Source organism: Polyangium sp. 15x6, from assembly GCF_029960785.1.
Lineage (GTDB): Bacteria > Myxococcota_A > Polyangia > Polyangiales > Polyangiaceae > Polyangium.
Window position 1 is genome coordinate 56,669 of sequence record NZ_JASBQE010000029.1, and the last position, 57,671, is coordinate 114,339.

At 68.0% G+C, this 57,671-nt stretch carries 42 protein-coding genes (2 of these 42 running past the window's edge); 22 read left to right on the forward strand and 20 right to left on the reverse strand.

Annotated elements, in window-relative coordinates:
- On the reverse strand, positions 1-902 hold the beginning of the coding sequence (locus QHF83_RS22265; RefSeq protein WP_282419908.1) for a protein kinase. It extends 1,225 nt beyond the left edge of the window; 902 of the gene's 2,127 nt are visible here — the first part of the coding sequence; the start codon lies at positions 900-902; its stop codon lies off the left edge, out of view.
- 942 nt (positions 903-1,844) lie between these two features.
- Between QHF83_RS22265 and QHF83_RS22270 the strand changes: the two genes are divergently transcribed.
- Complete coding sequence (locus QHF83_RS22270) at positions 1,845-2,072, forward strand: hypothetical protein (RefSeq protein ID WP_282419909.1); 228 nt, start codon at positions 1,845-1,847, stop codon at positions 2,070-2,072.
- A 272-nt stretch (positions 2,073-2,344) separates the two neighbouring features.
- Here QHF83_RS22270 and QHF83_RS22275 read toward each other — a convergent pair whose 3' ends face one another.
- Entirely contained in the window at positions 2,345-2,767 is a 423-nt protein-coding gene (locus QHF83_RS22275) for a methyltransferase domain-containing protein (RefSeq protein WP_282419910.1), read from the reverse strand.
- A gap of 890 nt (positions 2,768-3,657) precedes the next feature.
- Here QHF83_RS22275 and QHF83_RS22280 point away from each other — a divergent pair.
- The 3 genes from QHF83_RS22280 to QHF83_RS22290 all read left to right on the forward strand — a co-directional run bounded on the left by QHF83_RS22280 (position 3,658) and on the right by QHF83_RS22290 (position 7,129).
- Positions 3,658-5,145, forward strand: coding sequence for a hypothetical protein (locus tag QHF83_RS22280; protein WP_282419911.1), 1,488 nt, complete (start codon positions 3,658-3,660; stop codon positions 5,143-5,145).
- Complete coding sequence (locus QHF83_RS22285; RefSeq protein ID WP_282419912.1) at positions 5,142-5,966, forward strand: hypothetical protein; 825 nt, start codon at positions 5,142-5,144, stop codon at positions 5,964-5,966. The genes QHF83_RS22280 and QHF83_RS22285 overlap by 4 nt, the downstream gene beginning before the upstream one ends.
- 656 nt (positions 5,967-6,622) lie before the next feature.
- Entirely contained in the window at positions 6,623-7,129 is a 507-nt protein-coding gene (locus tag QHF83_RS22290; RefSeq protein ID WP_282419913.1) for a hypothetical protein, read from the forward strand.
- A gap of 39 nt (positions 7,130-7,168) precedes the next feature.
- On the opposite strand, the gene QHF83_RS22295 is transcribed toward QHF83_RS22290, so the two are convergent.
- On the reverse strand, positions 7,169-8,200 hold the full coding sequence (locus QHF83_RS22295; protein WP_348980456.1) for a lysine-2,3-aminomutase-like protein: 1,032 nt from the start codon (positions 8,198-8,200) through the stop codon (positions 7,169-7,171).
- A 236-nt stretch (positions 8,201-8,436) separates the two neighbouring features.
- Here QHF83_RS22295 and QHF83_RS22300 point away from each other — a divergent pair, with 236 nt between their 5' ends.
- The gene (locus tag QHF83_RS22300; protein ID WP_282419915.1) at positions 8,437-11,220 is read left to right on the forward strand and encodes a tetratricopeptide repeat protein; all 2,784 of its coding nucleotides are present in this window, start codon (positions 8,437-8,439) and stop codon (positions 11,218-11,220) included.
- A gap of 51 nt (positions 11,221-11,271) precedes the next feature.
- Here QHF83_RS22300 and QHF83_RS22305 read toward each other — a convergent pair whose 3' ends face one another.
- The 4 genes from QHF83_RS22305 to QHF83_RS22320 all read right to left on the reverse strand — a co-directional run bounded on the left by QHF83_RS22305 (position 11,272) and on the right by QHF83_RS22320 (position 15,963).
- The gene (locus QHF83_RS22305) at positions 11,272-11,970 is read right to left on the reverse strand and encodes a hypothetical protein (RefSeq protein ID WP_282419916.1); all 699 of its coding nucleotides are present in this window, start codon (positions 11,968-11,970) and stop codon (positions 11,272-11,274) included.
- A 74-nt stretch (positions 11,971-12,044) separates the two neighbouring features.
- Positions 12,045-13,013 carry a hypothetical protein gene (locus QHF83_RS22310; RefSeq protein WP_282419917.1) on the reverse strand — a complete coding sequence of 323 codons (969 nt, stop codon included), beginning with the start codon at positions 13,011-13,013 and terminating at the stop codon, positions 12,045-12,047.
- Between the two features lie 27 nt (positions 13,014-13,040).
- The gene (locus QHF83_RS22315) at positions 13,041-14,597 is read right to left on the reverse strand and encodes a serine/threonine-protein kinase (protein WP_282419918.1); all 1,557 of its coding nucleotides are present in this window, start codon (positions 14,595-14,597) and stop codon (positions 13,041-13,043) included.
- A gap of 439 nt (positions 14,598-15,036) precedes the next feature.
- Entirely contained in the window at positions 15,037-15,963 is a 927-nt protein-coding gene (locus QHF83_RS22320) for a hypothetical protein (protein ID WP_282419919.1), read from the reverse strand.
- 97 nt (positions 15,964-16,060) lie between these two features.
- Between QHF83_RS22320 and QHF83_RS22325 the strand changes: the two genes are divergently transcribed.
- Positions 16,061-17,815 (forward strand): M1 family aminopeptidase, encoded by a 1,755-nt coding sequence (locus QHF83_RS22325; RefSeq protein WP_282419920.1) that lies wholly within the window; start codon positions 16,061-16,063, stop codon positions 17,813-17,815.
- Between the two features lie 239 nt (positions 17,816-18,054).
- Positions 18,055-18,516: a hypothetical protein gene (locus QHF83_RS22330; RefSeq protein ID WP_282419921.1), complete on the forward strand. Its 462-nt coding sequence runs from the start codon at positions 18,055-18,057 to the stop codon at positions 18,514-18,516.
- A gap of 16 nt (positions 18,517-18,532) precedes the next feature.
- On the opposite strand, the gene QHF83_RS22335 is transcribed toward QHF83_RS22330, so the two are convergent.
- The 8 genes from QHF83_RS22335 to QHF83_RS22370 all read right to left on the reverse strand — a co-directional run bounded on the left by QHF83_RS22335 (position 18,533) and on the right by QHF83_RS22370 (position 29,435).
- Positions 18,533-19,393, reverse strand: a complete 861-nt coding sequence (locus QHF83_RS22335) for a sugar ABC transporter permease (RefSeq protein ID WP_282419922.1) — start codon at positions 19,391-19,393, stop codon at positions 18,533-18,535.
- The gene (locus QHF83_RS22340) at positions 19,390-21,651 is read right to left on the reverse strand and encodes an extracellular solute-binding protein (RefSeq protein WP_282419923.1); all 2,262 of its coding nucleotides are present in this window, start codon (positions 21,649-21,651) and stop codon (positions 19,390-19,392) included. The genes QHF83_RS22335 and QHF83_RS22340 overlap by 4 nt, the downstream gene beginning before the upstream one ends.
- A gap of 4 nt (positions 21,652-21,655) precedes the next feature.
- Complete coding sequence (gene ugpC, locus QHF83_RS22345) at positions 21,656-22,738, reverse strand: sn-glycerol-3-phosphate ABC transporter ATP-binding protein UgpC (protein ID WP_282419924.1); 1,083 nt, start codon at positions 22,736-22,738, stop codon at positions 21,656-21,658.
- Between the two features lie 17 nt (positions 22,739-22,755).
- On the reverse strand, positions 22,756-24,687 hold the full coding sequence (locus tag QHF83_RS22350; RefSeq protein ID WP_282419925.1) for an alpha-amylase family glycosyl hydrolase: 1,932 nt from the start codon (positions 24,685-24,687) through the stop codon (positions 22,756-22,758).
- Between the two features lie 25 nt (positions 24,688-24,712).
- Positions 24,713-26,398: a carbohydrate porin gene (locus QHF83_RS22355; protein ID WP_282419926.1), complete on the reverse strand. Its 1,686-nt coding sequence runs from the start codon at positions 26,396-26,398 to the stop codon at positions 24,713-24,715.
- Between the two features lie 67 nt (positions 26,399-26,465).
- Positions 26,466-27,785: a hypothetical protein gene (locus QHF83_RS22360; RefSeq protein ID WP_282419927.1), complete on the reverse strand. Its 1,320-nt coding sequence runs from the start codon at positions 27,783-27,785 to the stop codon at positions 26,466-26,468.
- Complete coding sequence (locus QHF83_RS22365; RefSeq protein ID WP_282419928.1) at positions 27,782-28,570, reverse strand: BtpA/SgcQ family protein; 789 nt, start codon at positions 28,568-28,570, stop codon at positions 27,782-27,784. Before QHF83_RS22365 ends, QHF83_RS22360 begins: the two co-directional genes overlap by 4 nt.
- 22 nt (positions 28,571-28,592) lie before the next feature.
- A complete protein-coding gene (locus QHF83_RS22370) occupies positions 28,593-29,435 on the reverse strand; it encodes a hypothetical protein (protein ID WP_282419929.1) in 843 nt (280 codons plus the stop codon).
- A gap of 115 nt (positions 29,436-29,550) precedes the next feature.
- Between QHF83_RS22370 and QHF83_RS22375 the strand changes: the two genes are divergently transcribed.
- From QHF83_RS22375 to QHF83_RS22395, 5 genes are all read left to right on the forward strand, one after another.
- Positions 29,551-30,444 carry a hypothetical protein gene (locus QHF83_RS22375; protein ID WP_282419930.1) on the forward strand — a complete coding sequence of 298 codons (894 nt, stop codon included), beginning with the start codon at positions 29,551-29,553 and terminating at the stop codon, positions 30,442-30,444.
- 212 nt (positions 30,445-30,656) lie between these two features.
- Entirely contained in the window at positions 30,657-31,577 is a 921-nt protein-coding gene (locus QHF83_RS22380; RefSeq protein WP_282419931.1) for a LysR family transcriptional regulator, read from the forward strand.
- A 99-nt stretch (positions 31,578-31,676) separates the two neighbouring features.
- On the forward strand, positions 31,677-32,780 hold the full coding sequence (locus tag QHF83_RS22385; protein WP_282419932.1) for a 2Fe-2S iron-sulfur cluster binding domain-containing protein: 1,104 nt from the start codon (positions 31,677-31,679) through the stop codon (positions 32,778-32,780).
- Between the two features lie 32 nt (positions 32,781-32,812).
- Positions 32,813-33,718, forward strand: coding sequence for a sterol desaturase family protein (locus QHF83_RS22390; RefSeq protein WP_282419933.1), 906 nt, complete (start codon positions 32,813-32,815; stop codon positions 33,716-33,718).
- A gap of 68 nt (positions 33,719-33,786) precedes the next feature.
- Complete coding sequence (locus QHF83_RS22395; RefSeq protein ID WP_282419934.1) at positions 33,787-34,449, forward strand: metallophosphatase domain-containing protein; 663 nt, start codon at positions 33,787-33,789, stop codon at positions 34,447-34,449.
- 54 nt (positions 34,450-34,503) lie between these two features.
- Here QHF83_RS22395 and QHF83_RS22400 read toward each other — a convergent pair whose 3' ends face one another.
- On the reverse strand, positions 34,504-35,139 hold the full coding sequence (locus tag QHF83_RS22400; protein WP_282419935.1) for a cyclase family protein: 636 nt from the start codon (positions 35,137-35,139) through the stop codon (positions 34,504-34,506).
- A gap of 686 nt (positions 35,140-35,825) precedes the next feature.
- Here QHF83_RS22400 and QHF83_RS22405 point away from each other — a divergent pair.
- From QHF83_RS22405 to QHF83_RS22420, 4 genes are all read left to right on the forward strand, one after another.
- A complete protein-coding gene (locus QHF83_RS22405) occupies positions 35,826-37,982 on the forward strand; it encodes a right-handed parallel beta-helix repeat-containing protein (RefSeq protein ID WP_282419936.1) in 2,157 nt (718 codons plus the stop codon).
- A 252-nt stretch (positions 37,983-38,234) separates the two neighbouring features.
- Entirely contained in the window at positions 38,235-40,853 is a 2,619-nt protein-coding gene (gene rph / locus QHF83_RS22410) for a rifamycin-inactivating phosphotransferase (RefSeq protein ID WP_282419937.1), read from the forward strand.
- Positions 40,854-41,144: 291 nt separating this feature from the next.
- A complete protein-coding gene (locus QHF83_RS22415) occupies positions 41,145-41,789 on the forward strand; it encodes a hypothetical protein (RefSeq protein WP_282419938.1) in 645 nt (214 codons plus the stop codon).
- Between the two features lie 7 nt (positions 41,790-41,796).
- On the forward strand, positions 41,797-42,597 hold the full coding sequence (locus QHF83_RS22420) for a hypothetical protein (RefSeq protein WP_282419939.1): 801 nt from the start codon (positions 41,797-41,799) through the stop codon (positions 42,595-42,597).
- Positions 42,598-42,625: 28 nt separating this feature from the next.
- On the opposite strand, the gene QHF83_RS22425 is transcribed toward QHF83_RS22420, so the two are convergent.
- The 3 genes from QHF83_RS22425 to QHF83_RS22435 form a co-directional block, all read right to left on the reverse strand.
- Complete coding sequence (locus tag QHF83_RS22425) at positions 42,626-43,627, reverse strand: hypothetical protein (protein ID WP_282419940.1); 1,002 nt, start codon at positions 43,625-43,627, stop codon at positions 42,626-42,628.
- A 33-nt stretch (positions 43,628-43,660) separates the two neighbouring features.
- Entirely contained in the window at positions 43,661-45,364 is a 1,704-nt protein-coding gene (locus QHF83_RS22430) for a VanW family protein (RefSeq protein WP_282419941.1), read from the reverse strand.
- A gap of 210 nt (positions 45,365-45,574) precedes the next feature.
- Positions 45,575-46,672 carry an NADH:flavin oxidoreductase gene (locus tag QHF83_RS22435; RefSeq protein WP_282419942.1) on the reverse strand — a complete coding sequence of 366 codons (1,098 nt, stop codon included), beginning with the start codon at positions 46,670-46,672 and terminating at the stop codon, positions 45,575-45,577.
- A 212-nt stretch (positions 46,673-46,884) separates the two neighbouring features.
- On the opposite strand from QHF83_RS22435, the gene QHF83_RS22440 reads away from it, so the two are divergent.
- On the forward strand, positions 46,885-48,108 hold the full coding sequence (locus QHF83_RS22440; protein ID WP_282419943.1) for a hypothetical protein: 1,224 nt from the start codon (positions 46,885-46,887) through the stop codon (positions 48,106-48,108).
- 46 nt (positions 48,109-48,154) lie between these two features.
- Positions 48,155-51,691, forward strand: coding sequence for a VIT domain-containing protein (locus QHF83_RS22445; RefSeq protein WP_282419944.1), 3,537 nt, complete (start codon positions 48,155-48,157; stop codon positions 51,689-51,691).
- 12 nt (positions 51,692-51,703) lie between these two features.
- Here the strand turns inward: QHF83_RS22445 and QHF83_RS22450 are convergent, their stop codons facing one another.
- Entirely contained in the window at positions 51,704-52,483 is a 780-nt protein-coding gene (locus QHF83_RS22450) for a hypothetical protein (protein WP_282419945.1), read from the reverse strand.
- A gap of 523 nt (positions 52,484-53,006) precedes the next feature.
- Here QHF83_RS22450 and QHF83_RS22455 point away from each other — a divergent pair.
- The 4 genes from QHF83_RS22455 to QHF83_RS22470 form a co-directional block, all read left to right on the forward strand.
- Positions 53,007-54,446, forward strand: a complete 1,440-nt coding sequence (locus QHF83_RS22455; RefSeq protein WP_282419946.1) for a sigma 54-interacting transcriptional regulator — start codon at positions 53,007-53,009, stop codon at positions 54,444-54,446.
- Between the two features lie 150 nt (positions 54,447-54,596).
- The gene (locus QHF83_RS22460; protein ID WP_282419947.1) at positions 54,597-56,039 is read left to right on the forward strand and encodes a serine/threonine-protein kinase; all 1,443 of its coding nucleotides are present in this window, start codon (positions 54,597-54,599) and stop codon (positions 56,037-56,039) included.
- A 15-nt stretch (positions 56,040-56,054) separates the two neighbouring features.
- The gene (locus QHF83_RS22465; protein ID WP_282419948.1) at positions 56,055-57,194 is read left to right on the forward strand and encodes a tetratricopeptide repeat protein; all 1,140 of its coding nucleotides are present in this window, start codon (positions 56,055-56,057) and stop codon (positions 57,192-57,194) included.
- A 21-nt stretch (positions 57,195-57,215) separates the two neighbouring features.
- Positions 57,216-57,671, forward strand: partial view of a MopE-related protein gene (locus QHF83_RS22470; protein ID WP_282419949.1) — the 5' portion only. 2,256 nt of this gene lie beyond the right edge of the window; only the first 456 of its 2,712 coding nucleotides appear in the window; the start codon lies at positions 57,216-57,218; its stop codon lies beyond the right edge, outside the window.

Genomic DNA, 57,671 nt, shown 5'->3' on the forward strand with positions numbered 1-57,671 from the left:
GTCGCGCGATCGGCGGCGAAGCCCGGATGCAGGCGCGGCGCGGTCACGAGCGAACGGCGCTCGCCGGTCACGAGAAAGCCGTTGTCCCAGGGCCCGCGGCACCAGTGCTCGCCTCCGAGGACGAACCACACGACAGCGGCGAGCGCGTGCACGTCGGTCCACGGACCGATGAGCGGATTCTTCTCGCCGGGGCGCGAGAGCCACTGCTCGGAGCCTGCGTACTCGCGCGTGAGCGCCGCGATCGTGTACGTCGCATCGGCGACGCGGGCGATGCCGCAGTCGGCGATCTTCGGCGTCTCGTCGCCGACGGGCCCGACGATGAGCACGTTGTCGGGCTTGAGATCGCGGTGGATGATGCCCTCGTCGTGGAGCGCGAGCACACCCTCGACGATGCCGCGGCAGAGGCGCAAGGCGCGGATCGGATCACATCCGTCGGGCGCGCGCGTGACGCGATCGGCGAGCGACGATCCATCGGGCCCGCCGTCGACGTACTCGAGCGCGAGCCAAGGCAGCTTCACGGTCCGCCCGCGCACGTCGACGGGCGCCTCGCCCATCCCGTAGAAGCCCACGACGAACTCGGTGGGCGGCGTGCGGTCCATGATGCGGCTGAGCGCCGTGGCCTCGCGCTGCGCGAGCTGCCCTGCGAAGATCCCTTCTTGCATGAGGTCCGACACCATGGCCGGCTTCATGACCTTCACGGCGATGCGGGGCGGGCAGAGCGGCGAGAGCGCGGGGGAACGTCTCGAGGGATCGACCTCGGCGAGGAACACGCTCGACATGCCGCCCACGCCGAGCAGCCTGGCGAGGCGCGCGCCAGTGGGGCTGCCCCACGCGTCTGCAAGCGGGGGCGCGCCGCGCGCGAGGTCGCGAAGATCGACGTCTTGGGAGCGCAGGAGCGGCATGCTCGGGGAGCGATGGTAGGCGCGGATGGTGCCTGCCGTCAAAGTGCGCGACAGACGGGCGGGGGCGGAGGCGCACGCGGAGGCGGAGGCGGAGGCGTGGGCGGTACGGGTACGCAGGGGCTCCCGCTCGGGTCGTCGAGCGTACCGTCGTGTTCGGCCTCTTCAGGGCCAAGCCGTGCTCGCCAGCGTGTTGGGGGGCGTTCCGGGATGAACTGCCGGACGATTCCACCGTATCCAGCAGGTGAGCGGTGCGGAGCGACGGTGCGGCCCCTCGTGCCGATGATGAGCGTGTGGGCGTGAAATCACAGCATATGACGGGAGCCTACAGCTTCGTGCAGCTTCCCGCCGGAGTGCAATTGGCCTTGATGGGGTAGGCGTCGCCGATGCACGAGTCCGTCTCGTTCGTGCCCTTCGGCCGGCAGGTCAATCCGCCCGCCTCATTTGTGTAGCAGCAGGAGGTAAATGGGAGCGGCTGAGCATTCAATGGCACCACAGCGAACCCAATGGCGCCAAGCGCGAGCGTTGCGATGACGATTCTGCGAGCGTGAGCGTAGATGGACATGGCGTAACCTCCGGGGCAGCAAAGCGTTGTTTCTTGGTGAGGCGAACCTCGCCGCCGCGCTGCCTTTCTCGTGATGAAGCACGCCCCGTGCCGCGCCCGCCGAAGGATTGGGCGCTCTGGCGATTTTGGCGAGGCGACGCCAACGCGCCCCCGGTGAGTTGTACGCGCTACAGACGCCCGTCATGCGGGTGTGACAGAAGTCCGTCATGCGGGCGTGACAGCGTCGCGCGGGCGTGACACCACGACCGAGCTTGGCGCCCGCGCGTGCCTGACGCTCGTCGACGCCGGCGAGGCCATCGCGCTCGAGTTGCTCGCTCGACCGCCACTTCATTTGCGAGCGTTCCTCCGCCCCGAGCCAGGACGGCGCCGTCGCCTTCAACGTGAGCAACACGGATGACGCCACCAAGAACACGAAGGACGTGCCGCTGAACCTCAACGCCCAAATGCTCCTGACGTTCGGGACCTGCGGCGTGGCGGGCGCCTCGAAGTCCGGCGACACGCTCATTCGCCTCATCGACCCCTCGGGCGACCAGCTCCGAAAGAATGACGACGCCTGCGGCGGCACCGGCTCCAACATCTCGTACGTGCTCCCGACGACCGGGACCTAACATCCTCTCGCGCGACGGCGCCGGTCCTAATGCCCACGGAGATACCGCGGGATCCCGCTAGGGTGGTGCCGCGGCAGCACCCGGATGCGCTTCCCCCATCCGCAGGCGCGCCGCGTCCGCGATGAACTGCTCGATGCGCAGTTCATCGACTCCAGCGCTTGCGCTGGTCCAGGTCCATGGGCAGCGGCGCGCAGTGGCCCTGCAGCTGGAAGCGGACCGCAGATGATTGCGGGCGCGAACGAACACCGTGGTTGGCACCTGCGTCAACCGGACTACTGACGAAAGCAGCTCCGATAGACGGCAAGATCACCGGAGATCGATACGGGCGCGAGCCATGAGCGCGAGGGCAAGGGTAAATCGACGCTGCACACCCGGATCACGCGCGTCTGAGCGATCGACGCGAGGTCGTCCATGACTTGGTTGAGCCTGCTACCGCTGAAGGGGCAATACAGAAAGAAGACCGAGCCGCTCGTGATGTAACGAGTGAGCTTCGCCGCATCGCCTTCGATCACCGTCACCCGTTGTGCATTCAATCGTGCAGCGAGGCCGCGTGCCCTGCGGACGAGCGCCGACTGGATCTCGACCCCAATCGCGCTCGCTCCCGTCAAAAAGTGCGTCAGCGCCGTGGCTCGCCCGAGGCCGGAGCCGACGTCCACGAACACATCCTCGGATTGGACCTCGGCAAGCTCGATCATGCGCAGCAGCGTATCGACCGAGCACGGCAGATATGGAACGCAGCCGCGTGGCAATTCAGGATCGTCGTGCGGTAGCTCGCCGAGCCCAAAGACCCGATCGAGCCACGCATCGCGTTCGCCCTCGGGAACGTTCGTCAGCGCCGCTCGGAATGCCAGCGGGCTCGCCTGACGCGTCGATAGCCATCTGCGTATGGTTTCAGGGTCCAACACTGCTCCTCCATGCGAGCCTACCTCACGAGCGCCTGGTCGTCACCTGTGTCGCGGTATCATCGAAGTCGCGGACAGTAGGCCCGTGAGCCCGGAGCTGCGCGACCTCGCCGCGCTTCCGAAAAACCCCTCTCGACGCCGCACCGGTGATCGGTGGGTTCACCGCCCCCTCTGCTCGTCGTGCTCGCGGGGCAGGTCTACGCGGATGCGCTGGTCTTTGGTGCCACTGGCATAATCTGCCCCCGCCGTGAAGGGGTGCGGTGCGCGGGTGGCGTGGCTCGAAAAAGGGAATATAGCGGCAACCCACCGATACTCGCTTCCTCGTGATCCCTCGGCCCCACGAATGACGAACATGGCGAAGTCTGGTAACGTCTTGGCCGGAGGTGCGGAGTTGGGCGGGACGTCAAGCCAAATAGGTGTGTCCGCGAGAGTGCCATGGAAGGTCGAACACGAGCCATTGCGTCAGAGCGATAGGAACAAGCTCGGGGAGCTTGGACTGGCTTTCGATTATGGCAGTGCCAGCGCTGCGCGCGGCCGATGCGGTGCCGTTCGTTGGCCCGACGCTATGCGAAGAAGCGGCCCGCTGACGCGCGACTTCGGAGGGGGCCCTCGAGAACGAGACGATCGAGCCGACGGCGCTCGAGCCGACCGCCCCGCCCCGCGTTGCCCACGGAGGCCCTGTCGTGCCTGAAGTTGTCCGTATCCTCTCTTGGACGAGCCTGATCTACGGGCTCCTCTCGCTTTCGATCCCTCGGGTTGGTCACGCCGGAGGCATCGAGTCTACCGTCGCGGGCGCACGCGCGGTCGGTCGCGGTGGCGCGATGGGCGCCTCTGCGACGGGCTTCGACGCATTGCGGTACAACCCCGCCCGCCTGCACCTCACGAAACGCTGGAACATGGGGCTCGACGCGCAGCTCCACATCACCGAGGTCTGCTTCGATCGCGAGGACCTCGACGGCACGACGTACCCGACGGTCTGCAACGAGGCGGCTCCGCTTCTCGTGCCGCAGCTCGGCGTCTCGATCCCGCTCGGGAAGCGGTTCGGGATCGCGTTCGGCATCCTGCCGCCGCCTTCCGCGACATCCAAGCTCGAGTTCGGCGACCCGACCGATGGCACGATCGAGGTCGATGGGCAGCGCGTCGCCTCTCCGTCGCGGCACGCGAACGTCATCACGGACAACTCGGCGCTCTTCCCGACGGTCGGGTTCAGCGCCTCGCTGCACGAAAGGGTCCGTGCGGGCCTCTCGTTCGGCTCCGGGATCGTGATGGTCGAGAGCATCTCGTACACGGCCGGCATGCCGGGGGCGGGGCCGACGCTCGACACGCGCAACGCGCTCTCCGGGGTCGATTACTTCGTGCCGAAGGTCGTCTTCGCGGTCGATGCCGAGCCGATCGACGGCTTCAGCATCGCCTCGATCACGACCTACACGGCCGACGTGAACGCCGATGCTGCGCTCTTCCTCTCGGGCCTCAGCGGCGGTGGCTTCTCGACGCGCGTCGACGGCGTGAAGGTGAACCAGCCGTTTGGCTGGGAGACCACCGTCGCGCTTCGTTACGCCCACCCCCGCTTCGACGTCGAGGTGGACGTGGCGTACCAGGGCCACGCGGCGACGCAGCAGACGACGGTCGACATCCCCGACGACGCGGCGCTCCCGATCGACGTGAGCGTCGATGGAATGCCGCTCGGCGCGCTCCCGGACGTCAAGTACGTCGAACGACGATGGAGGAACCAGTTCGTCCTCCGCGCGGGCGGCGACGCCATCGTCGTGCCGGATCTCTTGTGGCTCCGCGCGGGCGTCTCCTACGAGAGCAATGGCAACACGCACGGATACCAGTCGGTGGAGAACTTTCTCGCGCCTCGGACGGCCCTCCACGTCGGCACCAGCGTCCGCGTGCACCGAGCGTTGCAGCTCAACTTCGGCTACTCGAAGATCTTCCAGCCGGACACGACCGTCGCGCCCGAGGACGCGCGCGTCGAGCAGGGAGTCGGCTCCCGTCCGCCGCCTCTCGATGACCCGAACCGCACCGTCTACATCAATGGCGGACGCTACCGAGGCGGCGTCCACGTCATCGCCCTCGGCCTCACGTTCGAGCTGCCGGCGCCAGAATCCAAGCCCACGCTTGCCGCCGCCAAAACCTCCGAGGACCCGGCCAACACGGAACGGCAATGAAGAAGTACGCTTTTTTGACCCTCCTTCTCGCGGGCTGCATCGCCGACTTGAGCATCGGGGTGCCCGAGCCGTCCGAGCAGTGCAATCCGGAAGGTCTCGACGTGCTCCTCGACGTCTTTCCGACGTGTGACCTCGGGATCTGCGGCGACCTGCCCGAGCACCAGGCGCGCGGCCGCTGCGTCGACGACAATCAGCTCGGCGCCGAGCAGCTCGAGCTCCTCGCGCCCTGCGCGAACACCGCGGCGCCCTCGCACTGCGTACCCGTGGAGCTCGTCGTCACCGACGGCCTCACGAAGCCGCCCGTCTGCGAGTCCATCGGCGGCGCCGAAGGCCGCTGCATGTCGATCTGCGTCCCGCAGATCCATGCGAAGCAGGACCAGCTCCCGCAGGACGTCTGCGAGGACGGAAAGCTCTGCGCGCCTTGCTACGACCCGTTCACGGGCGAGTCGAGCGGAGCGTGCGACGCGAGCGTCTGCGACGCCCCGGTCGAGCCCCCGGTCACCTTCCCGACCTGTTGCGAGGGCAAGGGCGGTGGGAGCTGCGCGCCGCGGACGCTCGTACCCGACGACAAAGAAGAGAAGCTCGGCGAAGATTCGTGCGGCGCAACCCCGGAGGACGACGTCTGCGTCCCGACGGGCTTCGGCGACACGAGCTACGTGCCGCCGACCTGTGACGCGGGCGTCATTCTGGGCGAAGGTCGATGCCTCCCGACGTGCATCCCGCTGGTGAGCACCATCGACATCGTCTTGTCGCAGAAAGACTGCCCCGAGGCATTCCAGGTCTGCGTTCCCTGCTCGCTCAACGGCGACTACTGCAACTGACGTAGGCTTCGCCGCTCCAACCCCGGGCATTGCCGACAACCTCCGCGAGCCCGTCGACGAAGCCCCCGACCGTTGCCGACAAGCGCGGCGAGCCTGTCGACGGAGCCCCCGGTCGTTGCCGACAAGCGCGGCGAGCCCGTCGACGAAGCCCCCGACCGTTGCCGACAAGCGCGCCGAGCCCGTCGACGAAGCCCCCAGCCGTTGCCGACGAGCGCGGCGAGCATGTCGACAATGACCCCAGCCGTTGCCGACGAGCGCGGCGAGCATGTCGACAATGACCCCAGCCGTTGCCGACAACCGCAGCGAGCATGTCGACAAAGCCCCCGCCCGTTGCCGACAACCGCAGCGAGCATGTCGACGGAGCCCCCGCCCGTTGCCGACAAGCACGGCGAGCCCGTCGACGAAGCCCCCGGCCGTTGCCGACAAGCGCGGCGAGCATGTCGAGAACGCCCCTCCTCGTTGCCGACGAGCCCGGCGAGCACGTCGACAAAGCCCCTCCTCGTTGCCGACGAGCCCGGCGAGCATGCCTTGGACCTCCCGGCACCTCGTTCACGGTTCACGGACGCGCCAAAAATGTGCTCCGAGCGGATGGTGAATACCCACCCTTCGTCGAACGCGCACACAGGGCCCACTCCCCTGCACGAAGGAGGATGACCATGTCGGAGAACGCAATCGGAAAGTATACGGGCAAGGGTGTCGTCGACGCGATGCCGTTCAAGCACAAGCTCGTCGACGTCAAGCAAGGCGAGCTTTCGAGGTTCAAGCGCTCGAAGCCGGGGTGCGCCGGCGTCCTCGCCGACCTCGCCGCCGCGATGCCCGAGCACGGCAACGTGGCGCGTATCCATCCGGATTGTTATGCCGAGATCGTCGATACGGCGCAGACCCTGGAGCAGATCCGCGCCCAGCGCCCCGAGGCCGACAAACTCGCCGAGGTCCTCCGGGAGAGCGAAGTCTACTACGAGGACAAACTCGAGGGGCTGATCAGCAGGCTCGCCAAGACCGTCCTCGATACCGCGAAGGACGAGAACAAGCCCGCCCTGCTCGCGATCTTCGAGTCCGCGATCCAGTACCGGACGCAATACGCGGACAAGGGGGTCGCCACCCGCCGCAAGAACCAGCAGAACGCAGGCGCGCCGGACGACGAGGCCCCGAGCGAGGTATGACGCGCCCGCATTGAAACGCCCCGCCTGACCCGCTCCCCTTCAATCCCCCGTCTCTCCACTGCCCGGCGGATACACATGCCTCCGCCCCCACGGGTCCTCGACCGTCCGCCGCCCGTCTTCCCCTTCCGCGCCCAGATACCCCGGCCCGATCGGCACTTTCCCGTAGCCGCCCGGGATATCCAGCACGTACGTCGGCTGCGCGATCCCCGACAAAGTCTGCCGGAGCTCGCGCAGGATCGTTTGCCCCTCCGCGATGCTCGTCCGGAAATGCCCCGTTCCCACCGCCAGATCCCCGTGGTGCAGGTAATACGGTTTGACCCGTAAAACAACGAGCTCGCGGAACAGCTCCTTCAACGTCTCGGCGTCCGCGTTCACCCCCCGCAAGAGCACCGTCTGCGACAGCATCGGGATGCCCGCGTCCACGATCCGCGCGCACGCCTCGCGCGCCTTCGGACCGAGCTCGCGGGGATGGTTGGTGTGCAAAACGACGTACGTCGTCAGACCCGGCACGCGCAGCGCCTCGATCATCGCCTCGTCGATGCGCCCGGGCTCCATCACCGGCACGCGCGTGTGCACGCGCAGGATCCGCACGTGCTCGATCGCGGCGAGCGCGGAGGTGATCTCGGCGAGCTTGCGAGGCGGCAAGATCAGCGGATCGCCCCCGCTCAGGATCACCTCCCACACCTCCTCGTGCGCGCGCACGTACGCGAGCGCCGCCGCGAGCTCCTCGCGCGACAGCACCTCGCTGCCCGGACCGACCTTCTCGCGCCGGAAGCAGAAGCGGCAGTACGCGGGACAGACGTGGACCGGCTTCAAGAGCAGCCTGTCCGGGTAGCGGTGTGTGATCCCCTTGACTGGCGTGTGCGGATCGTCGCCGATCGGATCCACGCGTTCTTCCGGCAGGATCCGGAGCTCGCGTTTGCTTGGCAGGAACTGCTTCGCGATCGGGTCGTTCGGATCACCCGGCGTGACGAGGTCCACGAGATCGGGCGTGATGGCCACGCTGAAGCGTTCTGCGACACGCTCGAGCGCCTCGATCTCCCCGCGATCCACGAGACCCTTCTCGACCAGCTCGCTGACGCGTCGCGACGTCCGGCGCGCGTCTTCGTGCGCGCCCTCGCGCTCTTGCGCGCGTTCCACTTCGCATGCCCTCGCACCCACGGCGCCGCTCCTCCTAGTGTTCTTTCGGTCCAAAAGCCAGCGACGTCGAGCCCTCGCGCCCCCGCTCGTCTGCTGGCTCTCCATCGCCCCTGGAAAGGGGACGGCCCGCGTCGTAAGAAAGAACCTGCCTTTCCGGCTCGACGAACATGCGCACGAACCGCTCCTTTCTCGCTGCCCTCTTCGCTGCCACCCTGCTCGCTCCGGCCGGATCCTTCGCGGACGAATCGTCCGGCAAGGTCCTCGGGCGCGCCGCGATCCTCGCGCAGAAAGGCGACTACGCCGCCGCGCAGAAGGAGCTCGACGCCGTCAAGTCCGGGCCCGAGCGCGGCCCGGCCCTCCTCGAGAAGGCGCGGCTCGAGCTCCTCCAGGGTCGCTACGCCGACGCCGTGAAGACGGCGAAGAGCGCCGCGGCGCTCGGCAAGGACACGAAGATCCAGGCCGCGCCCATCATCGCCGAGGCGCTCGCGTCGCAAGGCAAGGTGAGCGAGGCGATCGACGCCGTGAAGGACGTCGCGGACGAGGATGCGGCGCACCGGGCGCGGCTCGTCCTCGGCGAGCTCTTGATCCGCAGCGGAAAACGCGGCGCGGCGAGCGTGCCGCTGCGCAGGCTCGTCGAGGCGTACAACGACGACACGATCAACGATCGTGACGCCGAGGGCCTCTCGCTCGTCGGCCGCGCGGCGCACCTCCTGCGCTCGGCGCACGACGCGAACCAGGCCTACGGCGAGGCCGAGAAGGCGGGCGCGAAGACGCGCGTCGAGACGCTCCTCTGGCGCGCCGAGCTCTTCCTCGACAAGTACAACCCCGGCGAGGCGGGCGAGTCCGTCAAGGCCGCGCAGAAGATCGCGCCCAAGGATCCGCGCGTCCACGTCGCCATGGCGCGCGTCAAGCTCGAGAACGCCATGGACTTCGAGGCGGCCGAGAGCGAGATCAAGCAGGCGCTCGAGGTGAACCCGAACCTCACCTCGGCGTACGTGATCCGCGCCGGCCTCGCGCTGCGCACGATGGACATCGCGGCGGCCGACGCGGCCGTCAAGCGTGGCCTCGAGGTCGACGCGACGAACCTGGAGCTGCTCTCGATGAAGGCGGCGACGCGCTTCCTCGCCGACGATCTCGCGGGCTACGAGGCCACGAAGAAGCAGGTCCCCTCGCTCTGCCCCGAGTACTCCGCGTTCTTTCAGATCGTCGCGGAGTACGCCGAGTGGGAGCATCGCTACGAGGACATCGTCCGCATGATGGACGAGGCCACGCAGGTCGACGCGCAGGACATGAAGGCCTTCGCGACGCTCGGCCTGAACAAGATCCGCCTCGGCGACGACGACGGCGGGCTCGATGCGCTCCGCAAGTCGTGGAAGAAGGATCGGTTCAACGTCCGCGCCTACAACACGCTGAACCTGTTCGAGAAGACGATCCCCGGGGAGTACGTCGCGACGAACGGCACGCGCTTCCGCATTCGTTACCACAAGGACGAGAAGCCCGTCCTCGAGCGCTACGTCCCGCGCATGCTCGACGAGGCGTGGGATTCGATGGTGAAGCGGTATGGCTTCACGCCGAAGATGCCCGTCTCGATCGAGCTCTACGCCGACTCGGAGCATTTCAGCATCCGCACGAGCGGCCTGCCGAACGTCGGCATCCAGGGCGTCTGCTTCGGGCAGTCGCTCGCGGCGCTCTCACCCGGCGCGGGGCCGTTCAACTGGGGCAACGTGCTCTGGCACGAGCTCGGGCACGTCTTCGCGATCCAGTATTCGAAGAGCCACGTCCCGCGCTGGTTCACCGAGGGCCTCAGCGAATACGAGACCATCATTCGCCGCCCCGAATGGCAACGCGAGGAGGACCCGGCGCTCTTCGCCGCGCTGAAGGGCGGGCGCATCCCGCCGCTCGACGGCTTCAATCGCGCCTTCACCCACGTCGACTCCGTGGAGGACGTGACGATGGCCTATTTCGCGGCGAGCCAGCTCGTCGTGTTCATGGCCGACAAGTACGGATTCGACAAGGTGGCGGCCATGCTGCCGCGCTGGGGCAAAGGCGAGCGCACGCCGGACGTCATCAAGGGCGCGCTCGGCGTCCCGCACGACGAGGTCGATCGGCAGTTCCGCGAGTGGCTGAAGAAGCGGCTCGCGCGCTACGAAAAGCAATACGTGCCCGACCTGCACGCGCCGCCGCTCGACGAGGCGCGCAAGGCGCTGCGTACCGATCCGAAAAACCCGAAGAAGCTCGTGGAGCTCGCGCTCGCGCTCTTTTCGGACGGGCAGAAGCCGGAGGCGCTCGCGGTGCTCGACGAGGCGCTCGCGCTCGATCCGAAGCAGCCCGACGCGAACTTCGTGCGCCTGCGCCTCGCCATGGGCGAAAAGAAGCTCGACGACGCGGCGCGGATCCTCGACAAGATGGTGTCGAACGGCCACGACGGCTACGTCCTGCGCATGAAGGCCGCCGACCTCGCGGAGATGCGCAAGGACAAGGCGCGCATGAAGGCCTGCTTCGAGGCCGCGTTCAAGTTCGACCCGTCGCAGGCCGAGCCGCTCCAGGGCCTCTACGACCTCGCGAAGGAGCAGAAGGACGTCGCCGGGCAGCTCGACGCCTTGCGGCGGCTGTCGCTGCTCGATCAGCACGACCGGCGCGTGTGGGTGAAGCTTCTGGAGCTGCTCGTCGAGCGCGGCCTCTGGGAAGAGGCCGTCAAGGTGGGCGAGAGCGCGATCTACGTCGACGTCTCGAACACCAAGGTCCACCGCCTCTACGCCAAGGCCCTCGCGCGCTCTGGCCGGCAGATCTCGGCGATCTTCGAGCTGAACAGCGCGATCCTCACGAAGCCCGAGCCCGCCGAGATGACCCAGATCTACGAGGAGCTCGCGAAGGGCTACGACAAGCTCGGCAAAGCCGATTACGCCAAGCAGGCCCGCGACCTCGCGAAGCTCGTCGCGCCGAAGGGCTGAAACGATCCCGCGGGCGCGGGGAGCCCTGCGCCCGCGCGGGATCGATTCCTTTCAGGTGGAGCGTTTTTCCTTCGCGTCGGCGCGCTTCTGGGAGAGCTCGTCGAAGCCGCCGAAGATCCGCTCGTCGAGATCACGCGGCAGGTGCGGGTGCTCGATCAGCTCGTCGCGCAGCGCCGCGCGGAAACGGCCGAGCAGGCCGATCGTGGTCACGCGCAGCGCCGTCTGCTGGCGGAAATACTCGAACCCCGTCGCTTGCCCGCGTCCCGCGAGGAGCTGCGCGAGTTTGTCGCCGTGATCCACGAACGCGCTCGCCCAGTCGTAGAGCGTCTTTCCGTCGGGCGTCGGCGCGGCGCGCAGGTCGGCTTCGAGCTCCGCGAGCTTCGGCCGGTTCTGCTTCGCCGCGGCCGCCTCCTCCGCGTAGCTGTCGCTGAGCACGCCGAGGTCCCGGATGAACGCCTCGCGAATGCGACGCGCCGCCGCGCGCCGCTCCTCGGGCAGGAACGGATGGGAGAGGACGGCCTCGGTGTAATGCCAGATCGCCGTGCCGAGCCCGTCGTGCTGCGCGTCGGCCTCGGTCAGATCGGAGGCGGGCCTGCCCCCCGCGTCCTCGAGGTTCTCGATCGCCTTGCGCTTCGCGCCGAGGATCGGGCCATAAAGCTTGCCCGTCTGCGTGGCCTTCAGCGCCTCGTCGCGGTGATGGAACAGGTCCAAGAGGCCCGCGCGCAGGTCGGACAGGGTCAGGTTTCGCATGACAAATCCCTCCGTGATCCTTCGTTCCAGACGGAGGGTACAGCCGTGCTCGGCGCGGGGGAAGGACGAGCGCCTCAGAATCGTCCGAGGAGGGAGACGCCGCCGCCGAGGGGGCCGACGGTGGGCACGACGGCCATGGCCGCGCCGCCGTCGCGCTTGGTCGGTCGCGTGACGAGCCAAAGGACGCCCGCAGCCACCACGCTCGCCCCGCCGAGCCCGATGCCGACCGCGGACGTGGCGCGTGTCGTACCGGACAAACCTCCCGTCGCCAGGGCCACCCCGGCAATCCCCGCGCCCGCGAGGAAGGCGCTGGCGCCGCCGACCCCGAGCACGAGCGCGGTCGTGGTGTGCCCGCTCGGGGCCGAGGTTTCCGCGCGCGAATGCGTCGAGGGAATCGTGATGTCGGCTGGAGGCGCGGGGGGCGCTTCGTGCTCGCCGCGCAGGGAAGGCACGCTGAGCTCGATGGGCACGGACGTGTCCTGCACGGGCACGACGCGACGATAGGGCTTTCGCCCGGGCGCCATGGCTTCGAGCACGTGCTCGCCGAGCTCGACGGGGAGCGGATCGCCGGTCCACGCCGCGCGATCGAGCGGCCTGCCGTCGATCGTGACCTCGAGATCGGGCGTCTCCGCGACCTCCTTCGGCACCCAGACGACGAGCCGCGCGAGCATCGCCGAAAGCGCCTCGCTGCGCAGGCGCGCCCGGCTCTCCCGATCGGTCATGCCGGCGCGCTTCGCCTCGATCGCGACCTCGGTGTAGAGCCGATACGCCGGCTCACGCCGGTTGGTTTTTTCATAACATTCCGCGAGCCTGTACCGCGTGCCCATGGCCGGATCGAGCTCGAGGCTCTGCTCGAGCATGGGACAGGCCTCGGTGTCGCGTCCCTCGGTCGCGAGCTCCATCGCGCGGGTGAAGAGCACCTCGGCGCGCTCGACCGGGCCGAGCTCATGTGTCGACGCGGGCTCCTCGGCGCGCGCGGCCGTCATCGTGCAGAAAAGGGCGATCGCCGTGAACAGCGCGGCTCTTGTGTGCTTTCCGGACATGTCGAAACTCCTTTTTCGATCGCCGCGTCAATGGCGCCCCGTGAAGGGGTCGTAAGGGCGGTGCCCCGCCGGAACGGGTTTGGCGGGGCTCGTCGCCGTGGGCGTCGATGCGGGCGATTTTCGCGCGGGCGTACGGCCCGCGTCGGCGGACGCCGAAGCGGTCGGCGCGGGCTCGATCTCGATCTCGATATCCATTGCGTCCGCCGCGGGCGTCACCGTGGACACGGGCGCGGGCGGCTGCGCCGCGGGCATGGGGAGCGCTTCCCGCGTGGTCGTGAAAGGCACGTGCACGCCGAGGGCTCTCGTCTCCTGGGTTCGTTGCGGCATGCTCCGGAAGGCGGGCCATTGCACGCCGATCGCCGCGACCCCCGCGCCTGCGAGCGCCGAGAGCGCGGTCAAGCCCGCGACGAGCACGAGGCGTACCGGCCGTGAAGCGGGTTTGGATTGCGGGCCCTCCCAGGGCCCCATGCTCCTCTCGTCCTTCTCGATCATCTCGGCCGCGGGCATCTGTTCCCCGACCAAGGTGATGGGAGGACGGCTCGGCATGCGCACGGGCCCCGAGGGGGGCGTGGACGTCCGCGTCGGCGTCGGGGGCGACGATTCGAGGGTTTCTCGCGGCGTGACCAGCCGGAGTCGGCCGGGCGGAATGCTGCTGCGGCGCGCGAGGGTGCAAAGGCGGGTCGCGTCCTCGTCCTCCTCGAGCGTCATACCCCAGGGCCCGAACGGCCGGAGCGCGGCGAGCAGCTCGCCGGCCGAGGGATACCGGCGGGAGGGATGTTTGTCCAGGCAACGCATGACGACGTTGTCGAGGCCGCGCGGGACGTCGGGCCGGATCGCGGAGGGCAGCTTGACGGGTTTGGCGAGGACGGCCGCGAAGATCTCGGGGACCGTGGCGGCCTGGAACGGAGCTCGTCCCGTGAGCAATTTGTAGAGAATGGCGCCGAGGGCCCAGACGTCGGCCCGCGCGCAAACCTTGCTCGCCGAGCGCATCTGCTCGGGCGCCATGTAAAGTGGAGAGCCCATGAGGTCGCGCGCACCGGTCATCTCCGGATCGTCCCCCTCGGGTCTCGTGTGCTTGGAGATCCCGAAATCAAGGACCTTGATGCAAGGCGTTCCGTCCGCGCGGCGCGTGAGGAAGAGGTTTCCGGGCTTCAAATCGCGGTGGACGATCCCGGCGCCGTGGGCCTCCGCGAGCGCGTGGCAGGCTTGCGAGACGTACAGGACGGCCTCCTCGATGGGGAAGGCGCCGCGACGCTTTTGCATCGCAGCGAGGTCCTGTCCTTCGAGCATCTCCATCACGATGTAGGGCGCGCCGGAGTCGAGGCGGCCGACGTCGTACACCTCGGCGACGTGCTCGCTGCGCAGGCGAACGACGGCGCGCGCCTCGCGCAGGAAGCGCTCGACGGATTGCTCGCTCGACGCCTCGGGACGCATGAGCTTCACGGCCCGGACCTCGCGCAGGTCGAGGTGCGTGGCCGCGACGACGACGCCCATTCCGCCCATCCCGAGCACCTTCTCCACGCGGTATTTGCCGGCGAGGACGTCCCCCACCGAAACGATGCTCGATGCCTCCTGCTTCGACATGGTGCCTTCCGATCAAATGAAGAAAGGTAGGTATGGCCCCACGCCCCCCCGAGGGCGCGCGGCGGCGAGCGCACGAATCCCCGGCGTCCGACGCTGAATCAGCGTCACGGACGTTGGGTCGTGGCATGGCCTTGCCGGTCGGGCCGTAATGTGTCCCACCCCTGGAGCTTTGCAAGTCTCTGCAAAACCGGGCCGACCCGAGATCGCGGAGAAAACCACGAAATCATGCAAAAGGATTTTTTTCGTGGTCGGCAGCCTTCTACCCGGGTCGTCCGGGCAGCGGCGCATGTCCGCGTCATGCAGGGGCTTTCCCCTGATGCGGGGCGTTCCTGAAGGAAACACGCGATCAGGGCGAGATCGCGGTGTCGTGGGGCGGTAAGGAGGGAATGCGGGGGGAAAACGAGGTGCGCCGCGACGGACGCGCGCGCGCCCGGAACGATTACTTCCGCGGCAGCGACACGCGCACGACCTCGCCGCCGCTCGTCCCGACCCAAACCCAGGCCGAGCCTTTGTTCGTGACGAGCATCGTGGTCGGCTCCCCGCGCGCGCCGAGCGAAAGGGAGTGTGTCGGGGTCATCGGCCCGCCGCCCGCGGCGTCGAGCGTCGCGCCGTCGAAGAGCGCCGCGCGTCCGTCGGCGAAGCCCACGACGAGGCTCGTCTCGCTCACCGCCGCGCACGTGATCGGCACGCCGATGTCGACCATCTTCGCGGCCAGCCGTCCGCCGCGCTGGGTCACGATGCACGCCGCGCTGTCGCCCTTCTTGTAAAGCACGTGCTGGGCCGTGCCGCTGTTCAGGCGGTCGAACTTCTTCGCCTCGGCGGGCAGATTCACGCGTCCGTTCGCGCCGGGCTCCGGCGTCGGGCCGGGGTGCATGCGCAGCTCGAGCCCGCCCGAGACTTCCACGACGACCGTGGTATCGGCGGCGCCGAGGTCGGCGGCCTTCACGTTTCCGCGCAGCACGAAGGGCCGCGCCTCGACCTCGTTGCCCGATACGGAGAGCTGGATGGCGTTGCCGTCCCAGGTGAGCGCGAGCGCGTGTTCGCCCGAGGAGCGACCGCGCAGCGAGCGCACGTCGCCGGCGACGCGCTCGAGCTTGGCGCGGTGGTGGATGTCGAGCACCGCCCAGACCTCGTTTTCGCTTCGCACGAGGGCCACGTCGCGCGACAGCATCGCGACTTCGTCGCCCTGGCCGAGCGAGAGGTTCACCGTCTTGTTCGTGCCGCTGCCGATCGGCACGACGGCGAGGCGCGCGGGCGCGGCGGAGACCATGGCCACGAGGCCCGGATTGTCGATCGCGGCCACGCCGCGGACATCCGCGTCGAGGGACTCGACACGACGGGGAGCAGAGAGGCTTTTGTAGGGCATCGCGAGGAGCGTAATGGATCCCGTGCCCGTTGCGGAAGCACCTTTCGCCCATCCGCGCGCATCTTCTCGGGTGGACAATTTCCTGTACGATGCCCCCATGCGCTTCCCCTCCCGCTCCTGCCTCGATTCGCCCCGAAAGCTCTTTGCCGGCCTCACGGCGCTCGCCTTGCTCGTCAGCGGTTGCAGCGACCCCCCGAGCAACTGCGGTGTTGCCGGGTGTGGCGAGGGTGGTGCGGGCGGCGGCGGCGGCGCGGGCGGAGGCGGAGGAGGTGGCGGCGGCACGGGCCTGACCGGGGACATCACGGCGAACGTCGTCCGGTACGACTACACGTTCGACCTCGTCACGGCCGAAGCGCGGTCGCTCCTCGCGCTCGACGTCGCGGCGCCGGGCGGGGATTGCTACAGCGTATCGTGCGAGGCCTCCTCGCTCACGGACGTCACGTGGAACGACGGTTCCGCAGGATCCGCCGAATTCGCGAGCAACGTGCTCGAAGCGTGTGGCGCAGGCGTGCCCGCGGGCCCGACGGTCACGGTCGGGGCACGCACGACGGTTTCGAAGGATACGTGGTGGGGCCTCGACGTCGGGTTCTCGCGCAAGAAAGACCTCGCGGGCGGGGAATTTTCCTATCTGCTCTCGTGGGTCGGCGGCTGCGACAGGTTCGGCCCTTGCGACGACGATCCCGCGCGCATGAGCGATTTTCATTTCGAGGTCACGCACCCCGCGGGCACCGTGGTGCTCTGCCCGGGGACGCTCACGGCGGGCGAGACGAAGACGACGTGCGACGTCACGAATGCGCCGACCTATTCCGCGTTCGCGATCGCCGCCGATCCGCTGTGGGAACGCGCGCCCTATGGCACGTTCGCGGACGTCGAGCTCGTGTTTTACGAGGTCCCGCTCGGCACGATCGCCGCGTCGCTCGACAAGGCGAGCGTCGGCGCGTTCATGGACTGGATCACCGCGCTGCTCGGGCCGTTCCCGTATGGCAAGGAGCTGCGCATCGCGGGCGGGCCGACGGCGTGGCTCGGCTTCGAGCACCCGGGCAACATCGTCTTGCAGGAGCAGCTCGACAAACTCCAGACCGATTACGCCGATGCCACGATGCACGTGCTGATGCACGAAATCGTCCATCAATGGGCCGGCGACCACACGACGCTCGCGTCCGCGACCGATTTCGTCTGGAAGGAGGCGACGGCGGAGTATCTCGCCTACGTCTTCGAGGATCTGGCGCGCCCCGAGGGCGAGGCGGCGGCGACGCGCGCCTACTGGGACGGCGTCTCGCCGTTCTCCACGCACTGGCCCCGCCCCACGGACGAGCCCGCGCCCGAGGTGCAGGACTTTTACGGGGACGTGTATGGCCCCGGGCCGATGGTGCTTTATCTCCAGCTCGAACCGCTCATCGGCAGGAACGCGGTGCTCGCGGGCATCGCGGACTTCCTCTCGAAATCGGGCGGGCGCAGCGTGGCGGAGCTCAGGGACGCGCTCGAAGCCGCGTCCGGGCAGGACCTCGACGTTTATTTCGACGCGTGGGTCTTCGGCAAAGGCGCGCCGGTCTGGCCCACGTTCGACGTCTCGGCGACGCAGCTCGACGGCGTGGCCACGATCACGGTCACCCAGCAAAACCCGGCTGGAAAGCTCTTCCCCTGCGTCGTCGAGGTCGAGGTGAAGGGCGCGACGGAGACGGCGCGCGTCAACGTCGATTTCGGCCTCGCTCCCCAGGACGCCGCGGCCACGATGCAGGTCCCGTTCACCGAGCCGGTCGAGACCGTCACGCTCGATCCGGATCACCGCCTCCTCGGCACGAAGGCGGGCGTGCAGCCGATCCTGATCGAGCGGCCGGTCTGGATTTTCTGATTCTCCGCATTTGACGCCATTTCGCGTCAGTTCTCCCGCGCCCGCAAGCCCTGATGACCACGCCGCCCGCCGGGCGTCCGTTGGCATCATCCTGGCAATCGCTTCCGGACGAGGGGCCCGTTTGCCTGGGGCGCGCGCAAAACGCGCTCCCTCGGCAGGGCCGCTGGAGGGATATGGTCAGGTCCAAAGGTACGGGACTCGGTCGACTCGCAGCATTCGCGCTTCTTCCGCTTTCCGGCGTGGCACTCGCGGATACGGTCTCGCTCCTGGCGCAGCGAGGCGGGCCCGACGGAGGGGCCGAGGCTCCACCACCGCCGGACGGGCCAAGTGTTTCGTCGTTCTGGGCCTACGACGAGCTTTTCACGTTTCCCCTCGATAACGGCTGCTGGTACAGCGCCAGCATTCGCGGCACGGTGCGACCGATCGTCGCGGGCCGCGATGCGGGGCAAAAGGTCGAGCCCGACCTCGCGGTGACGGCCTCGCTCTCCTGCCAGGGCGCGGCGACGGTCAAGGTCTCCGAGCGTGTCGCGAGCACGGGGCCGATCACGCGGGCGCAGGTGGAACACCTGCTCGAATGGCGCGCGAGCATTCTGACCGACGAGGCCGGGAAGAAATGTTCGTACGTGCCGGAAATCGATCTCGTGGGCGAAGGGCTCGTGGGGGCGGGCGTCACCTACCTTTGCCCGCTTCAGAGGCCGTAAATTCGCGCGAAATCGCTCAGCCCTTCACGCCACCTGCCGTGAGGCCGGCGACGAGGTGACGCTGCGCCACGTAAAAGAGCGCCATCACCGGGAGCGAGACGACGAGCGCGCCCGCGGCGAACTTTTCCCATTGCGCGTCGTACTCGCCGATGAACCGCTGCAGCATCACGGGCAGCGTGAACATCTCTTCCTTGTCGAGCAGCGTCGCGGCGAGGATGAACTCGTTGTAGGCGCCCATGAACGCGAAGAGCGCGGTCACGGCGATCGCGGGGCGCGCCGCCGGCAAGACCACGCGGACGAAGGCGGAGAAACGCGTGGCGCCGTCGACCATCGCGGCCTCTTCGAGGTCGACCGGGATCGCCTCGAATGCCGCGCGGAGCTGGAAGATCGAGAAGGGCACGCTCGTCGAGGCATAACAGACGACGAGGCCCGTCCGCGAGTTCAAGAGGCCGAGGTAATTGAGGATCATGTAGAGCGGGATCGCGCTCGCCACGGCCGGGAACATCTGCGTGGCGAGCAGCGCCCGCACGCCCGACTCCTTGCCGGCGAAGCGGAACCGCGCGAGGGCATACGCCGTCGGAATGGCGATGAGCACGCCGACGAGCGCCGTCGCGAGCGAGACGACGAGCGAATTCGCGAGCTGGCGGCCGAAGAGCCAGATGTCGACGCCGTCGACCTTGCGCGTGGCGCCCACGACGGCCGAGAGGTGCGCGAGCGTCGGCGCCTCCGGAACGGGAATCACGCGGGGCGAAGGCGTTTGCGTGCCCGAAAATGCGAGCGCGACGACCCAGAGGACGGGATACAGCGCGAACGACACCGCAAGCACGAGGACGACGTGAGACGCAGCCGATTCGAAGAACGAAGGCTTCTTGTTCACGCCGCACCTCCCGCCGCCTTCGCCATCGCCGCCGCCGAGGCCTCCTTTTCGCGCGCCTCGCGTCGCTCCGCGCGCCAATCCGAGATCCGGGTCCGGCCGAAGAGCAGGAGGAAGATCAGCACGGCATACGCCGCGGCGTACCCGTATTGCGCATTGCGGGTGAAGGCCCAGCGATAGGCCTCGGTGACGAGGATCTCGGTCGTCCCGTCGGGCTCGCCGCCCGAGACGAGGAAGACGACGTTGAACATGTTGAACGTCCAGACCGCGCCCATCGTCACGGCGGGCAAGAGGCTCGGCCGGATCATCGGGAGCGTGACGAGCCAGAGCCTTTGCCAGCGGCTCGCGCCGTCGACCTTCGCCGCTTCGAGCACGTCGTCCGGCACCGCCGTGAGCGCGCCGATCGTCACGACCATCATGAAGGGAAAGCCGAGCCAGACGTTCGTCGCCACGTTCGCCGCGAATGCGGTGGAGAAGCGAGCGAACCACGAAATGGGCTCGAGGCTCGTGCCGAAGGTCTCGTTGAGGGCCTGGATGAGGCCCGTGACGGCCCCGAATTGGCGGTGGAACATGCCCTTCCACGCGAGCGCGGTCACGTAGCTCGGCACGGCCCAGGGGATGATCAAGAGCACGCGATAGAGCGCGCGGAGCCGCAGCATCGGCCGGGAGAGCAGGAGCGCGAGCGCGACGCCGATCGCGACGTGGAAAAACACGTTGAGCACGGTCCAGAGGACGGTGACGAGCAGGACCACGTAAAACGATCCCGTCGAGAGGAGCGGGCCGCCGCGCGCCGTGAGGATCTGGACGAAATTGTGGAGGCCGACGTAATTGTTCCAGCCGACCTCTTTCAGATTCTGGATCGAGCCGCCGAGCAGCGACGTGAGCGCGCCGAGCACGAGCGGCAAGACCACGAGGACGCCGACCGCGATCACGGCATGCGCGACGTACGCATACGCCGGCAGCGAGCGCTTCACGTCTCTCCGGAACTCGGGCTCCTTCGCGCGCCGGACGAGCGAAACGGCGCCGAGCAAGAGCAGCGCGCCGAACACGACGAGCCCGGGCGTGCGCGAGGCGGGCGGCGGCGCCGGGCGGCGCACGTCGTCGAATCGACGCTTGGCCTCGGAGAGCGCGAGGGCGGGGAGCGCGTCGCGGCGGAGGACCTTGCGAATGGCCCGGTCGGAAGGCTCCCACACGGCGTTCATCGCGAGCGACGAGGGCATCGCAATCGAGGACCGGGCTTGCTCGGCGAATGCGGCGAGGAAAGCGTCCTCCGGCGGCAAGGGGACGTCGATGCGGGCGGGCAAGGTGCGCGCTCGTTCGAGGCGGATCTTCGTGGCCTCGGGGCTCGCGAGCAGCCGCGCGAGCGCGCGGACCTCCGGGCGCGTCGCGCCTTTGGGCGTGAGCATGACGGCCTCGACGCCGAGATAAGGCTGGAGGGGTTTTCCGGCCGCGCGAACATGCGGCAGCGGCGCCACGCGGTAATGGAGCAAGGGCGCGTCTGCCAGGCTCGTCGCGAGCCACGGGCCGTCGATCGCGAACGCCGCCTTGCCGGAGCGGAACAGGTTCGTGACGACCGAGACGTCGGTATCCTCGGCGACCACCTTTTTCGCGCGCAGGTCGAGGACGAAATCGAGCGATTTCTCCGCGGCGGGCCCAACGAATCCGAACTGATCGTCGGGCGTCAGCATGAGCCCGCCGAACGCGTGGACGAACCCGGCGTGGTAATACGTCGACTGCGAATAGTAGGCGAGGGGAACGACCCCGGCCGGGAGATGCTCGGCCAGCGCGGCGATCGATTCGAGGTCGGCTGGGATTTCCTTGACGAGGTCCGTGTTCACGTAAAGAGCGATGCTCTTCTGCGTGATCGGAACGCCATACGGCTCGCCGTGGAGCGAGACGGCGGCGAGCGTGGGGCCGGCGAACGCATTTCGGTCGAGCGCGTCGCCCACGGGCGCGACGACCTTGCGGCCGTCGTAATCACCGAGCTTGTCGTGCGCGTCGAGGAAGAGGTCCGGCCCCTCGCCGAACTGGACGGCGGCGGAGACCTTGGACTTGAAGGCGTCCGAGGGGAGCGCGAGCAATTCGACGCGCTCGCCCTGGAAGCGCGCGACGATCTCTTCGAGCGCTTTTTGCTCGTCGCCGCGCTGCGCGTGCCAGAGCCGGATGGGCTCGGCCCGGGCCGCGGGCGCGAAAAAGACGACCACGAAGAGCAGTGCGAAGGCCCAACACCCGCGGAACGGTCGCCGCTCGGTCGATTTCACGCTTTCACCTCGCGCGGAGCGATGTTCCGGTGGCCGCGTCGAACAGGTGGATCGAGCGGAACACGAGGGGGAGCGTCTCGCCTTTTTTGATGCTCCGGCGAGCGTCCACGCGAGCAATGAACGGCGCGCCCGCGATCTCGCCGTGCGCATACGTCTCCGGGCCGAGCGCCTCGACGACCGTGACCACGAACTTCGTCGTCTCCTCGCCGCCCTCGGCGACCTCCACCTCGTGCGGCCGCACGCCGAGCGTCACCTTCCGCCCCGGTTCGAGCCCGCCCGCGAACGTCGCCTCGTCGACGGGAACGACGAGGTCGTGGGCGCGAAACACCCAGGCCGATTCCGCCCTTTCCAGCGCCCCGTCCACGAAATTCATGGCGGGGCTGCCGAGGAACGCCGCGACGAACTTCGTCGCCGGTTTGTCGAAGATTTCCAAAGGAGCGCCGGATTGCTCGACCTGCCCCTTGTTCAGCACGAAGATCACGTCGGCCAGCGTCATCGCCTCGACCTGGTCGTGCGTGACGTACACGCTCGTCGCGCCGAGCTCGTCGTGGAGCTTGCGGATGTCCACGCGGACCTGCGCTCGCAGGGCCGCGTCGAGGTTCGAGAGCGGCTCGTCGTAGAGGTAGAGATCCGCCTTGCGGACGATCGCGCGCCCCATCGCGACGCGCTGCCGCTGCCCGCCCGAGAGCTGCTTCGGCAATCGATCGAGCAGCGCCCCGAGCCCGAGCATGTCGGAGGCGCGCTTCACCTGTTTTTCGATCTCGGCCGCGTCGGTCTTGCGGAGCTTCAGCCCGAACGCGAGGTTTTCCCGCACGGTGAGGTGCGGGTAAAGCGCGTACGATTGGAACACCATGGCGATGTTCCGATCGCGCGGCTCGAGCCGCGTGACGTCTCGATCCCCGAGCTCGATCTTGCCGGTGTCGGCCTCCTCGAGCCCGGCGAGCAGGCGCAGGAGCGTGGATTTCCCGCACCCGCTCGGTCCGACGAGGACGGCGAAATGGCCCTCGGGCACGCGCACGTCCACGCCCTTGAGCACCTCGGTTTGTCCGAACTTCTTCTTGAGGGCCGTGACCGTGACCGACGCCATCGATGGGAGCTCCGGGGCTAGCGCTGGGACTCGGGGACGAGGACGGCGCCGCTCGAAGGCGGCAGCTTGATCGAGAGGCGGCCATCGTTCGTGACGGGATAGGTTTGTCCGCCCTCATTGAGCACGTCGACGAGCACCGTGCCGGGCGCGGCGCCGACCTGCATGGGCTGGCCGCCGAACTCGGGCGAGCCTTCCTTCTCGATGTTCGCGTTGATCACGACGATCGAATAGGAGTCGCCCGCGTCGCCGCCCGTGCGCTCGAATGCGAAGACGTTCGCGTCGGGATCACTCGGGCCCGTGCGATCGCTGGCCCAGAGGATCTGGAGATCGCCCTTGCTGAGGGCGGGGTACTTGCGCCGGATCTCCGAGAGGCGGCGAATCCACTGGAACGTGGGCGCCGCCATGTCGTAGCCGGACGTCCAGAGGTCCTCGCGATTGCCGGGATCGTTGCCGCCCTGGAAATCCTGCTCGGTGCCGTAATACACGCAGGGAATGCCCTCCTCGGTGAAGAGGAAGAGCAGCGCGTTGTGCAGCATCTTCCGGCGCGTCTCCAGCGAGAGCGGCGTGCCGAAGATCGGATCCTCGGGGTACATGCCCGCGCCCGTGAAGAGGAAGCGCGGCACGTCGTGGTTGTCGAGGAAGTTGACGAGCAGCTTCTGCGGCGAGACGCCCTGGCCCGACGCGTTCACCGCGCCGCCCTGCGCCGGCGTCACGCCGTAATTGACGGCGCGGTCGGCCCAGAGCTTCTGGATGTTCGAGGTGGGCCCGCGATAACGGAAGACGTCGCGGATGACCTGGAATTGCTGCGGGAAGTAAAACACGCTGTCGAGCATGTCCGCCGTCAGCGGGACGCCGTCGGTCACGCACTGGTTGTCCGTGGCGAGCTCGTCGGCCGGCGGCGGGGCGTCGTTTCCATTCTTCGTGAACGAACCGACGAGCTGATCGCGGCCGTCGAACGCCTCGCCGAACATGAAGAAGTTCGTCTTGCCCTTCGCGGCCAGGCGCTGCCGCACCTTCTGCGTGAAATGCCGCCAGAAGCCGTTCTCGACGTGCTTGACCGTGTCGATGCGGAAGCCGTCGATGTCGGTGAGCTCGATCCAGCGCGTGTAGGCGTCGACCATCGCGTCGCGGATCGGGCAGAGCTCCGTGTTGACGTCCTTCAATCCGCCCGGGAAGTCGCCGCGCACGAGCTGATCGGGGTCGTCGAAATTGTACGTGCGGCCCTTGCGGTTGTAGGCGAGCGGGTTTTGCAGGATCTCCGGGAACGGCGGCATGTGGTTCGACGCCGGGTCGTGCGCGAAGATGATCGGCGCGAGGCCCGATTCCCCGAGGGAGGTCTCCGCCTGCACGCCGCGGACGTCGTACGTCGGGTCGTACTCGTTCTCCTTGAAGACATTGGGCGTGCCGGGCACGGATTGGTTGAGCGGGTCGTCCGCCTGCCCATTGCCGTTGATGTCGTAGAAGAAGAGCTGCCCCATGTGGTTCGTGACGATGTCCAGGATGACCTTGATGTTGCGGCCATGCGCCGCCTTCACGAGGCTCTGGAGCGCCGCGAGGTCACCGAACTGCGGGGCCGGCTGGGTGAGGTCCTGCGCCCAGTAGCCGTGGTACGCGTCGAATCCAGCGTCCGTGTAGACGTTCTTCACGACGGGGGAGATCCACAGCGTGGTGACGCCGAGCTCGTCGAGGTAATCGAGCCGCTGCTCGAGCCCCTTCCAGTCGCCGCCGTGCCATTTGCCGGGCGCCGAAGGATAGACGGAGAAGTTATTTCCCCAGTCGCCGTCGGCGAAGCGGTCGATGAGGACCTGGTAGATGATCTCCTCGCGCCAGTCGACGACGTTCGTCTTGAGCTCGACCTCCGGCGGGTCCTCGAACTCCATGCAGCCAGTCGATCCGAATCCGGAGACGACGAGGCCGAGGATTGCGGCCGATGAACGCGCTCGATTCATGAGGCTCCTTCGATTCGCTTTCATGTCATCCACCGTAGGTCGTCTGCGCGTTGAACCACCACTCGACCCCGACGCCGAAGAAATGCTCCCATTCCCGCAGGCTGAACACGTCGTCCTTCGGGTACATCGAGCGCGCCCCCTCGTCGCGGTGCGTGAGGAGGTAAATGAGGCGGAGCTGCGGGCGGCTGTAGCTGCCCTTGCCCGCGGGATTCAGGAAAGGCACGAAGCCGATGCGGAAGAGGCCGCCCATGACTGGATCGTTCGTGGGCGCCGGAATGGGCTGGCCCGGCGGCGTGGGCGGTTGGTACCGGACGCCGCGCTGCTGCGCCTGGTAGGAGATCTCCGTCGCGATGCCGCCCCACTCCGTGAGGAAGAAATGGGGACGGGCCATGATGATGCCCTCGTCGACGTCATTGTAATCGAGGCCCTCGCTCGCATCCCGGAAGCTCCGGAAATAGCCGGCCGCCATGAGCCCGAGCGGGCCCGTCTCCCAGTTGCCGCTCAGGGTGATCCAGAGCTCGCGCGCGCCCGCCGAGGTGCGGTCCGGCGCGAGCTGGAACGGCGTGCCGAACTCGCCGTACGCCGCGGCGCCGCCCGCATACCGGATGAACAGGTTCACGTGCGAGGCGTCGCGCCCCGTGAACGCGCCGAATTGCGCGCCGACCACGTACCCGAAATCCGCCGGCAGGGTCTCGAACGCGCCCTTCACCTCGGTCTCGCGCTGGCCCGAGGGGATGTCGTGGAGCTCGCCGTAAAGGACCGCCTTCACGCCGGCCGTCTCTCCGACCTTGACGACATGGCTCGCCTTCAGGCTCGTGATGAACTTCTGCCGGTCGAGGATGTTGACGTTCGCCGCGCCGACCTGGTTCAAGGCCGGCGTGCGCGCGACGGTTTGGCTGAAGAAACCCGTGCGCGGCTGGTTCAGGCCGGCGTGCCAGGCGATGAAGGTGCGGCCATTGGCGAAATCGTAGCGCAGGCCGCCGCCCATCGTGTTCAGGTTGTCGAGGGGCCAGTAATCGATGAGGTAGGCGTCGTCGCCGCGGTACATGCGCGAGCCGACCCAGGCCGAGAGGCCCTTCGTGACGATGTTGTTCGCCTGGAGGAACAGGTTCCGGACCGCCATGCGGATGGTGAAGTCCGCATTGTAATGAAAGAGCGGCGCCGAGGTGCCGAGCGTGATGACGGCCCGCGTCGTCGTGCCCGTGGCTTTCCAGTAATCCTGGCGCTGGACGTCGAGCTCGAAATAAGGCGATTCGTCGAGGCGCGAGCCACGCGCGACGAGGTCGGCGTCGCGACCGGGGCGCTTTCGGAAATCGGTGGCCGCACCGACGCGGCCGTACGAGCCCAGGAAAAACCCGCTCTCCGGCGGCGGAGGTTCGGCCGCTTTCGGCGCCTCGGCGGCTTTGGGCGCCTCCGCCTTGGGCTCGGCCGGCTTCACGTCGCCCGCGCCTTCGCGCTTTTGCGCCGCTGCGCCGTCGTTCGTGGCGGGCGGATCCGCCTGCTTGCCCGCTTCGGGCGCTGGCGGCGGCGCCGGCGGCGCGTCGGCCGGCGGCGGCGCGCCTTCGGACGTAGCAGGCTTCGGGTCTACGGTGGGCTCGGTTTGCGCTGCCGCGAGAGACGGGGAGGCACAGAGCGCCGCGGCGAGGAGGGCCGAGGGGACGCCGTGAAGACGGCTCCTTCGCGGCCCGAATTCGGGTCCGGATCGTCGCACGCCGGCACGGTACACCAAGGTGCGGCCCCGCGTGAAGATTGCATCGTCGCGACGCACGACCCCATCGTCAAACCCGGACGCTGCGCGGCAGGATGCTGCGGACCCACCCGAGCAAGCGCGTGTACCCGTCGAATGCGAGGGCGATCACGATGCCGTCGTAGGGTACGCGATACCGTACGTCTCCAAAGTAAATCATCGCCATGAGCACGAGCGCGACGAGGTGCGCGGAGAGCAGCGCGTGTCGCGCGAGGTGGCGGCGGACGGAGGCGGCGAAGGCCACGAGCATCGGCGGCAGGAGCAACACGTTGTGCAGATCGATCGCGCGCCGCATGAGGCGGCGATACTCGTCGGTGCCCGAGTCGGGCCAGACGATATTGTAACCCCAGAGCAGCACCACGTGGCCGAGGGCGTATCGCGCTTGCCGGACGAGGCCGGTCGTCGCGACGCACTTCCTCGCGAGCGCGTGGAACGGGCCCTCATTCCACATCGTGCCCTGGACGGTGAGCTTCACGCCGAGCGCAGGATCGAGCCGGACGAACGCGCCCGGGTATTTCTTGTCGCGATAGGCGAGGTAGCCCATCGGAGGCGGCCCGAACGAGGCGTAGTAGCCGCGCGTGCGCGCTTCGATGTCGACGGCGTGGCAGCGGCCGAACGCGTAATTGAGGGGGCCGTTCGCGGAGATCAGGCCGACGCGGCCCATGTGGTGGTGAAAACGCGCGGCGGACACGGCGAGCACGAGGACGATGGGCACGAGCGCGCGCGCGAGGTGCGCCGGGCGGACGCGCGGCAAGGCGCGGCGGCGCGCGAGCCAGACGAGGGAAAGCAGCGGGAGCGAGAGCAGGATCTGCGGGCGGAAGGTGGCCCCGAGCGCGACGGCCGCGCCGAAGAGATAGGCCTCACGCGCGCGCCCCGTATCCACGAGGCGGAGCGAAAAGAGCGCGGCGGCGGTGACGCACACCGTGAAGGGCAGCTCGCTCAGGAAGTATCCGCCGAGCGAGATCCACGGATAATAGAAGCAAGCGACGAGCGCGGCGATCCGCGGCGCGATCCGGCCGCGGCCGATCCGCTCCACGAGGAGCGAGACGAGCGGCACGAGCGAGGCGCCGAGGAGCGCGTAGAGGACGGCCGGCGCCGCATGGTTTTCCCGGCCAAACACGGCGCGGACGAGGGCGAGGAGGACGTGCGTGCCGTAGGGGAAGAAGGCGGCGGAGGGGTCCTTGCGGAGCGGGGCGTCGAGCAGCGCCGTCGAGCGCTCGAAGTAGCCCGCCATGTCGGAGTAGATGTGCTCGGCAGGCGGATGGACGACGAGGTTCCACACGAGCCGCAGCGCGAGCGCGAGGAGCGTGACGGCGACGAGGAACGGGCGGCGCGGAGGCCGGATCGTCATCGACGCGAGGCGCGGAAAGCTTCGGCGAAGCGCGCGGCGAGGTCGCGATCGATCGGCGCGCCGGCGCGACCGCCTGCGCGGAGCGCGGAGCCGACGATGATGCCGTGGGCTCTCCGGACCGCGGAGAGGTTTTCCGTCGTGACGCCGCTCGCGACGTAGACGGGGACGGAGACGGCGCGCGAGACCGTGTCGAGATCGGCCTCGGAGGCGGCGCGCCCGGTGCCGCTGCCCGTGACGAGCAGGGCGTCGGCGAGGCCGCGCTCGGCGAGGTCGTGCGCTTCTTCCTCGATGGGACGCGGCGCGAGGGGCGCGGAGTGCTTGACGTCGACGTCGCAGAAGATGCGGACGCGATCGGCCGAGAGCGCGCGGCGCGTGCGCAGCGTGTGGTGCGCGGCGCCTTGCACGAGGCCCTGATCGGTGACGCGCGCGCCGGTGTGCACGTTGACGCGGATCATGTCGGCGTGCGCGGCGACGGCCACGGCGAGCGCGGCGTCGGCGTCGTTGCGCAGGATGTTCACGCCGAGGAAGAGGCCCTTTGCGCCTTCCCGCGCGGCGCGCGCGCAGGCGGTCATGCACGCGATCGTGATCGGCGGGACGGGGCCGGGGAAGAAGGGCGCGTCGCCGAAGTTCTCGATGACGATGCCGTCGTAGCCCGTGGCCACGAGCAGCTCCGCCTCGCGAAAGGCGCGCTCTTCGGCGGGGCCGAGATCGCCGTCGGATCGAGGGCTGCCGGGAAGGGGCGGGAGGTGGATGACGCCGAGGAGGCTGGGGAGGACGCTCGTCACGCGGAGACCCTTATCACGTCGATCACGAAGATCGCTTCTTCGCCGTGAACTGGTTGTAGGTCATCCGGATCGTCTCCTTCTGACCGCGGTTCAGATAGGGATCGCCGTCGAGGGCCGCGAGGAAATCTCCAGCGCCGCCGCCGCTCGCCGCCGCGGTCGCCGCGGGCGTCTTCGTCGCCTCTTCGCGGGCTTTTCCGAGCTCGGCTTCGAGGGCCGTCGCCTTCTCCTGGGCTTCCTTCGCTGCCGCTTCACGCTCGCGTAGCTTCGTCTCGATCTCCGAGAGTTGCTTCTTCGCGGCGACGGCCCCCTCCTCGGCGGCCTTCTTCTGCCGCTCCACGTCGGTGAGCTTCTTCGCGGCGGCTGCGGCCTCGGTGCGCGCGGCGCTCTCGGCCTTCGAGAGCTCGCTGATCTTCTGCTCGCTCGCGGCCGCTGCGCTGCGACCTTCCTCGGCGACGCGGGCGAGCTCGGCGATGGTCTTCTGCGCGACGTCGCCTTCGAAGGCCTTCGCTTCGAGCGCGCGTTTTGCTTCTTCCTGTGCCTTCTGCGCCGCGTCCCGCTCCTCTGCGAGCCGCGCGACCTCGGCCTCGATCGCTTCGAGCTTCTGCTGTGCGTCGGCGGCGGCCTCGGCTTCCTTCTTCGCGGCCTCGGCCTCTTTCTTCGCGGCCTCGGCTTCCTTTTCGGCGGCGGCGCGCTGGGATTTCAGGTGGATGAGTTCGCTCGTGGCGCGCTCGCGATCCTTGCGCTCTTCGAGGAGCTGCCGCTGCGCGGTCTTGAGGCGCGCGACGGTTTGTCGCCGGAGCAGCGAGAGCATCACGCAGAGGCCGAGGGCGATGAGGGTGAGCCAGTAGAGCGTGGACTGCGGCATCGAGCTTTGGGGTCTACGGTAACGGAAACGGCGCTTCGTTTCACCTCCCGTGGCCCGGATCGGTCCACCTCGATCCTGTGGGAAAAATCCCGAAGACGGACTAGGCTCCGCCGCCATGTGGTGGCTGTGGATCGTCGCGCCGATCGCCGCGGGGCTCATCTTCGTGCTCACGGGGCAGGTCGACAAGCGAGCACTTTCGGCAATCGAAGCGTGGCGTGACGCGCTCGGCGCGCGGCGGACCGGGCAGGGCAAGGCCCGATCGAAGGCGGCGGGCGCGAAAAAGAAGAAGGGCAAGGACGCGCGTCCGAAGCGCGTCGGGAACCTCCCGCCCGTGCTCGGGCCGGTGGCGGAGCTCGCGGGCGGCGGGAAGTTGCTCGGCGATTACGAGCTCGTGCCGAAGGTGGCGTACGCGCGGTTCGTCCAGGGAGACCTGGCGGGCAGCAGCGATCACCAGACGGTGATCGTGGCGCTGGAGGAGGCGGGCCCCACGTTCACGGCGCGGCCGCTCCCGTTCGTGGACGGCAAACCCGCGCCGAACACGGGCATCCAGTTCCGCAAGCACCCGGAGTTCATGGAGGGCTACGTCGTCGAGGGATCGACGGCGGTCGCGAAGGCGATCGGCAAGTGGCTGACGCGCCCGCTGCGCGATCTTCTGTGCGAGTCGGGCGAGGTGTGGGTGCGCGTGGAGGGGAAGGCCATGGCGCTTTCGATCTACGGGGCGGTGCGCGAGGAGAAGATCGCGGCGCTGCTCGAGGTCGCCGACGTGTTCGTCGCGGAGCACGGCGCGGCAGGCGGGCCGTCGCTGTTCGGTGAGGACGAGGAGACGCGCGCGGCGCGGCTCGCCGAGGACGAGAGCGACGACGAGGACGACGAGGACGAGGACGAAGAAGAGGACGAGGACGAAGAAGAGGACGACGAGGAAGAAGAGCCCGCGAAGCCTGCGGCGAAGGCGCCGGCGAAGTCTGCGGCCAAGGCGCCGGCGAAGTCCTCGAAGCCGGCGAAGGGCTGAGGGGCCGGCGCCTAGATCCGATCGGGCGGGCTTGTCAAGCCTGGGCGGGGAGGGACGCGTCCTCGGACGGGGCTCCGCTCTGCATGGCGGCTTTGTCATTCTCGGCATCCTCGCCGTGTTCGCTTTCGGGGGCGCTCCGACACGAGATCGCTCGGTTTGCCAAGGGGTGATGCTTCGCGGTTGCGCCTCGGGGCTGCGTTACGTTCCTCGGCATGAGCGCCCCGCCGGTCCCTCGCCTGCGCGCCGTCGACCTAAACCTCCTGACGGTCCTGGATGCCCTGCTCGTCGAGCGCAGCGTGACACGGGCGGCCGATCGCCTCGGCATGACCCAGCCGGCCGTGAGCAACGCCTTGACCCGGCTGCGGCTGCTGTTCGACGACGAGCTTTTCGTGCGCCACGGCAAGGCAATGGCGCCAACGCCCCGCGCTCTCTCGCTCGCCGGCCCGATCCGCAAGGCGCTCGAGCTGATCCAAGCCTCGTTGGCGCACGCCGATGCCTTCGATTGCACGGCGAACCGTACATTCACGCTCGGCCTGCAAGACATCGGAGAGGCCATCCTCCTGCCGCGCTTCTTGCAGCGGCTCGAACAGCTCGGCGCAGGTATCCGTCTCGATATCCGGCGTGAACCGGGGGCCGCGCTGCATGACGAAATGCGCCTCGGCAAGGTCGAGCTCGTCCTCGATTACGTCGTCATCTCGGGCGAGGAGTTCCGGCGCAAGCGCGTCCTCGACCTGACGATGGTGCCGCTCGTGCGCCGGGATCATCCGGTCGTAGGAGAATCGCTGACCCTTGACGAGTTCCTCGGGCTGGAGCACCTGATCCTCGAGCCACGGGAGGGCCAGACGAACCCATCCGAGCAGGCCCTGGCTGTCCTTGGGCGCTCGCGGCACGTGCGGATGCAGGTGCCCCACTTTCTATCGATGCCGCTCCTCGTGTCGCGATCGAACCTCGTGTGCACGATGCCTCTGCCGCTGGCGCGCCTGTGCGAGCAGCACTTTCCCGTGCGGGCGGTGAGCTGCCCGCTGCCCGTCGGCCCGATACCGTTCTTCATGATGTGGCATGCCCACCAGGACGCCGACCCGGCTCATCAATGGCTCCGGCAAACGATCGTCGAGCTATGCGGGCTCATCTGACGGGCCTCGAGCATTCACGCCGGCAATGGTTCTCATACCAATTCTCGATTGGTAACTCCTCGGGCGGCGACGCATGGTGTCGCGCAGAGGATGAAAAACATGACCATGTTCGGACTCAAATCGTCCCCCAAGCAGAGCGGACGAGGAGGCGCCCTTCATATCGCTGGCAGCGATCGCGTCGCTTCCATTGCGGCTGGTGAGACGCTCCTCGGCGCGGCCGTGCGGGAGGACATCCCGTTTCCCCGGATGTGCAACGTGGGCGAGTGCGGAGCCTGCAAGTGCCGCCTCACGCGAGGACACGTCCGCCTCAAAAAGGATATTTCGCTCCACGTTTCCCCCGAGGAGCTCTCGTCCGGCTTCATTCTCGCTTGCCAGAGCGTGGCCGAGTCGGCCGAGGTGGAGGTGGAGGTGCTGGGAGCGGGCGACGATGACGCGGGGAAGCAAGCGCCGAGGAAGATGGACGCGAGCATCACGCAGATGACCATGCTCACGCCGGACGTCTGCGAACTCGAGCTGAGTCTCGCCGTGGACATCGATTACGTAGCGGGCCAATACGCGCAGCTCACCGTCCCCGGGGTCATGGGCCTCGACGAGCCGCGCTGCTATTCGTTCGCCGAGGCGCCGACCGGGCGGAGCTCGAAACGCCGGGCCATTTTTCATATCAGGCACGTGCCGGGCGGAGCCTTCACCGGCTGGCTCTTCGCCGCGGATCGGACGGGCGATCGTTTATGTCTGTCTGGGCCGCACGGAGGCCTTTGCTATCGAGAGGCCGAGCGGCCGCTCTTGTGTGTGGCGGCGGGTACGGGCCTCGCGCCCATCAAGGCGATCCTGGAGCAAGGGCTCGCGGAGGGGTTCACCCATGATGTGACGCTCGTCGTCGGGGCGCGTACCCGGCGGGATCTTTATGCGATCGATTCCATCCTCGCGATTCAGGAGCGATGGCACGGCTCGTTCGCGTTCGTCCCCGTGCTTTCGCAGGAGTCCGAAGACTCGGCTTGGAGGGGGAGGCGGGGGCGCGTCACCGATTACCTGCGCGAGCGAGAAAAGAGCCTCGCCGATTGCGCGGCGTACCTCTGCGGCCCGCCTGCGATGATCGACTCCGCGCTCGAAGTGCTGCGCCACAGGATCCCGCCGAAGCATTTGCATCACGACAGGTTTTTGGACCGCGGCTCGATCGCCACGGCCGCGTCTGCGGTTGCCTGATCGCGGTCATACGCCCGAAAGGAGGATAAGTCATGTTCGATACGATTCTGATCACGACCGGCATCATCGTGCTCTTCGGCGCCATCGAATTCGGATACGGCCTTCATCGGCGGCCCGGCGTGCTCACGATGCGGGAGCTCGGCACGAGCCTCGTCTCCCTTGGCGCCAGTTTCCTGATCCGCGTAGCGGTCAACGTCGCCGTGCTCCTGCCGCTCGGGAGGCTCTGGCCGGGCTCCAAGGGGGCGCTTGCTGGCTATGGCCCGTGGCCCTTCGCGGTGCTCTACCTGCTGCTCGTCGATTATGGGTTTTACTGGGTGCACCGAAAGTGCCACGAGGTACCGTGGCTCTGGCGCCTCCACAAGCCTCACCACGTTTCGGAGCAGCTCCACGCCGCCGTCACGTACCGGGAAAACTGGATCTTCAACCTGCTGCTGCCGCACGCCTGGGTAGGCCCGCTCATGGTCTGGCTCGGCCAGCCTGGAGCCTATCTAGCGGGAACGGCTTTCTATACCCTGATCGCAGTGTCGCTGCACTGCGATCTTCGCTGGGATCTGCACCTCCAGCGCAATCGCTTCCTGCGCCCCTTCATGTGGGTGGTCGAGCGCGTCATCACGCTGCCCGACGTCCACCACGTCCACCACGGACTGGGCCGATACGGCAATGCCATGAAAAACTATGGCGGATCACTCGCCATCTTCGATCTGTTGCACGGGACGCTCGTGATCCCGCATGCCCGCCAGGAGGGCTTTGGTTTGCCCAAGGGCGCGTCGATCGAACCGTGGAGCGAGCAGATCTTCTGGCCGCTCGTGCGCTCGAAGAAGAAGGAGAGAGTCACGGAAGAGCTTTCGCCGGACGGCGAAGCGCCGACGGCGGGTGCGCTCGCAATGGCAAAGGCGGTCATCTACACGGCGGATGGTCGCGCCATCATCGTGAGCTGAGTCGAGGTTTCACGCAGCGCGCGCGGCGACGTGCTCCACGCCGACAGCGGCGTGCTATCCTCGGAGCCATGCGGATCGTTGCCGTCGCAGACACGCACCTCTATCACACGCAGCTCGTGGTCCCACGAGGCGACGTGTTCGTTCACGCGGGAGACCTGTGCCGGTTCGGGGATCTCGACGAGCTCGCCGAAGCCGCCGCGTGGATCCGAAGTCTGCCCCATCGGTACAAGGTCGTGGTCGCGGGAAACCACGACTGGGCCTTCGTCCACCATCCGCGCGAAGCACGCGCGCTGCTCGGCAAGGGTGTCGTTTACCTGGAGGATTCCGGGGTCTGTATCGATGGCATCACCTTCTGGGGCAGCCCCTGGCAGCCGGCGTTCCACGACTGGGCGTTCAATCTCCCGCGGGGCGAGGCGCTCGCGGAGAAATGGGCCGCCATTCCCGAGGGGATCGATGTCCTGATCACGCACTCGCCCCCGTTCGGAATCGGTGATCGCTCGTGGTCCGAGGTGCGGCATGGCTGTGCGGATCTGATGGCACGTGTTCGTCAGGTGAAGCCCCGTCTCCACATCTTCGGCCATATCCATGAGGATGGGGGTGTGTTTCGCGAGGAGGAGGGCGTCACTTGCTTCGCGAACGTGACGACCTGGGAGTGCGCGCGGCGTCCAACGGTGCTCGATATCGCGGGCGAGGTCGTCACGGAGATCGACGTTCCGAAGGCGCGGCGCTGAGGAACAGCTCGCCGCCCGTTCGCTGGGCTCGGCGGGGACCGGACGCCCATTGCATCAAAGCGAGAAGAGCAGCGCGCGCACGGGGCTCGCCTCGAGCGCGACCGGCAGAGGCGGGCAAACGAGCGTGTAGCTGCCCGCCGTGACGCCATCGAGATCGAGCGCGACGAGCGCGGGCAGCCCCGCGGACGCAAGGCGGGTGTGGGCGGGGAAGGTCGTGGAATCGAGAGGGTCGAGGCTGTAGGCATCGAATCCGACGAGGACGGGGCGGCGCGCGAGCAGCGCGTCGATCGCCTGCGGATCCAGAAAGGCGAGGTCGACCGCGGGGGGAGGAGCATGCCAGCAGGCGCTGTTGCGCGTGCGGAGGAGGAGGCGGCTCCGGCGCGGGATGCGGGTGAGGTCGCCGAGGTCCGAGGCCTCGATGCGGTCCTTGGGGAGGCGCGCGAGATCCACGACGAAGGCGGGGCCGACGAAGGTGTCGGGCGGAAAGGCGGAGAGATCCGGGGCGCCGAGGAGGAAATGGGAGGGCGCGTCGAGGTGGGTGCCGACATGGGCGTGAAGGTGGAGGCTGGAGACGTCGAGCGGGTCGCCGTCACGAATGCGCGCGAGGGGACGCAGTTCCGGGGGGGGATCCCCGGGGAAGACGGGGGTCGTCGCGGCAAGGGAGAGCGAGAGGTCCTTGACGAGGCGCATGGCTTGCGAGGGTAGCCGGCCGAGCGGGGAGGTGTCGAGGGATCGAACGGTGAACGCGGGGTCGGCCATCCTTGGGCGCTTTGGCTTGTGATTCTCGGCAGGCTGTGGGGGATGGCTGTGCCACGCCGAAAGATCACCTCTCCTCTTCCTTATTCTTACGACGGTGGAGGCGCGTAGCCGGGACTTGCGCCTCGATTGAAACATTTTGCTCTCACGGCTCGCCGAGGCGAGCGCGGGGAGTGAGGAAGAGTCGCCCAGCCGGCTCGCGCATCGACTCCGGCCACTTCCAGATTCCCCACCTACACGATTCGCTCGCCGCCATTCGCGCCGCCCCTCCGCGCATTGCCGCGACTGTCGTCGCCTGGACGTGCCTGCGGGCAATCCCGTCCCCTGCGCAGCCCGCTTCGCTGCTCTGCCTCCACGAAATCCGAGCGAGAAAGCCCAGAGCGCCCGAACAGCCACCTCTCGCTGCCCATTCCGCGCTCGAGGGCGGGCTCGAGCGCCTCGCGCCATGGGCCTCGGGAGGCCGCGTCGAGCATTACGCGGAGAGGCCTGCGAGGTCCCGCCGCGATGCCGTGCTCAATGTGGACCGAAGTCCAAAAACTCGTTGACGATGATGTGTATCGCGGACATATTCAGGTATGACTTCTTGGAAATCTACGCTTGGTTCCTCCATCGTCCGCGCGGTGGCAACGCAGAACAATGCCCAGTATGGGGTACAGACGCTCGACGGCGTTTCCTTGGCTGTCGGCGATCGAGTCCTGTGTACCGGCCAAACCCTCGCGGCCGGGAACGGAATCTTCATCGTCGATAACGAGAGCTGGCGACGCGCGCAGGATATGGCGACGTCCGCCGACTGTGTGCCGGGCACCCACGTGTACGTCTCGGAAGGGACCCTCTTCAAGAATACGGATTGGTACCTTCAGACGGCCAGTCCGATTACGCTCGGGACCACGGCGCTCAACTTCCAGCGCTCGTTTCCCGACTACAACGTCCACCGCTTCGGCGCCGTCGGCGATGGGAAGACGATCACCGACGGCGCGACGACCGCGGGCTCCGCGATCTTGACCTCGGCGACCGCGGCGTTTACCGCGGCCGATACGGGCAAGCCTCTCCTGATCAACATGCCGTCGAATCCGGCGACCGGGACCGTCGCCCTGCAGAACGGAAGTACGATCGTCAACGGTACGGGTACTCAGTTCCTGACCGATTTCTCGGCGCCGTATTACGAAGCCGTCATGATCAACGGTGTCCTGTACACCGTAACGAACGTCATCAGCGATACCCAGCTCACGGTGAGGTACGCGCCCACTTCCCCCGGTATCATCTCCGGTTTGACGATTTACCGTGACGTCCAGACGCAGACGACGATCACGTACGTGAGCGCGACGCAAGTCACGATGGGCGTAACAGCCACGACCACAGCCTCCGGTCTCACGGCGACCTACGGCACGGACGACACGACGGCCATCCAGGCAGCGATGACGGCCGCTACCGCCGATGGCAATGGAAATGCAAGGGTGACGTTCCACGCCAAGATGTACATCGTCTCCGAAAATCTCGGTGTGACCTCGGCCGCTGGTGTCACCATCGAGGGCGCCGGCATGGATCGAACGATCATCAAAGACATTCGTCCGTCGACGGTGAATCCGAGCGCGGGTTATGGGGGGCAGCTCTCCTTCGTCACGTGCAGAAACTGCCAGGTCCGCGATCTGACAGTCGATGGCTCCATCCCCGAGGTCGTGGTCGCCGTCACGACGCCAGCCAGGAGGAAGGGCATCTTCTTCGATGCATCGTCCGATTGCAAGGTGTATCGTGTGAAGACGACTCGACATCGGCACGAGTCGATCTATGCGCATCACGACTGTAAAAATTGGCACGTCTTCGAGTGCGTCGTGACGAGGACGAATAGCAACGCCATCAATCTGAATTCAGACGGGACGGCGTGCGAAGGGTGCAACATCTCCAACAACAAGATTGATTCCTTCGCAGGAAGCGCAATTCTGGTCGGAGCCCTATCCGCGGTGATCATTGGAAACGACTGCACGTTCGTGGCGCCCGGATCCGTCGGGGCTGGGATGATCGGGGTCGACTCCTCGGCTCGAGCGATCATCGCCAACAACATCCTCCATGATTTCATAACGGATTCGGCGGGTGTGGGGGCCATCGACATCTACGGGGCCGTCAACGATCACGCGTGCATCAACATCGTGGGCAATGTGTTCACCAACATCCAGAGCGGATGGCATGCGGGCACGGGGGCTGCCGTTTCGCTCAACAATGTCGCCGGAACGACGTTTGTCACCGGAAATCTGGTCGACGACTGCACCGCCGTGGTCGCCGGCGGCAAGTTCGTGAACATCGCAGGAGCGAATACCGGAAAGGTCCACGTCGCCGGAAACACGTTCAACGCTCGTGCGGGATCGAATCTCACCGTAGGCATCAACGTCGCCTCGACAGTGCCCGCTGGCGCTGTCGCCATCGGACCGAACCACTACTCGCCGGCGGTGACCACTCCTTATGCACTCGGCGCCGCGGCTGCGCTTCTCGGGATGCGCCGAACGGTGTCATCCACCGGAACGACCGCGCTCGCCGCGAGCGATGACGATGTCTTCGTCACGGCGAATGGCGCAGTGACGGTTACGCTGCCCGATCCCACGCTGTTCAGTGGCGGGGGGAAGCGGATCATGGTCAAGAACACGTCGGCGCAGACGGGAACGACGACGATCGGCACAGCCGCCGGAACGATTGACGGGAATACGACGGTTTCCTTGGCGGGGGCGAACCTCAGCTATACGGTCGAGTCCGACGGTTCGAACTGGCAGATCGTCGCGAAGGTATAATACGGCGCGCGCTCGAGCTCGCGCGCGTCCTGCGTCGTCGCCAGGTTCTCATGCCCCGCCATCCGCTGCACCCCATGCACCGGCACTCCATTACCGCTCCCGCTCCCGCCTCGGGTTCCAGCGCCCCTCACCCGTCGTAACCGCTTTTTCGGAGCGGGTGTCGACGATGGCCGCAAATCCGGTCCTGACGCCAATTTGAACGTCGCGGAGATCCGCGTTATAGTGGCGCCCTTCGAGGAGGGAGGTGAGCCGATGCGTGCTTCCGTACTTGGTTTCCAAGAGGTCGACCGGACGCGGATCATGGATGTCGGGGGGAAAGGCGCCAGCCTGGGGGAGCTTTCCAGGTTGGAAGGCATCCGCGTGCCGGATGGCTTCTGTGTTTCGACCGAAGCCTTCAAGCGGATCCTGGGAGAAGCGCCGTCGCTTGGCGAATGGCTCGATCGGTTGTCGCGTCTGAAGGCGGAAGACCGCGACGGAATCCGGGAGCTCAGCGCGGAGATCCGCAGCATCATCGAAGAGATCGCCATCCCTGATGACTTGCAGGATGTGATCACCCGCTATCTCTCGAGGCTTGGCGAGGAAGGGGCCTATGCCGTACGGTCCAGCGCGACGGCGGAGGATCTGCCGGCGGCTTCCTTTGCAGGCCAGCAGGATACGTATCTGAACGTCATCGGGAAGCCGGCGATCCTGAAGCACATCAGCCGGTGCTGGGCATCGCTCTTCACCGAGCGGGCGGTGACCTACCGCCTTCGACACGGCTTCGACCACCGCAAGGTCCACATGGCGGTGGTGGTGCAGAAGCTGATCGTCCCGCAGGCGGCCGGAATCCTGTTCACGGCCGATCCCGTCACCTCGAACCGGAAGGTGTCATTCATCGAGGCTGGCTTCGGCCTGGGGGAGGCCCTGGTCTCCGGCCTGGTGAACGCCGATGGCTACAAGGTGCGAAGCGGCCAGGTCATCGAGAAGGCGATCGCCACCAAGAAGCTTTCGACCTGGGCCTCGAAGGAGGGCGGTACGAAGGAGCTGGCGATCGAGCCCGAGCGGCAGAACCGGCCCGTGCTGACGGATGAGCAGATCGGGCGGCTCGAGCGTCTGGGCAGGCGGATCGAAGGGCATTTCGGTCGCCCCCAGGACATCGAATGGTGCCTGGTCGAGGATGATTTCTACATCGTCCAGAGCCGGCCGATCACGACCTTGTTCCCCATCCCCGAGGCTTTTGACCAAGGCCAGCACGTCTATGTATCCGTCGGCCATCAACAAATGATGACCGACCCCATGAAGCCCTTGGGGCTGTCCTTGTTCCAGTTGACCGCTGCTCGCCCCATGTATGAAGCGGGTGGGAGGTTGTTCATCGATCTCACGAAGGAGCTGGCTTCACCGGTCAGCAGAGACGCCGTCTTGAATGGCTTGGGCCGATCCGATCCGCTCATCAGGGACGCTCTGACGACCGTCATCGAGCGGGGGGATTTCATCGAATCGGTGCCGGCTGATCCGCAAGCATCGGGTCCCGGTCGAGGCAAGCCAGGTATGCCGCCTGCGGGTTTCCAGGCGCCCATCGAAGACGATGCGGCGATCGTGGCTGATTTGATCGCGCGCAGCCAGACGTCGCTCGAAGCGCTGAAGCAGAACATCCGAACGAAATCCGGAACGGAGTTGTTCGATTTCATCCTGGAAGACGTTCAGCAGCTCACGAAGAGCTTCACGGATCCGCGAAGCTTGGGCGTGATCATGGCCGCGGTGAATGCTTCCTCATGGATCAATGAGAAGATGATGGAATGGCTGGGTGAGAAGAACGCAGCCGACACGCTTTCTCAGTCCGTACCGAACAACATCACCTCGGAAATGGGGCTGGCGCTCTTGGACGTCGCGGACGTGATCCGTCCTCGTCCGGAGGTGATTGCTCATTTGCAAACGGCAAAGGATGATGGCTTCTTGGAGGGCTTGACCCGGCTCACGGGTGGACCGGAAGCCTACGAAGCCATCTGCGCTTACCTCGACAAATACGGCATGCGCTGCGTCGGGGAAATCGATGTGACGAGAACGCGTTGGAGCGAAAGCCCCACGACACTCGTCCCCTTGATCCTCAGCAACATCAAGAACTTCGAGCCTGGGGCCGGCAGCCGGAAGTTCGAGCAAGGGCGGCAGGAGGCCTCGAAGAAGGAACAAGCGTTACTGGATCGATTGAAACGATTGCCGGAGGGGGACCAAAAGGCCGGAGAAGCGGAGCGGATGATCCGCCGGCTCCGGAACGTCCTCGGCTATCGTGAATACCCGAAGTACGACATCGTCAACCGCTACTTCGTCTACAAGCAGGCCTTGCTGAAAGAAGCCGAGCAGCTCGTGCGGGCCAACGTGATCCGTGAGAAAGCAGATATCTACTATCTCACGTTCCAGGAGCTTCGCGAGGTCGTGCGCACGAACGAGCTGGATGACCAGATCGTCCGCCAGCGCAAGGACGAGCACGAGCTCTATCGGAAGCTGACGCCACCGCGGGTGATCACGTCCGATGGTGAAATCGTCGCAGGTGCGTACAAGCGCGCCGATCTCCCCGCTGGCGCCATCGTCGGTCTACCGGTTTCTTCTGGTGTCGTCGAGGGACGCGCCCGCGTCCTCTTGGATATGGCCGATGCCGATCTGGCCGAGGGGGATATCCTCGTCACCTCCTTCACGGACCCTAGCTGGACCCCCTTGTTCGTGTCCATCAAGGGCCTGGTGACCGAAGTGGGGGGACGGATGACCCACGGCGCGGTGATCGCCCGTGAATACGGCTTGCCGGCCGTCGTGGGCGTGGAGCATGCGACCACGCTGATCAAGGATGGGCAACGCATTCGCGTGCATGGAACGGAAGGGTACGTCGAGATCCTGCCGTAGCCACATGCCGCAGGAGCCACGCCCACGGCCTGCGGCGACCGTTTCGCCGGCGAGCCCGCCGCCGTGATCGGACTCCGCCGCTTGCCTCGTCGGCGAGACCCCCGCCCTGATCGGACCTCGCCGGGGCCTCGTCGACCAGGCACCCGACGAGGTCCGATCTCCTCGGGGGTCTCGTCGACGAGGGATCCGGGTGAACCTTACGTTGTGGTTGCGTGTAGGTGCGAAGGCCAGGATGGCCTGCGGCGGGCGAATTGCACAGTCGGGCCGACAGGATTTACGATGAGCGTCCCCATGGCCGAGCACCTTCCTCGGACGGTCGATTATTTTCTGGTGCTGGCCCGCGCACGCGACCTCCTGCCAGATGCAAAGGCAATTCTCGACGAGAGGGCTCTCGTGAGCCCCGACCTGATGGCTGAAGCATTGCGGATGTGCGGCATTACGCCGGCCTGGGCGACCTTCGATCCCGAAGATGCCTCGCACCTCGAACGGCTGATCGAGGCGGTCGGCGGGGACGTCTATGTCGTTGGTGATTCCGCGTATTCTGCCGGCTTGCAAGTGATTCACGTTCGACATGACGAATGGAATGACATCCAGCTCGACGTCGGTCTTGGTTTCGACGCCACGCTGACCGGAGTCACCGCTCCAGCAATCGCTCTCATTCATCACGAAGGACTGTGCGCAGTCGTGACCGACCTCAGAGCCCACGGGTCGCCCGAAGACGCGCGAGAGCTCGAACGACAGTTGGTGGAGCAAGCCGAGCGACGACGTGGCGAAGCGCTGGAGCGATTGCCACTGGCCGTGCGGGAGGGCATGCTGGCGATTCTCGAAGAGAAGAGGAGCATCGATGCCATCAAGTATCTTCGAGAACAGCTCGGGTATTCGCTGTCGACCGCGAAAGACATCGTCGACGCCGTTCGGCGATCCGCGATTCGATGAGGGCGCAATGGCTACGTCCCCTTCCGACATCGAGAACATCCCCGGGTTCATGGACTGGTTCGTAGGGGAGCCACCCGCATCGCGCGGGGCGCCGGCCGAGGTCATCGAGGTTCATGGCCTGGGCTGCACGTTCTCTCGATCGCTCACCGAAAAAGAGCGGGCCGAGGTCCTCAGCTTCCTTCACCGCCACGTCGACGCACACAAGGAGTACCGATTGATCGGGACCCTCTCGATGCCTCTCGCGGAGATCTCCGTGGAGCGCATCGACGAAGTCCGCACCGTCGCGCGCGGAATCGAGATCGCCGGCGGTCATGGCGGCCACTGGCTGAGTTTGGAATCGAGGGTAATTCTCTATTTCGGCACGCGTCGCGACGCCGCCGAGAAGAAGCTCGCGACGCTCGGGCCCAGGGTGTACGGCAGGCGGATCGTGGACAGCGACGGAGAATGCCTCTTGATCGGGCAGCTCCAGATTCCACTCCGCGAGGACCTGGGGACGAGCGCCGAGGTCGAGCGGTACATCGAGCTCGCACGAAAAGAGATCGGCAACGACGAGTTCGAGGCCCCGCCGAGGTTTCTTGCCGAAGTATCCATGCTCTTCGACGAGCGCGCTGCGGCCGAGGCCATGCGTCCGCGGTTCGGGGCCATCGGGCTCGGGACCAAGGTCGTCGAGGAAATCCACGAAATCGCGCGCTCGAAGGTCGTCGCGTGGCAAGAACGCCGGCGGGTCGAGACGGGGCGCGTCGAAGAGCTGATGCAACCCCGCAGGCAGCACGGGGGCGGATGGTGGGCTCGGTTGTGGCGGCGTTGAAGCGCCGGGCTCCGAGCGCCGGCGTACCTCAATCCTCCCGCACGAGCAGCTTCCGCAAGAGCTCCAGCGGATGGAAGCCGAGCATCTCCTCGAGCTCTCCATGCTGCGCGCTCTTCGCCGCCCGATCCCACAATCGCTCGATCGACCCGGCTACCACGCCGTTCGAATCGACGCGCTCCATCACCTTGCGCACCGCCAAAAATGCCGCGCGGCTCGCGTCGATCCCCAGCGGGATCGCCATCGGCGCGGGCAACGGCGAAAGAATGATGTCACGCACGAACGCCGCGCGCGCCCACGCGCCCGGGCTCGGATCCACTTCGAGCGCGCGGAACGTCGCCGTCTCCGCGTAACAGCCGAACGCGATCGGCCCGACGCGATCCTCGATCGCGTGTGACAGGTGCCGGTAGTCGCGGCGCCAGTCGCCCGAGAGCAGGCCCATGTCGCCGCGGATCTCGTCGGGGCCGAGGATCAAGCTGATGCCGTCCTGACCACGACGCAGCGCCACGCTCGTCCAGAGCTCGCCGCCCTCGAAGATGCCGAGCACCAGCGCCTTGCCGATCGGGCACACTGCGTCGAGGCTCGTGCGCACCATGCCCGGCGTCGGGATCGGCACGCCGCGCAGGCGCAGCGGCCACGCCGAGAGACGGCCCGCCGCGAGCTCGGCTTGCGCGAGCGAGAAGAGCGTGACCGTCTGTGTCGCGAGGTCGTCGCCCTTGCGCGAGCGCGACGCGAAGCGCTCCATGATCCGTTCGAGCGTGCCGCTCTCGAGCACGATGCAGAAGCTCGCATCGTTTCGCTTCGCGAGGTCTTCGGCCGTCATCGGCCACTCGATGTCCTCGATCCCGAGGCGACCTACGTTCGTGTGCAGGAGCTTGCGCAGGCGGCCGCGGTCGTGGATGGCGATCACGCCGCCGCGCGGGCGGTTCGGATCACGCAGCTCGCCCGTGGTGCGACGCGGCCGGAAGAGCGACAGGACGCGGACCCAGTCCGTCGCGGTGAACCCCTCGAAGCGTACGTGGGGGGAGAGCACGGCGGCGGAGGGTACCCCGACGCGTGGAGGTTGTCAGGTCCCGCTCTCGGCCGCGGGCTTCTTCTTCTTGCGCTTCTTCTTCTTGCCCTTGTCGTCCTCGGGCTTCTTGGCCTTGTCGCCTTCCTTCGCGTCCGCCGAGGCAGGCTGCGCCGCCGGCGCCTCGCCCTCGCTCGCGCCTTCGGCCGTGTCCTTGCTGCGGTAGTGCGAGAAGCCGAGCTTCTCGTAGTAGCCCGCCTTGCCCGTCTGTCCGGGCTCGCGGCTCTCGATCGTGCCGCCGCCCGGCTGGGGCTCGGGGACGCCCGGCGTGCGGATGTCGGGGCCCTGCGTGACCACGAGGTACTCGTCCACGACGTACTCGGGGTGCTCGTCGTCCTTCGCGTTGACGTCGAGCTCCTTCGGGCCCGTGCCGACGTTGATGATCTGCGCCGTCGGCGGGTACGAGTCGCTCCACTTGTAACGAAGCGCGTGCGCGCCGTCGCGCACGACGCGCGAGCTCGTGGTCTTGAAGCCGGGGATGCCGCGCTGCGCGAGCACGCGCGTGCCCTCGGGGAGTTTTGGTGTTTGGCGCTCGACCTCCTCGAACGGCAGGACCTCGTCGATGCGCCGGAAGTACGTGACCGTGTGGCGGCGCTCGGGGCCGAGGATCTCGGCGCGCACGACGCCGTTCGACACCGTCTCGTGCAGGACGATCGGGAAGTCGAAGGGGTTGCGGAAGCGGAAGCTGATCGTCGGATAGACGACGGTCGCGTCGAGGCCGAGCTTGATGTAGGAGCTCGGCCGCGAGTGCGGGTACCGCTCGACGATGTCGAGCCCCGCGAAGAAGGCCGCGCCGTGCAGCGTGCCGGAGATCTGGCAGGTGCCGCCGCCGAGGCCGTCGACGAGCTCGCCCTGCGCGATGACGGTCGCGACGCGGTAGCCGTGCGCCTCGTCGCGCGGGCCGACGACGTCGTTGAAGTCGAAGACCTCGCCGGGCATGACCACGGCGCCGTCGAGCTTCGAGGCCGCGAGGCGGAGGTTGTACGTGCGGTCCCTCGTGCGCTCGCCTTGCGTGTAGCGCGTCTCGAAGTAGCCGAGCACGTGGTCGAACTTCACGTTGCCCATCTGCTCGGCGCGGCGCTTGGGCGGGACGTTCTCCACCGCGGCCGCGACCTCGTCCGCGCCCTGGCGGAAGGCCGCGTCGATGCGCGCGATCGTGCCGTAGACGTCGAGCCTGTGGCCGTCCTTCTCGGGGACGAGTTTTTTCTGGGCGAGGTCGACGTACGCGTCGGTCGCGGCCGCGTCGAGCTCGCTCTTCAGCGCGAGGAGTTTGTCGACGGCGGCCTCGGCGTCGAGGATGAGCGGCAGGGGGACGTCGAGCGGCTTGCCGGGGTTCGTCTGGTCGTGGGCGCGGCGGAGGGGGCTCTCGGGGCGAAGCGCCTCGCGCACGAAGCCCGCGAGGCGGACGCGATCGATCTCGGCGCCGAGCGCGCCGCGGCGGATCTTGCGGCCCGTGCCGTCGGGCAGCTTGATCGTGATCTCGCCGGAGGCGTACCTGCGCACGAGGTCGAGCGCGTTCGCGACCGGGTCGCCCTGCATCGGCACGGCCATGCCGGCGACGCGCAGCTCGGGCGTGGGATGCACGACGGGCGCCTCGGGCGCGGGCGGCAAGAGCAGCCACGTGATGCCGAGCCCGGAGGCGATCGCCACGGCCGCCATCGCCGCGTAACGTTTTACCTCGGAGGATCGCGGGGTCCGCATCGCCCCGGCATCTTGGAAAGAGAGGCGGGAGGCGTCAAGGGAACGGCGCAATGCAACACTGTTGCAAAAGCATCCGAAGTGGTTTAGAAGGGACGTCGTGGTACGGCGGTTCGTTGGTCGACCGCCGTGCGTCACGGCGCTCGCGGGGGCGCGGGTTTCCCGGACCCCTTCTTCCCCGCGCCCTCGCGAGCGTTTTTTCTGCGCGGCGTTCTAGCGCGCTTCGTCAGCGACGAAACCCTTCCAGCGCCGCATGTAGTCGATGAACCTCGGGCTGAGGCCACGCTCGGAGAGCTCCTCGGCCGTCATCGGAGGGCGCCTCGGCTCCCACGTGGCGTCGCGCACGCGGAGCGGCCAGTCGGGGTTCAGGATGGCGACGCGGGCGAGCGAGACGCCGTCGGCGCCGAGGGCGAGGAGCGACTCGGCCTCGGCGCGCGTCCAGATCTTGCCCGCGACGAAGAGCGGGATGGAATCCGGGAGAGCGCGGCGAAAGAGCGGGATGGGATGCTCGTCGGGGCGCTTCTTCGTGCTCGCGAAACTGTCCCAGAGCGAGACGCCGAGGAAGTCGATGCCGTCCTCGGCGAGCCATCCCGCGAGCGTCGAGCTCTCGTCGAGGTCGAGGCCCTTCGCCTGGCCCCAGTCCTCGGGCGAGATGCGCACGCCGACGAGGAACGACGCAGGGACGGCGGCGCGCACGGCGCGCGTGGCTTCGCGGAGGAGCCGCGCGCGGTTCTCGAAGGAGCCGCCGTAGGCGTCGTCGCGCTTGTTGCCGGTGGCGCTCAAGAACTGGCCGAAGAGGTAGCCGTGCGCGCCGTGGAGCTGGACGCCGTCGAAGCCCGCGCGGTGCGCGCGCACGGCGGCGTCGCGGAAGGCGGCGATCACGCGCTCGATGTCCTCGGGCGTGGCCGCGCGGGGGTTCGCGGGGTCGCCTTCGATCTCGCTCGCGCTCCACGGGCGCTCGCCGGTGACGCTCGCGTCGGCGCGGGCGCCGCCGTGGTAGAGCTGCACGATGGAGAGGGCGCCGCGCTCGCGGAGCGCCGCGGCGAGGCGCGTGAGGCCCGGCAGGAGCGCGTCGTCGTAGATGCCGAGCTCGCCGGGCCAGCCCTGGCCGTCCAGCGTGACGTGCGCCGCGCACGTGGCGACGATGCCGAAGCCTCCCTCGGCCCGCAGGGCGAGCCAGCGGAGCTCGTCGTCGGAGAGCGTGCCGTCGGCGTGGCTCTGCTGGTTCGTCATGGGGGCGAGGGCGATGCGATTGCGCGCCGTGCGGCCGTTGCGAAACGCGAGCGGTTCGAGGAGGTCTTTCGAGGCCATCGTGCGGCGAGGCTAGCAGCGCTCCCGCGTGGGGCCATGCTCGGACATTATGCGTCCGAGCGAAGGGCCTCGTGCATTGAAATGAGCCCGGCGATCCATTAAAGAGAGCAGACGCACCGCGGTCGGTAGAGGGACGCGGCGAGGGCGGGCCGGACACGCCGGTTGCCCGCGCCGCGCGGCGCGCGGACCCATGCTTTTTCCACGAGGCTCGCATGAACCTTGCTGCACAGCGCTCGCCCGCGGCGCGCTCGGGCGTGGACGATCGATTCGTCGCCGATGAATTCCTCACCCTTCGCGGCCGCGCGGTCCGATGGGAGCTCGCCGCCTGGTCGGGGGCGATCACGCAGGCGCTCGCGCGGGCGCTCGCGCAGAGCCGTGAGGACAGGGTCGCGGCGCTCGCCCCGTGCTTCGAGGAGGCCGCGATCGTCGCAGGTCACCTCGGCCGTCACGAGGACGCGCGCCGCGTCGCGGAGGCCGCTGTCCGGTTCTATGCAGCAATCGCCCGGCAAAAACGATCGGCCGAGGCGCTCTCCTTCGCCGTGTCGGCGCTCGTCGGGCTCGGCGCCGCGGAGCGCGCGGCAGGTCGGCTCGACGAGGCGCTCTTGCACCTCGGGCGGGTGCGTTCGCTCGGGCTCGGCGCGGAGATCGGCGCGGGGCAGCTCCGCGTGTCGCGCGCGCAATGGGAGAGCGTGCTCGCGCTGGAGCCGGCCGCGGCGCGGGCGATCGCGCTCGCGTCGGCGACGGAGACGCTCTCGGCGCTGCTCGCGGCGCGCAGGCTCGAGGACGTGGTATCGCTCGCGCTCGTCTCGCGGCGCGGCGCGACGGATCCTCCGTCGCTCGAATGGGCGCGCAAGGAGGCCGCGCTCTCTGCGCTTTGCCATCTCGGCCGCCCCGACGAGGCGCTCGCGCTCGCCGCGCGTTACACCGTCGAGGCCGGCGAAGCCGAGCGGCTCGTCTTCGAGCTGCGCCGGGCCGAGGTGCTCGCGTGTTTCGGCGACGCCGTGAAGGCGCGCGCGCTCGCCGAGGTGGTGCTCGGGCAACTCGAACGGAAATGGCGCGCGCGCCCCGGCACGCTCGAAGACGTGCGGCTCGCCGCGCGCGTGGCGAGGCTCTGCGCGCTGCTCGGCGAGGCGACCTCGGCCGATTTCTGCTGGGCCGCGCTGGCCGAGGCGCTCGCGATCGGCGACGTGCCGCTGCAAGCGGAGCTGCTCGTGTCCATCGTGGAGACGGATTGGGATCAGGAGCGGCGCGAGGACGCGTCGGATCTCCTGCGCGCGGTGGCGCTCGGCTCGGGTTATCGATTGCCCGCGGCCGAGCGTCTTCTTTCGCCCGAGGACGGACCACGCTCGTCGCGCTCGGCCGACGAGCGCGCGCCGGGCTTCACCTCGCTCGTCGCCTCGCTCTGTGCGCTCGACCCGAGCAAGCGCACGTCGTGACCCTCGAAAGCCGCGCCGATCCGTGTAGCATCGGTGTCGGCACGCCATGACCGATCCCACGACCGACCGAATCACCCAGGGGACGATGCGCACGCCCGGCGGCGCGCCTTTGCCGCTCGAGCACACCGACGTCGAGGCCAAGATCAGCGGCCCCGTCGCGAGCGTCACGCTGAAGCAGCGCTTTCGCAACACGACGGGCGGCCCGATCGAGGCCGAATACCTCTTCCCGCTGCCGCACGATGCGTCGGTGCACACGATGCGTTTTCGCATCGGCGCGCGCACGGTCGAGGCCGTCGTCAAGGAAAAGGAAGAGGCGAAGCGCGCCTACGAGGCCGCGCGGCGCGAGGGGCGCAGCGCGACCTTGCTCGAACAGGATCGGCCGAACCTGTTCACGCTGAGCGTCGCGAACATCCCGGACGGCGAGACGATCGAGGTCACGCTCGGTTATCAGGAGAAGCTCGCGTTCGACGAGGGCGAGTGGCGCTTCGTGTTCCCCATGGTGACGACCGAGCGTTACCACGCGAGGACGGCCGCCGAGGTGCCGGACGCGAGGGCGGTTCGGCCGCCGCGCGCGGCGACGGGCGAGCGGAAAGCGGACGTGAGCGTCAGCGTGGAGATCCGCCCCGGCGTGCCGATCGAGCCGCCGCGCTCGCCCTCGCACCGGATCGACCTCGAGCCCCTCGAAGGCGGCGCATTCCGGGTGAAGCTGCACGCGTCGGAGACCGTCCCGAACCGGGATTTTGTCGTTGCTTATCATGCGCAACACGACAAGGGCGTGCGGCCGCGGGTGCATTTCGAGCGCCAGGCCGACAAGATGGGCACGTTCCTGCTCGTCGTGACGCCGCCCGTTGCGCCGATCGAGGATCTCTCGCTCGCGGAAGCCGGCCCGGCCGGCGATCACCGCACGTTCCGCTGCAACAACTGCGGCGGCGCGCTCCGGGACCCTTCGGTCGTGAAGGAATGGCCGGGCCTCGGGCCGGCGTGGAAATGCGAGTATTGCGGCGCCGTCGTGGCGGCGACGCGCGAGCTCGCCAAGGTCGGGCTCCCGCGCGACGTCGTCTTCCTCGTCGATCGCTCGTGCTCGATGCGCGGCCAGAGCCTCGCGCAGGCGCGGCGCGCGGTGCGCTCGATCCTCGATCACCTCGGGCCGGCCGATCGCGCGCAGGTCTTCGTGTTCGATCACGACCGGATCGCCGCGGACCAGCAAGGAGAAAAATTCGTTCCGATCACGAAAGAATGGGTCGAGCAGATCGACGTGTTCCTTCGAGGCATGACGGCGCGCGGCGGCACGGAGCTCGAAGAGGCGCTCGTCCGCGCGGCGAAATTGCAATCCGAGAAGGGCCGGACGCGGCTCGTCGTCTTGCTGACGGACGGCGCCGTGGGCAACGAGGGCCGGATCTTCCGGCGTGCGCCGGAGATCCTCGGCAAGGAGACGCGCCTGTACGTGCTCGGCGTGGGGCCTTCGGTGAATCGTTATCTCGTCGAGCGGCTCGCGCGGGCGGGCGGAGGCGCGAGCGACGTGCTCTTGCCCGGCGAGGACGTCGAGACCGTCGTGCCACGTTTCGCGCGCCGCGTCCGCCAGGCCGGCCCCGTGCTCACGAACCTGCGTTTGTCCTGGGACGACGCGATGCCCGTGGACGTGTATCCGCAGCCGGCGCCCGAGCTCTTTGGAGGACAAACCGTGCAACTCCTCGGGCGTTTTGCCGGGTCGGGGAAGAGCCGGCTCGTGCTCACGGCCGAGCGCGCGACGGGGGAGCCGTTCCGGCAGGAGGTCGACGTGGAGCTGCCGGAGCAATCCGATCAGATCCCGGGGCTCGAAAGGCTCTGGGCGAGGCTCCGCATCGACGCACGACTGGCCCGGCTCGCCGAGGCGCCCGGGGAGGCGGCCGAGGTGCGCATGGAGGTGCTCGCGCTCGCGCTCAAGCACAAATTGCTGAGCCCGTACACGGCGCTCGTGGCCGAGGACAGCGAAAAACGCGTCGAGGGGCCCGCGAAGAAGGTGCAAATGGAGGCCGTGGCCTCGCACGAGGAGGAGGCAGTAGACGAACCGGTCGCGGAAGGCGCCGGAGAGTTCGTCGAGAAAATGGCGAAGGGCGGCGGAGCAAGGCGGGAGAGAGGGGGCGGCGGCGCGATGGATATGCTCTCCGCCCGTTCGATCTCCTTCGAGGACGAGGACGCGTTCGAGGATGGCGCGGAGGAGCGTTCCAGGAGCACGCGCGCCGGCACGATTCGAACGTCTGCGCCCGCCCTTGCGGCCCCGCGTGCCGCCCCCGCCGCGCCGGCGCGCCCCGCGATGGCCGCGCCTCCCGCGCCGGGAGGGGCGCCTCGGTCGCGAGCAACGCTTGGCGGGCCAAGCACCGCCAAGCCTGCGCCGCCGCTCGCGAAGTCGGCATTCGTCCCCGAGTCGGTCGAAGCGCCCAAGCGAGGCGGAGGGTTTTTTTCGAAGGTGAAGGAAGCCTTCGGGCTCGGCGAGAAAGAAGAGGCGCCGCCCCCGGCGCCAGCAATGGACTTCATGCCGATGGAAGAGGACGACGCGCCGACCACGTCGCGCGAGCTCGCGGAGATCGATGCACGTATCTCCCCGGAACCCGTGGATACGCCGGTTCCGGTCGGTCGGGCGCAGCAAGGCCGGTCGCAAGGCGCGCCGCCCTTGCAATCGAGCGACTCCGAGGCGTATTCGCCCGAGATGCTCGCCCGCGTGGCGAGCGCCGGGGTCGGCGAGCTCGATCTCGTGTTCCTCGTCGACGAGACGGGCAGCATGGGCGAATACATCGAGGAGGTGAAGCGCAGGCTCGTCGAGATCATCGACGCGCTCCGGCGCGCCCCGCTTTGCCGCAGCCTGCGCCTCGGCCTCGTGAGTTATCGCGACCATCCTCCGCAAGATCGCTCCTTCGCGAGCCGCGTCGTGCCCCTCACCGACGATATCGCGTCGATCAAGAAGGGCGTCGAGCGAATGCAAGCCTCGGGCGGCGGTGATGGCCCCGAATCGGTGACGGACGGGCTGTACGACCTCGTGCGGCTCGACTGGCGGCCCCGCGCGGCGCGTGTCGTCGTCTGGGTCGGCGACGCGCCGCCGCACGGCGTGGAGCCCTCGGGCGACGCCTTCCCCCAGGGCTGCCCCTGCGGGCACCACTGGTATGCGCAGGCCGAGAACGCCCGCGAGATGGGCATCGTCATTCACGCCGTCGGCTGCCTGCCCACGCTGCGCCAGTACGTGGGCGCCGAGGACGTGTTCAAGACGGTGGCGCGGACGGCCCGCGGCCTTTACTTGCCGCTCGAGCGCGCGAACCTCTTGATCCCGATCATCACCGGCGTCGCCGAGACCGAGCTCGACAAGCAACGCATCGAGGAGCACATCGCCGAGGTGCTCGCGAAATACGAAAATGAGCTCGTCCCGGCCGATCAGGAGGAGCGCGTCCGTTTCGTGACCGACGTCCTCCGCCAGGGGAACGTGCGCCCGCGCGGCCTCGTCTACGACCCTGAGAAATCCGGCCCCTCGCCGCTCCGCTTCCGCGACATCACGCCCGCCGACGTGGAGGAAGGAATCGAGCGGCTCCGCAGGGTCGCCCGTACCTCCCTGTAAAACCCATTCCTCTCAGTAGCAGAGCTCGGGCCGCGAGCTCCGCGGGCTCGAGGGCCGCTCGCCCGTGATCGCGCGGGCGCTCGCCTGCGCGGCTTGCACGCATTCGCGCAAAAAATGCCGGTAGATGTCGAGCGCGCCCGCGCCGATCTCCGCGAGCTGCTCGGCGGCCTCGGGCATTCCGTCGAGGATCTTCTCCAGCGTCGAGGCATGAAGCGCCGCGCGCCCCACGCCGACCGGCGCGCGCTTTCGCAGCCACGGGAGCCGCTCGGCCATGTCCGCGCCGAGCACCCGCTGGGCCTGGATCATGAGCCCGACGGAGAGCGCGCTCGTGACGCGCTCGATCTCGTACTGGATCGCCGCGTACCCGAGGGGAAGGTCGGCCCCGAGGACCTCCTCGTTGAGCACGCGATAGGCCCGCATGACCACGGTCGGGCGCTCGGCGAGCATGGCGACGTCGATCGCGATGCCGCACCGAATGCTGATGATCTGGGCGACGGCGCGCGCGTCGCGCAGGACGAGCGAGGCGCGGGCGTCTTCCTCCGCCGCGTGCTCGCGGAACGACTGGGCGACGGCGTGGAGCCTGAGCTTTTCGCATTGCTCGGCGGCGCGCCGCGACCAGCGCGCCGTCGGCTGCGTGAGGTAGGGCGTCCGGGCGAACCATTCGAGCAAAAAGCACTCGACCAGGACGGGGGATGCGTCAGCCGCCAGGATCTCCCCGAGGACGTGATCATTCTCGACCTCCGCGCGGAGTGAAAGGACACGTGGCTCGTAGAGGGTCTTCAAGCTGTTCATAGGAATGCCTCGCACGGATGAATTTGCATTCGCCATGCCACGAGCGAAAATGGCCGGGAAATTGGAACCGTCACGGGATTGTCGAGCCGATTCTGCTCGATTGGCGCTTCGAGGGCCCTCGTTGGGGCGAGATCGTACTGACGCGCGTGCCCTACGGTGATGCTTCGCCTCATCAGGGATGCGACGCAGGCTCCCCATCGGGCGCGCACCTCCGCACCCGAGGTCGATTGGTGCATTCTCACACAACGAACTTGACTGTTGACAAGGAAACGTTTTTCGTGTGGAGGGCCTGTCCGGTGTCCTCGCAGCCTGGACGGAGTGAGCGGGGACGCCGGGAGAAGGGAAGCGAGCCCACCGTGACCATGTCCGACAGCCGCTTCGCGAGGCCACGCACGGCGCGGGCCCACCGCGGGGGTGGTTCGAAGCGACCACGCAGGCGCATGGTGGCTTGCGTTTCGGGGCGTGCTCGACCTACGGTTCCGCGAGCGGTGCTTTCCATCGGAACGAAGGGAACGACGAGAACGTGAAGGGGCGCCTCGAGCTCGCAGTCTTCGCCGCGGGCGGCGTCACCCGTCACCCGCTGCCCGCCGAGGGGAAGGTGATCCTGGGCCGCGCCGAGGAGAGCGACATCCGGATCGACGACGGCTCCGTCTCGCGCCGTCACGCGCAGATCTACCTCGGGCCGCCCTTGCGCATCGAGGACCTCGGCAGCGCGAACGGAACCACGGTGCGTCGCGAGAAGGGCGCGGGCGGGACGGTGCGCCTGCTCGACACGCGCGTCGAGCCCGGGAAACTCGTGGAGTTCGGCGTCGGCGACGCGATCAACCTCGGCTCGACGATCCTCGTCGTCCGCAAGGTCGACGACGAGGAGCCCGAGGTGCGCGGCGACGGTTCGCCGAGCAGCTACGTCATCCGCGACGAGGCGATGAAGCGCCTCTACGCGCTCGCCGAGCGCGTCGCGGAAGGCCCGATCAGCGTGCTCTTGCTCGGCGAGACCGGCTCCGGCAAGGAGGTCCTCGCCGAGACGATCCACCGCAAGTCGCCGCGCGCTTCGGGGCCGTTTTTGCGCTTGAACTGCGCCGCGCTGAGCGAGTCGCTCCTCGAGAGCGAGCTCTTCGGTCACGAGAAGGGCGCGTTCACGAACGCGGTGCGCTCGAAGCCGGGCCTCTTCGAAACCGCGGAGAAAGGCACGGTTTTCCTCGACGAGGTCGGCGAGCTGCCGCTCGGCATCCAGGTGAAGCTCTTGCGTGTGCTCGAGGACCGCCAGGTGATGCGCGTCGGCGGGCTTGCGCCGCGGCCCATCGACGTGCGCTTCGTCTCCGCGACGAACCGCGACCTCGCGAGCGAGGTGCAGAAGGGCACGTTCCGCCAGGACCTTTACTTCCGGCTCAACGGCATCGCGCTCTCGATCCCTCCCTTGCGCGAGCGTCGCTCGGAGATCGAGCCCCTCGCGCGGACGTTCGCGGCGCGCGCGGCGGCTTCGATCGGCAGGAGCCCGCCGGAGATCACGCGCGAGGCGCTCGCGGCGATGACGAGCTACGACTGGCCGGGCAACGTGCGCGAGCTGCGCAACGCCATCGAGCGCGCCGTCGTGCTCTGCGAGGGCGTGATCCGGCCCGAGGACCTCGTGCTGGAAGGACGCGTGCAAGGAACGGCCTCTGCGCCGCGGAACGTGCCGCTCACGGGCACCGTCCCGCTCACGACGCTCGATCCGTCGTTCGCGTCGTTCTCGGTTCCGCCCGACGACGCGACGTCGCAGCTCCGCGGAGGCGTGGTGGACACGAGCTCGTCGGGCAGCCTGCGCGAGGAGCTCGGCTCGCTCGAGCGGCAGCGCATGATCGACGCGCTCGAGAAATGCGCGGGCAACCAGACCGCGGCTGCGGCGATGCTCGGAATGCCTCGACGTACCTTCGTCTCGAAGCTCTCGGCCTACAACATCCCCCGGCCGCGGAAGAAGGGCTAGGGTCGGGTTTGCCGTTGGGGGCGTAGCTCGGCGAGCCGAGTCACGCCCCATACCCCCGAGGGGTGTCGGGATCCGGATCGCGCGCGAAGCGCACGATCTTGGTCCCGCGCGCCCGAACTCTGGCATAATGGGGAATAATTCGAGGAACGCATGGGCGCGCCGAGCGTGGTCTTTCTCCCGACTGGAACGCTATTTCACGAGCGTTATCGTGTCCTTCGGGGCATCAAGGCGGGCGCGATGGGCGCGGTGCACGAGGCGCGCGACGAGCGCACCCACGGCCTCTGCGCGCTCAAGGTCATGCTTCCCGGCGTGCTCGAGGACGCGGTGCTGCGGGAGCGGTTCGCCCAGGAAGCGCGGATCACCGGCGAACTCCGGAGCGATCACGTCGTGCGCGTGACCGACGCGGGCATCGATCAAACGACGAGCATGCCGTTCCTCGTGATGGAGCTGCTCCACGGCGAGGAGGTCGGCGCGATGCTGAAGAAGCGCGGCCACATCCCGATCGACGAGGCGCTCGTCTACCTCGGGCAGGTCGCGTTCGCGCTCGACAAGGCCCACGCCGGGGGCATCGTCCACCGTGATCTGAAGCCGGGCAACCTCTTCATCACGGAGCGCGACGACGGCACGCCGTGCGTGAAGATCCTCGATTTCGGCATCGCGAAGATCGTCTCCGAAGGGACGAACTCGAACATGACGCAGGCCGTCGGCACGCCGACGTACATGGCCCCCGAGCAGATCGCCGGCAAGAGCAGCCAGATCGGGCCCGCGACCGACATCCACGCGCTCGGCCACATCACCTACACGATGCTCACGGGCGAGGCGTACTGGCAGGAAGACGCGCGCGAGCACGGCGTCTACGCGCTCATCCGCCGCGTCGTCGAGGGGCCGGAGGAGATGCCCACGGCGCGCGCGCTCCGGCGCCGCGGCATGGTCTTGCCGCCCTGGTTCGACGGCTGGTTCGCCCGCGCGACGGCGCTCCACCCCGAGGATCGTTTCCAGCGCGCGACGGAGGCGATCGCGGAGCTGCGTGATCAGTATGCGGAGTCGGGGCCGGATTCGTTCCGGATGAACCTGACGATCCCGCTCGTGCGGCGCTCCGACGGGCCGGAGCGGCCGCTCGAGGAGGCGTCGACGACGCGCGCCTCGGTGGCCTTGATTCAGGCCTCGACGCCGCCCGCGCCGCCGCCTGCGCGGGCGCGCTGGGGGACGGCCGTGCTCGTCGCGCTCGTTTGTAGCGTGCTCACCCTCGTGGGAGGGCTCGGGGTGCAGGCGCTCGTCGGCGCGGCGCCGCTCTCGGTCGCGCGTGCGGGGTTGCCCGATACGGTGCCGCTCCCGCCGATCGCGGCGGGCGAGGTGCCGCGCACCGAGCCCACGAATCCCGCGCCCGAGGCTTCCGCCGAGGCGATCGATATCGACCCTGCCCCGGCGGCCGGCACGCCCGCGGCTGCGCAGACGGCTGCGTTGTCCGGAAAAACCGGAACGGTCGGGCAAACGGTACGCCCGGCTTCCACCGGGGCACAGCCTCCCTCCACGAAGAGCACGGGGACGAAGCCGACCCGCAAGCCCTACGAGCCTCCGAGCTCGATCGATTAGGAGACCGCTTTGCCCATGATGAGCGGAAAACCAAGCGCGTGGATCGTTCGTTCGTTCGTCGCGCTCGGGGTCATCCTCGTCGCGCCGGGCGCGCGCGCGGGAGACCCGGCCGACGAGGCGCGGGCGAATGCGCTGTTCCAGGAGGCGCGCGCGGCGTTCATCGCGGAGGATTACGCGACGGCGTGCCCGAAATACGAGGAGGTCGTCAAGCTGCGCCCGGGCCTCGGCGCGCGCATCGGCCTCGGCGATTGTTATCGCAGAATGGGCCGTCTCGCGCGGGCCTGGGAGACGTACCGGGGCATCGTGGACGACGCGGCGCGCGTTGCTTCGACATCGAAGAGTTTTACCGAGAAGTCGACGGCCCAGAAGCGCGGGAGCGAGGCGAAATCGCGCATGGGCGAGATCGAGCCGCGGCTCGGCTGGATCACGGTCTCCGTGCCCGAGGCGGTCCTCGCGCTCCCGAACCTCGTGGTCACGCTGGACGGGGTCCCGCTCGCGCGGGAGGTGTTCGGCACGCGCCTGCCGGCCGAGCGCGGCGAGCACGTGGTCGACGCCGGCGCGCCCGGGAAAAAGTCCTGGGAAAAGAGCCTGGCCATCGCCGAGGGCGCGGAGCTGACGGTCGCGGTGCAGGCGCTCGAGGACGAGGCCGCGCCGAAGCCCGAGCCGAAATCGTCCCCGGAGACGAAGGGGCAGGAGCCGCCCAAGGGGACGAATCCGGCGACGTCGACGACTGCGAATGCGGCGACGACGACGCAGGGCCCCTCCGGGCTGCTCGGGCCCCGCGAGCCGGACCGCATTCCGGAAGCGCCGAAGGAGAGCTTTTTCAGCACCCAGCGCATCATCGGGCTCGGGCTCGGGATCGCGGGGCTCGGGGCAGGCGCCGTCGGCACGTATTTCGGTCTCCGCGCGATCGACAAGCGCGACGAGAGCGAGGTGGACGGGCATTGCGCCGGCAACACCTGCAACGAGTTCGGCTACGACGCGCGCAAGGATGCTTATCAGTCGGGAAACCTCTCCACGGGGCTCCTCGTCGCGGGCGGCGTCGTATTCGCCGGCGGCCTCGCCCTCTTCTTGACCGCGCCGAAGCGCACGAAGACGCAGACGACGTCGCTCGTCGTGGGTCCTTCTTCTTTGTACTGGACGGGGCAGTTCTAGCGCCCGAAAGGGAACTCGGTCATGCGGCGTGCATTGGTGCTTGGGCTCGTGCTCGTGGGGTTTGGGGCGGGGGCCGTCGGGTGCAATGCAGCCCTCGGGGTCGACGATCCGGTGCTCGTGCAGACGGGGCCCGGCGGCACGGGCAGCGGCGGCCAGGGCGGCGCCGGAGGCCAGGGCGGGAGCGGCGGGTCGGAGTGCACGGCCGTGGAGACGGCCTGCGACGGGCTCGACGACGATTGCAATGGCACGATCGACGACCTGCCTCTCGCGAGCTGCGGGGAGGGCGTCTGCCGCGTGACCGTGGAGGCGTGCGTCGACGGTATGCCCGTGCCGTGCGTGCCCGGCTCGCCGTCGCAGGACGAGCTCTGCGACGACGACAACGACGGCATCGACGACAACTGCAATGGTCAGGTCGACGAGGGCTGCCCCTGCAAGATCGGCGAGACGCAGGCTTGTTATACCGGCTCGCCGGACACG

Coding starts and splice junctions, on each gene's coding strand:
- ugpC (WP_282419924.1), bottom strand. CDS start 22,738: ATGGCGTCGGTCACGGTCACGGCCCTCAAGAAGAAGTTCGGACAAACC.
- QHF83_RS22290 (WP_282419913.1), top strand. CDS start 6,623: ATGTCGGAGAACGCAATCGGAAAGTATACGGGCAAGGGTGTCGTCGAC.
- QHF83_RS22375 (WP_282419930.1), top strand. CDS start 29,551: ATGTGGTGGCTGTGGATCGTCGCGCCGATCGCCGCGGGGCTCATCTTC.
- QHF83_RS22390 (WP_282419933.1), top strand. CDS start 32,813: ATGTTCGATACGATTCTGATCACGACCGGCATCATCGTGCTCTTCGGC.
- QHF83_RS22275 (WP_282419910.1), bottom strand. CDS start 2,767: ATGATCGAGCTTGCCGAGGTCCAATCCGAGGATGTGTTCGTGGACGTC.
- QHF83_RS22435 (WP_282419942.1), bottom strand. CDS start 46,672: ATGGCCTCGAAAGACCTCCTCGAACCGCTCGCGTTTCGCAACGGCCGC.
- QHF83_RS22440 (WP_282419943.1), top strand. CDS start 46,885: ATGAACCTTGCTGCACAGCGCTCGCCCGCGGCGCGCTCGGGCGTGGAC.
- QHF83_RS22325 (WP_282419920.1), top strand. CDS start 16,061: ATGCGCTTCCCCTCCCGCTCCTGCCTCGATTCGCCCCGAAAGCTCTTT.
- QHF83_RS22380 (WP_282419931.1), top strand. CDS start 30,657: ATGAGCGCCCCGCCGGTCCCTCGCCTGCGCGCCGTCGACCTAAACCTC.
- QHF83_RS22465 (WP_282419948.1), top strand. CDS start 56,055: ATGATGAGCGGAAAACCAAGCGCGTGGATCGTTCGTTCGTTCGTCGCG.
- QHF83_RS22420 (WP_282419939.1), top strand. CDS start 41,797: ATGGCTACGTCCCCTTCCGACATCGAGAACATCCCCGGGTTCATGGAC.
- QHF83_RS22395 (WP_282419934.1), top strand. CDS start 33,787: ATGCGGATCGTTGCCGTCGCAGACACGCACCTCTATCACACGCAGCTC.
- QHF83_RS22430 (WP_282419941.1), bottom strand. CDS start 45,364: ATGCGGACCCCGCGATCCTCCGAGGTAAAACGTTACGCGGCGATGGCG.
- QHF83_RS22300 (WP_282419915.1), top strand. CDS start 8,437: ATGCGCACGAACCGCTCCTTTCTCGCTGCCCTCTTCGCTGCCACCCTG.
- QHF83_RS22385 (WP_282419932.1), top strand. CDS start 31,677: ATGACCATGTTCGGACTCAAATCGTCCCCCAAGCAGAGCGGACGAGGA.
- QHF83_RS22305 (WP_282419916.1), bottom strand. CDS start 11,970: ATGCGAAACCTGACCCTGTCCGACCTGCGCGCGGGCCTCTTGGACCTG.
- QHF83_RS22450 (WP_282419945.1), bottom strand. CDS start 52,483: ATGAACAGCTTGAAGACCCTCTACGAGCCACGTGTCCTTTCACTCCGC.
- QHF83_RS22320 (WP_282419919.1), bottom strand. CDS start 15,963: ATGCCCTACAAAAGCCTCTCTGCTCCCCGTCGTGTCGAGTCCCTCGAC.
- QHF83_RS22445 (WP_282419944.1), top strand. CDS start 48,155: ATGACCGATCCCACGACCGACCGAATCACCCAGGGGACGATGCGCACG.
- QHF83_RS22460 (WP_282419947.1), top strand. CDS start 54,597: ATGGGCGCGCCGAGCGTGGTCTTTCTCCCGACTGGAACGCTATTTCAC.
- QHF83_RS22315 (WP_282419918.1), bottom strand. CDS start 14,597: ATGTCGAAGCAGGAGGCATCGAGCATCGTTTCGGTGGGGGACGTCCTC.
- QHF83_RS22360 (WP_282419927.1), bottom strand. CDS start 27,785: ATGACGATCCGGCCTCCGCGCCGCCCGTTCCTCGTCGCCGTCACGCTC.
- rph (WP_282419937.1), top strand. CDS start 38,235: ATGCGTGCTTCCGTACTTGGTTTCCAAGAGGTCGACCGGACGCGGATC.
- QHF83_RS22310 (WP_282419917.1), bottom strand. CDS start 13,013: ATGTCCGGAAAGCACACAAGAGCCGCGCTGTTCACGGCGATCGCCCTT.
- QHF83_RS22400 (WP_282419935.1), bottom strand. CDS start 35,139: ATGCGCCTCGTCAAGGACCTCTCGCTCTCCCTTGCCGCGACGACCCCC.
- QHF83_RS22415 (WP_282419938.1), top strand. CDS start 41,145: ATGGCCGAGCACCTTCCTCGGACGGTCGATTATTTTCTGGTGCTGGCC.
- QHF83_RS22370 (WP_282419929.1), bottom strand. CDS start 29,435: ATGCCGCAGTCCACGCTCTACTGGCTCACCCTCATCGCCCTCGGCCTC.
- QHF83_RS22350 (WP_282419925.1), bottom strand. CDS start 24,687: ATGAATCGAGCGCGTTCATCGGCCGCAATCCTCGGCCTCGTCGTCTCC.
- QHF83_RS22285 (WP_282419912.1), top strand. CDS start 5,142: ATGAAGAAGTACGCTTTTTTGACCCTCCTTCTCGCGGGCTGCATCGCC.